At 58.1% G+C, this 57,539-nt stretch carries 54 protein-coding genes (2 of these 54 cut by a window edge); 22 read left to right on the forward strand and 32 right to left on the reverse strand.

All coding sequences use genetic code 11. The features are described 5' to 3' along the window. The 3 genes in view from AC22G1_RS13210 to AC22G1_RS13220 are tightly spaced (each overlapping or abutting the next) and all read left to right on the forward strand, a layout consistent with a single transcriptional unit that may run on beyond the window. Positions 1-782, forward strand: the 3' portion of a protein-coding gene (locus tag AC22G1_RS13210; protein WP_487313788.1) for a cytochrome ubiquinol oxidase subunit I. Its footprint begins 646 nt before the window's first position; the window shows 782 of its 1,428 coding nt (coding positions 647-1,428); the start codon falls outside the window, past its left edge; its stop codon occupies positions 780-782. Then, on the forward strand, positions 782-1,792 hold the full coding sequence (gene cydB, locus AC22G1_RS13215) for a cytochrome d ubiquinol oxidase subunit II (protein ID WP_487313789.1): 1,011 nt from the start codon (positions 782-784) through the stop codon (positions 1,790-1,792). The genes AC22G1_RS13210 and cydB (AC22G1_RS13215) overlap by 1 nt, the downstream gene beginning before the upstream one ends. Continuing rightward, entirely contained in the window at positions 1,779-1,961 is a 183-nt protein-coding gene (locus tag AC22G1_RS13220) for a DUF2474 domain-containing protein (protein ID WP_487313790.1), read from the forward strand. The genes cydB (AC22G1_RS13215) and AC22G1_RS13220 overlap by 14 nt, the downstream gene beginning before the upstream one ends. Positions 1,962-1,987: 26 nt before the next feature. Here AC22G1_RS13220 and AC22G1_RS13225 read toward each other — a convergent pair whose 3' ends face one another. From AC22G1_RS13225 to choX, 12 genes are all read right to left on the reverse strand, one after another. Further along, positions 1,988-3,856: a transglycosylase SLT domain-containing protein gene (locus AC22G1_RS13225; protein ID WP_487313791.1), complete on the reverse strand. Its 1,869-nt coding sequence runs from the start codon at positions 3,854-3,856 to the stop codon at positions 1,988-1,990. A gap of 26 nt (positions 3,857-3,882) precedes the next feature. Next, complete coding sequence (msrA, locus tag AC22G1_RS13230; protein ID WP_487313792.1) at positions 3,883-4,389, reverse strand: peptide-methionine (S)-S-oxide reductase MsrA; 507 nt, start codon at positions 4,387-4,389, stop codon at positions 3,883-3,885. 141 nt (positions 4,390-4,530) lie between these two features. Continuing rightward, positions 4,531-4,776, reverse strand: a complete 246-nt coding sequence (locus AC22G1_RS13235; RefSeq protein ID WP_487313793.1) for a cyd operon YbgE family protein — start codon at positions 4,774-4,776, stop codon at positions 4,531-4,533. Positions 4,777-4,837: 61 nt separating this feature from the next. Beyond that, positions 4,838-4,948, reverse strand: coding sequence for a cytochrome bd-I oxidase subunit CydX (cydX, locus tag AC22G1_RS13240; protein WP_050660608.1), 111 nt, complete (start codon positions 4,946-4,948; stop codon positions 4,838-4,840). A gap of 9 nt (positions 4,949-4,957) precedes the next feature. Beyond that, entirely contained in the window at positions 4,958-6,097 is a 1,140-nt protein-coding gene (gene cydB / locus AC22G1_RS13245; RefSeq protein WP_487316724.1) for a cytochrome d ubiquinol oxidase subunit II, read from the reverse strand. Further along, positions 6,097-7,659, reverse strand: coding sequence for a cytochrome ubiquinol oxidase subunit I (locus tag AC22G1_RS13250; RefSeq protein ID WP_487313794.1), 1,563 nt, complete (start codon positions 7,657-7,659; stop codon positions 6,097-6,099). The genes cydB (AC22G1_RS13245) and AC22G1_RS13250 overlap by 1 nt, the downstream gene beginning before the upstream one ends. Further along, positions 7,649-7,840 carry a cytochrome oxidase putative small subunit CydP gene (gene cydP, locus AC22G1_RS13255; RefSeq protein WP_050660611.1) on the reverse strand — a complete coding sequence of 64 codons (192 nt, stop codon included), beginning with the start codon at positions 7,838-7,840 and terminating at the stop codon, positions 7,649-7,651. The genes AC22G1_RS13250 and cydP overlap by 11 nt, the downstream gene beginning before the upstream one ends. Positions 7,841-8,151: 311 nt before the next feature. Continuing rightward, entirely contained in the window at positions 8,152-9,246 is a 1,095-nt protein-coding gene (locus AC22G1_RS13260; RefSeq protein WP_487313795.1) for an NADH:flavin oxidoreductase/NADH oxidase, read from the reverse strand. Between the two features lie 127 nt (positions 9,247-9,373). Further along, positions 9,374-10,114: a glycine betaine ABC transporter substrate-binding protein gene (locus AC22G1_RS13265; RefSeq protein WP_487313796.1), complete on the reverse strand. Its 741-nt coding sequence runs from the start codon at positions 10,112-10,114 to the stop codon at positions 9,374-9,376. Then, entirely contained in the window at positions 10,111-10,941 is an 831-nt protein-coding gene (locus AC22G1_RS13270; RefSeq protein ID WP_487313797.1) for an ABC transporter permease, read from the reverse strand. The genes AC22G1_RS13265 and AC22G1_RS13270 overlap by 4 nt, the downstream gene beginning before the upstream one ends. Further along, a complete protein-coding gene (locus tag AC22G1_RS13275; RefSeq protein ID WP_487313798.1) occupies positions 10,941-12,128 on the reverse strand; it encodes a quaternary amine ABC transporter ATP-binding protein in 1,188 nt (395 codons plus the stop codon). Before AC22G1_RS13275 ends, AC22G1_RS13270 begins: the two co-directional genes overlap by 1 nt. 11 nt (positions 12,129-12,139) lie before the next feature. After that, positions 12,140-13,060, reverse strand: a complete 921-nt coding sequence (choX, locus tag AC22G1_RS13280) for a choline ABC transporter substrate-binding protein (RefSeq protein ID WP_487313799.1) — start codon at positions 13,058-13,060, stop codon at positions 12,140-12,142. A gap of 181 nt (positions 13,061-13,241) precedes the next feature. Here choX and betI point away from each other — a divergent pair, with 181 nt between their 5' ends. The 9 genes from betI (at position 13,242) to AC22G1_RS13325 (ending at position 23,234) form a co-directional block, all read left to right on the forward strand. Continuing rightward, positions 13,242-13,823 (forward strand): transcriptional regulator BetI, encoded by a 582-nt coding sequence (gene betI / locus AC22G1_RS13285; protein WP_487313800.1) that lies wholly within the window; start codon positions 13,242-13,244, stop codon positions 13,821-13,823. Between the two features lie 12 nt (positions 13,824-13,835). After that, entirely contained in the window at positions 13,836-15,281 is a 1,446-nt protein-coding gene (gene betB / locus AC22G1_RS13290; protein ID WP_487313801.1) for a betaine-aldehyde dehydrogenase, read from the forward strand. A gap of 9 nt (positions 15,282-15,290) precedes the next feature. Continuing rightward, positions 15,291-16,943: a choline dehydrogenase gene (betA, locus tag AC22G1_RS13295; protein ID WP_487313802.1), complete on the forward strand. Its 1,653-nt coding sequence runs from the start codon at positions 15,291-15,293 to the stop codon at positions 16,941-16,943. A gap of 26 nt (positions 16,944-16,969) precedes the next feature. Next, the gene (locus tag AC22G1_RS13300; RefSeq protein WP_487313803.1) at positions 16,970-17,668 is read left to right on the forward strand and encodes a TorF family putative porin; all 699 of its coding nucleotides are present in this window, start codon (positions 16,970-16,972) and stop codon (positions 17,666-17,668) included. Positions 17,669-18,070: 402 nt separating this feature from the next. Continuing rightward, entirely contained in the window at positions 18,071-19,591 is a 1,521-nt protein-coding gene (locus AC22G1_RS13305; protein ID WP_050660621.1) for a 2-isopropylmalate synthase, read from the forward strand. Between the two features lie 100 nt (positions 19,592-19,691). Next, positions 19,692-21,089, forward strand: coding sequence for a 3-isopropylmalate dehydratase large subunit (gene leuC, locus AC22G1_RS13310; protein WP_170164153.1), 1,398 nt, complete (start codon positions 19,692-19,694; stop codon positions 21,087-21,089). After that, complete coding sequence (gene leuD, locus AC22G1_RS13315; protein ID WP_487313804.1) at positions 21,086-21,637, forward strand: 3-isopropylmalate dehydratase small subunit; 552 nt, start codon at positions 21,086-21,088, stop codon at positions 21,635-21,637. Before leuC ends, leuD begins: the two co-directional genes overlap by 4 nt. Beyond that, positions 21,634-22,677 carry a 3-isopropylmalate dehydrogenase gene (gene leuB, locus AC22G1_RS13320; protein ID WP_487313805.1) on the forward strand — a complete coding sequence of 348 codons (1,044 nt, stop codon included), beginning with the start codon at positions 21,634-21,636 and terminating at the stop codon, positions 22,675-22,677. Before leuD ends, leuB begins: the two co-directional genes overlap by 4 nt. Positions 22,678-22,949: 272 nt before the next feature. Further along, positions 22,950-23,234, forward strand: coding sequence for a hypothetical protein (locus AC22G1_RS13325; protein WP_487313806.1), 285 nt, complete (start codon positions 22,950-22,952; stop codon positions 23,232-23,234). Between the two features lie 134 nt (positions 23,235-23,368). Here AC22G1_RS13325 and AC22G1_RS13330 read toward each other — a convergent pair whose 3' ends face one another. The 7 genes from AC22G1_RS13330 to AC22G1_RS13360 form a co-directional block, all read right to left on the reverse strand. After that, a complete protein-coding gene (locus AC22G1_RS13330) occupies positions 23,369-23,848 on the reverse strand; it encodes a GNAT family N-acetyltransferase (RefSeq protein WP_487313807.1) in 480 nt (159 codons plus the stop codon). A gap of 313 nt (positions 23,849-24,161) precedes the next feature. After that, a complete protein-coding gene (locus AC22G1_RS13335) occupies positions 24,162-24,869 on the reverse strand; it encodes a hypothetical protein (RefSeq protein WP_487313808.1) in 708 nt (235 codons plus the stop codon). A gap of 103 nt (positions 24,870-24,972) precedes the next feature. Continuing rightward, on the reverse strand, positions 24,973-25,218 hold the full coding sequence (locus AC22G1_RS13340) for a DUF8617 domain-containing protein (RefSeq protein WP_487313809.1): 246 nt from the start codon (positions 25,216-25,218) through the stop codon (positions 24,973-24,975). Positions 25,219-25,312: 94 nt separating this feature from the next. Further along, positions 25,313-25,615, reverse strand: coding sequence for a hypothetical protein (locus AC22G1_RS13345; RefSeq protein ID WP_487313810.1), 303 nt, complete (start codon positions 25,613-25,615; stop codon positions 25,313-25,315). A 98-nt stretch (positions 25,616-25,713) separates the two neighbouring features. Beyond that, positions 25,714-26,076 (reverse strand): hypothetical protein, encoded by a 363-nt coding sequence (locus tag AC22G1_RS13350; RefSeq protein WP_487313811.1) that lies wholly within the window; start codon positions 26,074-26,076, stop codon positions 25,714-25,716. Positions 26,077-27,261: 1,185 nt separating this feature from the next. After that, positions 27,262-28,578 carry a mechanosensitive ion channel family protein gene (locus AC22G1_RS13355; protein ID WP_487313812.1) on the reverse strand — a complete coding sequence of 439 codons (1,317 nt, stop codon included), beginning with the start codon at positions 28,576-28,578 and terminating at the stop codon, positions 27,262-27,264. 128 nt (positions 28,579-28,706) lie between these two features. Further along, entirely contained in the window at positions 28,707-30,434 is a 1,728-nt protein-coding gene (locus AC22G1_RS13360; RefSeq protein ID WP_487313813.1) for a DUF885 domain-containing protein, read from the reverse strand. 137 nt (positions 30,435-30,571) lie between these two features. Between AC22G1_RS13360 and AC22G1_RS13365 the strand changes: the two genes are divergently transcribed. Next, entirely contained in the window at positions 30,572-31,570 is a 999-nt protein-coding gene (locus AC22G1_RS13365; protein ID WP_487313814.1) for a TIGR00341 family protein, read from the forward strand. On the opposite strand, the gene AC22G1_RS13370 is transcribed toward AC22G1_RS13365, so the two are convergent. Then, on the reverse strand, positions 31,567-31,941 hold the full coding sequence (locus AC22G1_RS13370; protein WP_417358002.1) for a PH domain-containing protein: 375 nt from the start codon (positions 31,939-31,941) through the stop codon (positions 31,567-31,569). The two genes, AC22G1_RS13365 and AC22G1_RS13370, sit on opposite strands and share 4 nt — an antisense overlap. Positions 31,942-32,089: 148 nt before the next feature. On the opposite strand from AC22G1_RS13370, the gene AC22G1_RS13375 reads away from it, so the two are divergent. From AC22G1_RS13375 to ychF, 3 genes are read left to right on the forward strand one after another with little or no spacing between them, the layout of a single operon-like run. Next, the gene (locus AC22G1_RS13375; protein WP_487313815.1) at positions 32,090-32,698 is read left to right on the forward strand and encodes a 50S ribosomal protein L25/general stress protein Ctc; all 609 of its coding nucleotides are present in this window, start codon (positions 32,090-32,092) and stop codon (positions 32,696-32,698) included. A 3-nt stretch (positions 32,699-32,701) separates the two neighbouring features. Beyond that, on the forward strand, positions 32,702-33,286 hold the full coding sequence (gene pth, locus AC22G1_RS13380; protein ID WP_487313816.1) for an aminoacyl-tRNA hydrolase: 585 nt from the start codon (positions 32,702-32,704) through the stop codon (positions 33,284-33,286). A gap of 17 nt (positions 33,287-33,303) precedes the next feature. Next, positions 33,304-34,395 carry a redox-regulated ATPase YchF gene (gene ychF / locus AC22G1_RS13385; RefSeq protein ID WP_487313817.1) on the forward strand — a complete coding sequence of 364 codons (1,092 nt, stop codon included), beginning with the start codon at positions 33,304-33,306 and terminating at the stop codon, positions 34,393-34,395. A 42-nt stretch (positions 34,396-34,437) separates the two neighbouring features. Here the strand turns inward: ychF and AC22G1_RS13390 are convergent, their stop codons facing one another. Continuing rightward, positions 34,438-36,330 carry an extracellular catalytic domain type 1 short-chain-length polyhydroxyalkanoate depolymerase gene (locus AC22G1_RS13390; RefSeq protein ID WP_487313818.1) on the reverse strand — a complete coding sequence of 631 codons (1,893 nt, stop codon included), beginning with the start codon at positions 36,328-36,330 and terminating at the stop codon, positions 34,438-34,440. Between the two features lie 330 nt (positions 36,331-36,660). Here AC22G1_RS13390 and AC22G1_RS13395 point away from each other — a divergent pair, with 330 nt between their 5' ends. The 4 genes from AC22G1_RS13395 to fabI are packed head-to-tail and all read left to right on the forward strand — an operon-like array spanning position 36,661 to position 41,647. Next, a complete protein-coding gene (locus tag AC22G1_RS13395; RefSeq protein ID WP_487313819.1) occupies positions 36,661-38,361 on the forward strand; it encodes a PHA/PHB synthase family protein in 1,701 nt (566 codons plus the stop codon). A 9-nt stretch (positions 38,362-38,370) separates the two neighbouring features. After that, positions 38,371-39,777 (forward strand): bifunctional enoyl-CoA hydratase/phosphate acetyltransferase, encoded by a 1,407-nt coding sequence (locus tag AC22G1_RS13400; RefSeq protein ID WP_487313820.1) that lies wholly within the window; start codon positions 38,371-38,373, stop codon positions 39,775-39,777. Beyond that, positions 39,774-40,892 carry an acetate/propionate family kinase gene (locus AC22G1_RS13405; protein WP_487313821.1) on the forward strand — a complete coding sequence of 373 codons (1,119 nt, stop codon included), beginning with the start codon at positions 39,774-39,776 and terminating at the stop codon, positions 40,890-40,892. Before AC22G1_RS13400 ends, AC22G1_RS13405 begins: the two co-directional genes overlap by 4 nt. After that, positions 40,889-41,647 carry an enoyl-ACP reductase FabI gene (gene fabI, locus AC22G1_RS13410; RefSeq protein WP_487313822.1) on the forward strand — a complete coding sequence of 253 codons (759 nt, stop codon included), beginning with the start codon at positions 40,889-40,891 and terminating at the stop codon, positions 41,645-41,647. The genes AC22G1_RS13405 and fabI overlap by 4 nt, the downstream gene beginning before the upstream one ends. On the opposite strand, the gene AC22G1_RS13415 is transcribed toward fabI, so the two are convergent. After that, positions 41,629-42,294, reverse strand: coding sequence for an HAD family hydrolase (locus AC22G1_RS13415; protein WP_487313823.1), 666 nt, complete (start codon positions 42,292-42,294; stop codon positions 41,629-41,631). The genes fabI and AC22G1_RS13415 overlap by 19 nt on opposite strands. 245 nt (positions 42,295-42,539) lie before the next feature. Between AC22G1_RS13415 and AC22G1_RS13420 the strand changes: the two genes are divergently transcribed. After that, positions 42,540-44,024 (forward strand): GGDEF domain-containing protein, encoded by a 1,485-nt coding sequence (locus AC22G1_RS13420; protein ID WP_487313824.1) that lies wholly within the window; start codon positions 42,540-42,542, stop codon positions 44,022-44,024. A gap of 46 nt (positions 44,025-44,070) precedes the next feature. Here AC22G1_RS13420 and AC22G1_RS13425 read toward each other — a convergent pair whose 3' ends face one another. Both AC22G1_RS13425 and AC22G1_RS13430 read right to left on the reverse strand, forming a co-directional pair. Then, entirely contained in the window at positions 44,071-45,237 is a 1,167-nt protein-coding gene (locus AC22G1_RS13425) for a WD40 repeat domain-containing protein (RefSeq protein ID WP_487313825.1), read from the reverse strand. Positions 45,238-45,306: 69 nt separating this feature from the next. Then, on the reverse strand, positions 45,307-46,044 hold the full coding sequence (locus AC22G1_RS13430) for a rhamnogalacturonan acetylesterase (protein WP_487313826.1): 738 nt from the start codon (positions 46,042-46,044) through the stop codon (positions 45,307-45,309). 137 nt (positions 46,045-46,181) lie between these two features. Between AC22G1_RS13430 and AC22G1_RS13435 the strand changes: the two genes are divergently transcribed. After that, entirely contained in the window at positions 46,182-47,216 is a 1,035-nt protein-coding gene (locus AC22G1_RS13435; protein ID WP_487313827.1) for a pectinesterase family protein, read from the forward strand. A gap of 27 nt (positions 47,217-47,243) precedes the next feature. Here AC22G1_RS13435 and AC22G1_RS13440 read toward each other — a convergent pair whose 3' ends face one another. From AC22G1_RS13440 to uxaC, 8 genes are all read right to left on the reverse strand, one after another. Beyond that, positions 47,244-48,395, reverse strand: a complete 1,152-nt coding sequence (locus tag AC22G1_RS13440; protein WP_487313828.1) for an arabinose transporter — start codon at positions 48,393-48,395, stop codon at positions 47,244-47,246. Between the two features lie 159 nt (positions 48,396-48,554). Continuing rightward, entirely contained in the window at positions 48,555-50,222 is a 1,668-nt protein-coding gene (locus AC22G1_RS13445; protein WP_487313829.1) for a methyl-accepting chemotaxis protein, read from the reverse strand. 238 nt (positions 50,223-50,460) lie between these two features. Then, a complete protein-coding gene (locus AC22G1_RS13450; protein ID WP_487313830.1) occupies positions 50,461-52,119 on the reverse strand; it encodes a methyl-accepting chemotaxis protein in 1,659 nt (552 codons plus the stop codon). A gap of 161 nt (positions 52,120-52,280) precedes the next feature. Further along, complete coding sequence (locus tag AC22G1_RS13455) at positions 52,281-53,594, reverse strand: pectate lyase family protein (RefSeq protein WP_487313831.1); 1,314 nt, start codon at positions 53,592-53,594, stop codon at positions 52,281-52,283. Then, the gene (locus AC22G1_RS13460; RefSeq protein ID WP_487313832.1) at positions 53,585-54,481 is read right to left on the reverse strand and encodes a sugar kinase; all 897 of its coding nucleotides are present in this window, start codon (positions 54,479-54,481) and stop codon (positions 53,585-53,587) included. Before AC22G1_RS13460 ends, AC22G1_RS13455 begins: the two co-directional genes overlap by 10 nt. Further along, entirely contained in the window at positions 54,478-55,110 is a 633-nt protein-coding gene (locus AC22G1_RS13465) for a bifunctional 4-hydroxy-2-oxoglutarate aldolase/2-dehydro-3-deoxy-phosphogluconate aldolase (protein ID WP_487313833.1), read from the reverse strand. Before AC22G1_RS13465 ends, AC22G1_RS13460 begins: the two co-directional genes overlap by 4 nt. After that, on the reverse strand, positions 55,094-56,530 hold the full coding sequence (locus AC22G1_RS13470; RefSeq protein WP_487313834.1) for a mannitol dehydrogenase family protein: 1,437 nt from the start codon (positions 56,528-56,530) through the stop codon (positions 55,094-55,096). Before AC22G1_RS13470 ends, AC22G1_RS13465 begins: the two co-directional genes overlap by 17 nt. 14 nt (positions 56,531-56,544) lie before the next feature. After that, on the reverse strand, positions 56,545-57,539 hold the 3' portion of the coding sequence (gene uxaC / locus AC22G1_RS13475; RefSeq protein ID WP_487313835.1) for a glucuronate isomerase. The gene runs 421 nt beyond the window's last position; 995 of the gene's 1,416 nt are visible here — the last part of the coding sequence; the start codon falls outside the window, past its right edge; its stop codon occupies positions 56,545-56,547.

The following is a 57,539-nucleotide window of genomic DNA, read 5'->3' on the forward strand; positions in this document are numbered from 1 at the left end:
TTAAGAAGATGTTCTCCATGGCCATGGGCATGATCCTCATCGCCGCGCCGCTGCAAGCCTTTATCGGTGACGCCCACGGCCTGAACACCCTGAAATATCAGCCGGCCAAGATTGCGGCAATTGAAGGTCACTGGGAGAACAAACCCGGCGAGCCTTCTCCGCTGCTGCTGTTTGGCGTGCCGGACATGAAGGCCGAGAAGACCCGCTATGCGCTGGAGATCCCCTACCTTGGCAGCCTTATCCTTACCCACAGCCTGGACAAACAAATCCCCGGCTTGAAAAGCTTCCCCCCTGAAGACAGGCCGGACTCCACCATTATTTTCTGGTCATTTAGGATCATGGTGGCGCTGGGTCTGCTGATGGTGGCAACCGGTATCTGGGGCCTGGTACTGCGCCTTAAAGGCAAACTTTACGAGCAAACCCTGTTCCACCGCTTTGTTCTGGCCATGGGGCCATCGGGTTTGCTGTGCATCATTGCCGGCTGGTTTACCACCGAGATAGGCCGCCAGCCTTGGGTGGTGTATGGCCTGCTGCGCACCAAAGACGCCGTGGCGCTGCACAGTACCTTGCATATGTCGGTCACCCTTATCGCCTTTGTGGTGATCTACAGCTTCGTATTCGGCATTGGCGTCAACTACCTCATCCGCCTGATCGGCAAAGGCCCGCAAGCCTTGGCCGACCCTGTCGATCCCCACCCTTCACGCACCCCGGCCCGGCCGTTGTCCGCTATTGATGACAACCCCGTTAGCCCAGGCACCAACAACTTGAGGAGTATCAACTGATGGGTATCGACCTGCCTTTGATTTGGTACATCATCATCGTGTTCAGCATCATGATGTATGTGGTGCTGGACGGCTTCGACTTGGGGATCGGCCTGTTGTTTCCCTTTATGGGCCGCTCCGAAGACCGCGATGTGATGATGAACACTGTAGCCCCGGTCTGGGACGGCAACGAAACCTGGCTGGTACTGGGTGGCGCTGGGCTGCTTGGCGCCTTTCCCCTGGCCTACTCGGTGATCCTTGACGCCATGTCACTGCCACTGACAGTGATGCTGTTCGGGCTTATCTTTCGCGGTGTGGCCTTTGAATTCCGGTTCAAAGCCGACCATGGCCACCGGCCGTTTTGGGATAAGTCCTTTATTGCCGGTTCGCTGATCGCCACCTTTGCTCAAGGCGTGGTGCTGGGCAGCTTTATCAACGGGTTTCACGTGGAAGGGCGCACCTGGGTTGGCGGTGCCATGGACTGGTTCAACCCCTTCAGTCTCTTTTGCGGTTTGGGGTTGGTGGTGGCTTATGCACTGCTGGGCTGTAGCTGGCTTATCGTTAAAACCTCGGGCCGGCTGCAACAAAACATGCGCGAGCTGTGTCGGCCGCTGCTGATCTTGCTGCTGGTGGTGATCGCCATCGTCAGTATCTGGACGCCGCTGGCTCACCACGCCATTGCCGAGCGCTGGTTCAGCCTGCCCAACTTCTTCTTCTTCCTGCCGGTGCCGATATTGGTGCTGGTGCTGGCCTGGGGGCTTTGGCGTACCGCCTGGCGCGACAGTGCCCACCACCTGCCCTTTATCCTGACCTTGGCTTTGATATTCATGGGCTTTAGCGGCCTTGGCATCAGCGTTTGGCCCAACATCATTCCCCCTGATATCAGTTTCACTCAGGCCGCTTCGCCACCGGCAAGCCAGGGCTTTTTGCTGGTGGGTACCTTGTTCATTATTCCCATCATCCTGATGTACAACTTCTGGAGCTACTACGTGTTCAGGGGCAAGGTCAGCCCGGAAGATGGGTACCACTGATATGCAGCGTCTGGATATTCAACCTTTAAGTGAGCAAAAGCCCGAGCGTGTTGCCCTGCGCTATCGCTTGGGGTGGTTGGTGGCTATCTGGCTTGGCAGTGTGGTGGCCCTTGGCATTGTTGCCATGGGTTTCCACTTGCTGATGCACGCCGCTGGCCTTCACAGCTAAAAAAACCGGCCCTTGGGGCCGGTTTTTTAATAGTCGCTTTGCCGTTCCTTGTCGGTCAGCATACTGGGGCTGTCCTGCCCCAGCTGATGCTGGTAGATAACGTTAAAGGCCAGCACGTTTTGCACGTAGTTGCGGGTTTCTTTAAACGGAATGGCTTCGACAAAGGCATCGAAGGGCAACTTGTTACCCACCCAACGCTCCACCCGGTGCGGGCCAGCATTGTAGGCCGCCGCCGCTAGGATGCGGTTATCGTCAAACCGGTCGAGCATCTCTCGAAGGTACTGAGTGCCAAGGCGGATGTTGACCTTAGGATCGTAAAGGTCCCCATGGCTTTTATCGCCGAGGTTACGGGCGGTATGGCGGGCTGTGGCCGGCATCAGCTGCATCAAACCGCGCGCTCCTACCGGTGACTGGGCTTTAGGGTCCAGGGCACTTTCCTGGCGGCTAAGCGCCATCACCAGGCTTTCGGGCAATTTGCGCAGCTTGCCGTAATGCCTGAAGCTGTCTTCAAAGGCCAGCGGGAAGCGCAGCGACACCAAGTCCCAACCATCGCCACGAATGGCCGCCAAAATAGCGAGGTTCTCATAGCCCTGGCGATGGGCCCAACCGGCCAGGGCTTGGCGCTGGCCGTTGGTAAGGGGGGTCATCAGGTGATACCACTCGATACGAGCCAGCACCCGCTCATCCATGGCCATCAGCAGCGGAATGCGTTTAAGCGCCCCTTTTTGCTCCAGGTTATCGGTCATGGGCGGCACCGGCGCCTCGTTGAGATCAAAAGGTTTACCCAACTTCTCGGCAGCCAAAAAGCCATAGTAGGAGCGGCTTTTGGCCGCTTCTTCCAGCAATGCCTTTTTCTTGGCGTCATCGGATTCTGTGCGCGCCAGCCAATATTGCCAGCGGTCGTTGGCCACCTCGCTTTCGCTAAGCAGCGCTATCCAGTCGCGAATACCGTTGATGTCCCCTTGGCTAAGGGCATAGCGAATGCGCCGCTCGGTCATTTCATCGTCGCGGTAATAGCGCACCGCCTCATCCCGCCAGGCGATGGCCTTGGCATCGTCGGTGTCGTACAGCCGATAAGTTAAGAACCGCGCCAGTTCATGGCGCTGGGGAGCGGTAAATTCCATGTGCTCGCGGGCCATCATCCAGGTGCGCCAGCCGCGCACCGGGTCGCGCCTAGCTTGCCTTTCAACCGCCAGCACCACCAGCCGGCGGCTGCGCTCTTCCGCCCCCAGTTGCGGGTTGCTGCTGGCCACCTGCTGCGGGTCACTGAACAGCGACACCATGGTTTTGCCATAGCCCTGATAACGGCCGTGCAATTGCCTGGAGAGATAACCGAGCAAGCTGCCCTGGCCGCTGGCAAAGGCAAGCTCCATGCGCGACAAAATAAGCTCCTGGCTGAGGTGGCCGGCTTTTCGCCAGGCATCAAACAGGGCGTCGCAGTCCTTGGGCTGGGATTTACCGGTCAGATACAAGGCTTCGGCCCCTTTCCAGGCCTCGGCTTTGTCGCCGGTTTCGAGTTTGGCCCTGTAGTAGTTGCATTGCCGCTCGGTGTCGTTCGGCACCTGGCTGCTCACCGCCAGCAGGCCTTGCCAGTTTTTGTCGGCCGCGGCCTGGTCGATATAGCGCATCACCAGAAAGCGCCCCAGAGGCAAGTCAGGGTAACGGTCCAGGTAATCACGTACCTCTTTGGCCTTGAGGGTGCGGATATGATCTTTGAGGTAGTAATAATCGAGGTAACCGGCCAGGGGGTGCTCATCCAAGCCCTGGCGCAGTTTGAGATAGGTTTTGTCGTCGTTTCGTTGCTGGGCTTTTCTCGCTTCCAGATAGTTGTCGTCAGCCCAGCTCAATGATGACGACGCCACAAGACACAACAGCGCTACGATACCCAGGCGCATAGTCCTTCCTTACGTGTAAAACGGTACTACTCGGCTAACTGCAATTTGTTCAATTTGGGTTGGATAACCCATTGGCAATAGGGTTGCGAGGGGTGCCGGTTGAAGTAATCGTGATGCTCCGACTCGGCAGCATAAAACGCCTGCAACGCCTTAAGTTCGGTTACCAAGGTTCCAGCATAGTATTTTTGCGCGCGGGCCATGGCCGCTTCAGCCGCGACTTTTTGCCCTTGGTCGCCAAAGAGGATGATGGAGCGGTATTGAGGGCCAATATCATTGCCCTGGCGGTCAGCCGTGGTGGGGTCGTGAGCCAGGAAGAACACATCTAACAGTTCATCAAGGCCGATACGGTGCGGCTCGAAGTGAATTTCCACCACTTCGGCATGGCCGGTGTCGCCCCGGCAGATATCGGTATAGGTAGGATAAGAAGTGTGGCCCCCGGCATAACCGGATCGCACCGCTTCAACGCCGGGCAGTCGCTGAAAAACCGCCTCCAGACACCAGAAACAGCCTCCGCCCAAAATGATGTGGCTCATCTTCCCTCCTTTGTCGTGAACGCTGCCCCTCCTGGGCAATGGTCAGCTTGCGGCCAAGCCTCTGGCTCCATGGTGGAACGTTCAACACCATTTCGCCAGGGGCAGCGTCAAAAAATTTACGCTCTGGCCACAAGCTTAGATCTAGAAGGATAAATACAAAGCCAACAGCCACACCACCCAGGGCAGTGGCGGAAAAAACAGGTAACGCTCCCACTTGGCGCGGATCTTCCAGCCAACGGCGTGCACCACACAAAGTGCCATACCCACCATCATCAGCGACATGGCGCCGTGGGGCGGCGGGTTGCCGGTGACCACCCGGCCCCAGATGAACACCACGCCAGCCAGGGCCAGCAAGGCGGAGATCCAACGAAATTTACCGGTGCCCATTAACACTCCTTAGTGCACATAAAAAGACAGGCCCGAAGGCCCGTCTCTACCCAGGACAATATCAGTCCTGCTTTTCTTCTTTATCGAACTCGACAAACTCGAGCCACATGGCATTGATGATACCGAAGGCACAGGCCAGCAGTACCCCCAGGACCCACGCGAAATACCACATATATCCTCCTTAGTAGCTGCCAACCGGATTTTTTTCGATATGTTCTGCATTAATCTTGCCCCACATCTTGTAGTAGCACCATGTGGTGTACAGCAGGATGATGGGCACGAAGATGCAGGCGACGGCGAACATGATGCCCATGGTCTTGTGGCTGGACACCACATCCCACATGGTCAGGCTGCTGGCCGGGTCGATGCTGGACGGCATCACGAACGGGAACATGCTGCCACCAGCGGTGAAAATCACCCCGGCACAGGCCAGTGAGCTCAGCACAAAGGCCAGACCCGCGCGGCCTTTAAGACCCAGCAGCACGCTCAGCAAGGTGCAAAGGATGCCGAGGATGGGCGCCAGCCACAGAGCAGGTACCGCCTCGTAGTTGGCAAACCAGGCACCGCTTTTCACTTCAACGGTTTTATCCAGCACATTAAGGGCGGCGTTAGGGTCACCCATCTTGGTGATGACGTAGCCATCGATACCAAAGTTGAGCCACAGGCCCGCCAGGATGAAGCCCACGATGGACACCGCACCAGCGATACCAGCGTACTTGCGGGCACGGTCGGCCACGGCGCCTTCGGTGCGAAGGTGCAGGTAGTTACCACCGTGCAGCATCAGCATGGCCACACTCACCACACCGCACAGGATGGCGAAGGGGTTGAGCAGTTGGAAGAAGTTACCGGTGTAGGTGGAGTACATCAGGCTGTCGAGCTTGAAGGGCACCCCTTGCAGCAGGTTGCCAAAGGCCACACCGAATACCAAGGCTGGGATGGAAGAGCCAGCAAAAATGCCCCAGTCCCAGGCGCTGCGCCAGCGCGGGTCTTTGATTTTAGAGCGGTACTCAAACCCTACCGGGCGGAAGAACAGAGCAAACAGCACCAGCAGCATGGCCCAGTAAAAGCCAGAGAAGGCCACCGAGTACACCACCGGCCAGGCAGCGAAGATGGCGCCGCCAGCGGTGATAAACCACACCTGGTTGCCGTCCCAATGCGGGGCCAGCACGTTCAGAGCAATACGGCGCTCGGTGTCGGTTTTGCCGACAAAGGGCATCAGGGCACCGGCCCCCATGTCGAAGCCGTCGGTGATGGCGAAACCAATCAGCAGCACGCCAATCAGCACCCACCAGATTACTTTCAAGACTTCATAATCCATGATTAAGCCTCCACAGCCTTGGTTTCAAAGTGGTAGCGACCGGTTTCCAGCACGCTAGGACCACGGCGGGCATAGCGGATCATCAGGTACATCTCGGCGATAAGCAGCACGGTGTAGAAGAAGATGAAACCAAACAGACTGCCCATTACGTCCCCTGCGGAGAGGGTGGACACGGACAAGTGGGTCGGCAGCACTTCGGCGATGGTCCAGGGCTGACGGCCATACTCGGCCACGAACCAACCCACTTCACAGGCGATCCAGGGCGCAGGCAGAGCGATGAGCGCGAACTTAAGCAACCAGCGCTTTTGGCCGATGCGGTGGCGGGCACTTTCATAGAAGGCCAGCGCGAACAGCACCAGCATGATAACGCCCATGGCCACCATCACCCTGAAGCTCCAGAACATCGGCGCCACTTTCGGGATGGAGTCATTAACTGCTTTCTTGATATCAGCGTCGGTAGCGTCAACCACATCGGGGGCGTAGCGCTTAACCAACAGGCCATAGCCCAGGTCTTTTTTCACCTCGTTAAAGGCGGCGCGGTTAGCCGGGGTGTCCTGGCCGTTTTTGAGTTTCTCAAGGATGGCATAGGCCAGCATACCGTTACGGATACGGGCTTCGTGCTCGACTTGCAGATCCTTGATACCGATGACCGGCTCATCCACCGAGCGAGTCGCAATCAAGCCCAGCACATAGGGGATCTTGATGGCGTAGTCGGTGTGCTCGGTTTCCTGATTGGGGAAACCAAACAGGGTGAAGGAGGCCGGGGCCGGAGAGGTTTCCCACTCGGCTTCAATGGCGGCCAGCTTAGCTTTTTGCACGTCGCCGACCTCGTAGCCTGACTCGTCACCCAGCAGGATGACTGACAGCACCGAGGCCAAGCCGAATGAGGCCGCAATGGCAAAGGAGCGTTTGGCAAAGGCCACATCGCGCCCTTTAAGCAGGAAGTAGCTGGAGATGGCCAACACGAACATGGCACCGGTGACATAACCGGCAGACACGGTGTGTACGAATTTCACCTGGGCAACCGGGTTGAAGACGAGGTCGGCAAAAGACGTCATCTCCATACGCATGGTTTCAAAGTTGAAATCGGCACCGACCGGGTTTTGCATCCAGCCGTTGGCAATCAAGATCCACAGGGCAGAGAGGTTGGACCCCAGTGCCACCAGCCAGGTCACCGTCAAGTGCTGTACCTTGGACAGGCGCTCCCAGCCGAAGAAGAACAGGCCGATAAAGGTGGACTCGAGGAAGAATGCCATCAGGCCTTCAATGGCCAGAGGCGCCCCGAAAATGTCCCCCACGTAGTGGGAGTAGTAAGCCCAGTTGGTACCGAACTGAAACTCCATGGTCAGGCCGGTAGTGACACCCAGGGCAAAGTTAATACCGAACAACTTGCCCCAGAATTTCACCATATCCTTGTAGATCTGTTTGCCGGTAGTGACATACACCGACTCCATGATCGCCAGGACAAAGGTCATTCCCAGAGTGAGTGGCACAAACAAAAAGTGATACAGCGCCGTGACGGCGAACTGCAAGCGCGATAGATCAACGACATCATCACCGATCATTGTCGGACTCCTTGGATGCTGAAGGCGAGGCGTTTAGAAATTGGTTATCAATGGCCGTGTTGCCCTGGTCGACATTCACCGGTGAGCTGAAGAACAACACCTTGAGGGTGAAGATCAGCGCCAGTTTCAGCACCAGAATGGCAACGATTTCTTTCGCCAAGGAAGGGCGTTTTATGCCCATGGCGGCTCTCCTTAGTGAACCTGGGCTGAAGTATGCGCCCTACCCGCCTAGGCAATTTTGATTTGCCGCAAATAACTATCGGGCTAGCAGAAGAGAAATAAACCGCATCCCTGTCCTGAATCAGGCACATCCATGAACCGCAGACGTGAAACAAAACTATCGGACAAAAACTATACAATACAATGACAAAGCTGCAAACCTATGGCAATTAGCCTGCCGCTGACATTGCTCGCCCAGCCAATACCTCGCCATAAATGACCATAAAAAAGGCCACCTCTAATAGGTGGCCTTTTTTTAAACAGTGGGCAGGTTTATTTAAAAAGCCCTTTTACGTCGTGAGGTTCACAGCGCAGGTATTGCGGCGTTGCCTGGGCTTTTTCTCCAAGGGCCGCAGCGGCATGCCAGGGCCAGCGCGGGTCATACAAAATGCCCCGGGCCAGGGCCACCGCATCGGCTTTACCTTCGCTGAGCACGGCCTCGGCCTGATGGGGGTCGGTAATAAGGCCCACGGCAATGACCGGCATCTTCACCTCGGCCTTGATGGCATCGCTCAGCGGCACCTGGTAGTTGGGGCCAACCGGGATCTGCTGCTGAGGTGACAAGCCGCCGGAGGAAACATGGATAAAGTCGCAGCCCCGTGCATCCAGCGCTTTGGCAAGGGCAATGGATTGCGGCAGATCCCAGCCGCCCTCTACCCAGTCGGTACCAGAGATACGCACCCCTACCGCTTTTTCTTTGGGGAAGACGGCGCGCACCGCGTCAAACACTTCCAGCAAGAGGCGCATGCGGTTTTCGAGGTTGCCGCCATACTCGTCGCTGCGGTGGTTACTCAAGGGGGAGAGGAACTGGTGCAGCAGATAGCCGTGGGCGCCATGGATCTCTATCAAATCGAAACCGAGACGGTCAGCACGCTTGGCGGCGGCAACAAAGGCCGCCTTAACGGCATCGATGCCGGCTTTGTCCATGGCCTCGGGTGCAGGGCCGCCTTCTTGGAAGGGTTTGTCGCTGGCAGAGAAGGTTTGCCAGCCGTTGTCACTGCCAGGGGCAATGGCACTGCCACCGTCCCAGGGCTTGTGGGTAGAGGCTTTGCGGCCGGCGTGGGCCAGCTGAATACCCAGCGGCATGTCGCTGTATTGGCCAATGGCCTTGAGCACCTTGCCAAGAGCCTGCTCGGTGGCATCGTCCCACAGGCCAAGGTCGGCGTAGGTGATGCGGCCTTCCGGCACAACGGCGGTGGCTTCAAGGATAAGCAGGCCAGCACCGGACTGAGACAAGGTGCCCAGGTGAATTTGATGCCAGTCGGTGGCTTGGCCCTGGTCGGCCGAATACTGGCACATGGGGGCGATGATAATGCGGTTGGGCAACTCGACATGGCCGAGCTTGATGGGGGTAAAGAGCTGGCTCACGGCCGCCTCCTATAAAGTTGAATGGCTACTAGGGTAAAAACGTGAGCTCCATCACGCAAGACGGCACCAAATCCAAACAAGGGCACCAAAGGGTAACCAATAAAAAAGCCGCCCCAGGGCGGCTTTTTTATTGACGGGCGGCGCGCATGGCATCCAGTACTTGCCGTGGCGTCCAATGAAAGCCCTTCAAAATGGCGTAAGCCTTGGGGTGCTGCGCTTTAAGTGAACGGCTGACCAGGGTATGCACGCTCTCCCCTTGGGGGTATATCCCCTTAGGGTCGTCGAGAAACCGCAGATTCAGCTCTTCCACTATCAGGTGCGGCCACCAGGCAGTTACCACCACCGGGCGCCCCTCCTTGACGGCACGCTTAAGAAGATACCCCATTGCCGGCCCCGATCCGGGCAACAGTTTGTTGCCAAGGCCGTAGGCTCCCATGGCCCTTTTGGTCAGGGTCATTAACCCGGCGCCGGGGTCGATACCCAAAATGGGGCCTTTAAAGTCTTTTAGGTCGGTGATGCTTTGCAAGGGGCTGTCTTGCGGCACTGCCAGCCCCAACTTGACCCCTTCAAGATTTGGGCCCAAGTCTTCCACCTTGGCCAAATACAGCTTGGCGTACTGGGCCTGGGTTTGCGGCAGCCAGGCAGAGACCGTGGCATCCACGCTGCCACTGGCCACCCCGGCCCACATGGCACCGGCGGTAACGGGCACCAGCTTGACGGTAAAGCCGGCCGCCTCCAGGCGCTTTTGCACCTGCTCGGTGGCCGCCACCGCCGACGACCACTGCACATAGGCCAGCTTGATGGTGTTGTCCTTGGGCGCCGAGCACCCCGCCAGCAGCAAGGCACAGGCCAATAACCATTTACTCATTGCTCCCGGCCCTTACCCAGCGCTTGGGTGATGCGGTCAAGGATCATCGCCAAAATCACCACGGCAATGCCTGACTCAAACCCCGCCGCCATGTCCATGCTGTTGATGGCGCGCCACACTTCGCCCCCCAGGCCGCCAGCACCGATCATCGCCGAAATAACCACCATCGAAAGGCTGAGCATGATGGTCTGGTTGATACCCGCCATGATGGTGGGCACCGCCAGCGGCAATTGCACCTTGAAAAGCTTCTGGGCAGGAGCCGCGCCAAAGGCATCGGCCGCTTCAATCAGTTCTTCTGGCACCTGGCGAATGCCAAGGGTGGTAAAGCGAATAGCCGGCGGCATGGCAAAGATCACCGTGGCAAAAATGGCCGCCACCGGCCCCAGGCCGAAAAAAGGAATGGCCGGGATGAGGTACACAAAGGCCGGCATGGTCTGCATGAAATCCAGTACCGGCATCACAATGCGATAGCAGGTCTTGTTAAGGGCAGCAGCAATACCGACAGGCAGCGCCAGCACAATGCTCGACAAAGTGGCAAACAGCACCAGGGTGAGGGTCTCAATCATCGGGTACCAGAGTTCCAGGTTCCAGATGAGCCCAAGGCCCAAGGCCGAGGTCAGCGCAAAGCGCCAGCCTTTAAGGCGCCAGGCAATAACGGCGGTGGCCAGGATAAAGGCCCACTCGGGGATCCACATCAAGCAATCAATCACCCAGTCGATGGCCTGCTCGGTGCTGTCGCTAATGGCGCGGGTGGCATTGGAAAATTGGCTGGTCAGCAGGTCGATGCCATCGGCTATCCACTGCCCCAGCGGGATACGGTCAATCATCATTGCACTCCTGCCAGTTCGGACAACACGGCGCCTTTAAGCACCACCCCTTGGATTTTCTGCTGCTCATCCACCACCGGCAGCGGGTAATGGATACCGTCAAAGAGCGGGAACAGCTGGGCCAGGGCATCGCCTTTGGCAACGCTGCGCACATCGGTATTGACGTAAGCCTCCAGGTTTTCGGCTTTGTCAGCCATGGCCTTGGCGATGGCGTCCAGCTCAATCCAACCCACCAAGGTGCCTTGGCGGTCGGTTACCAGAGCGTGGTCCCAGCCTTCTTCATTAAGGGTGTGCAGGGCGGTACGCGGCCCCTGCCCGGCTTTGAGTACACAGCGGGCCTGGGTCATGGCGTTTTCGGCGGTCAGCACCCCGGACATATCCACCCCTTCCACAAAGCGCGCCACATAAGGGTTGGCCGGTTGGGTGAGAATTTCCTCCGGGGTGCCGGCCTGGGAAATAAGGCCGTCTTTTAACAAAATAATGCGATCGCCTATCGCCAGGGCTTCATCAAGGTCATGGGTAATGAAGATGATGGTCTTATGCATCGCCTCTTGCAGCGCCCGAAGCTCCTTTTGCATGTCCCGGCGAATAAGGGGGTCAAGGGCTGAAAAAGCCTCGTCCATCAACAGGATATCCGGGTCTGCCGCCAGCGCTCTGGCCAAGCCCACCCGCTGCTGCATACCGCCGGAAAGGGCCGCCGGTTTGGCGTTCTCCCAGCCCTCCAGGCCCACCTTGCTTAAGGCGTCCATGGCCTTTTGGCGGCGCGTTGGTTTGTCCATCCCCTGCACTTCCAGGCCAAACTCGGTGTTGGCCAGCACAGTGCGGTGGGGCATGAGCGCAAATTTTTGGAACACCATGCCGAATTTTTCACGGCGCAGCTCGCGAAGGGCCTTGGCATCGAGGCTACAGATATCAATGCCGTCGATTTCCACCTTGCCTTGGGAAGGCTCAATCAGGCGGTTAAGGCAGCGCAGCAAGGTGGATTTGCCAGAGCCCGACAAGCCCATGATCACCAACAGCTCGCCCCGTTTTACCTCGAAACTGATGTCCGCCAGCCCCAAGGTACTGCCGGTGGCTTTGAGGATGTCGTTTCTGCCCTCTCCTTTATGGTGGCGGGCAATGACGTCCTCAGCATCCTTGCCGAAGACCTTGTACAACTTGTCGACTTTAAGAATGGCGTCACTCATCAAAAGCCCCCTTATTGCCAGCGGCTAAGGGCCGGGGTGCCGTCGGTGTTGGTTACACCGGCCAGCCAGGTTTTCAGCAGCTCGGGGTGGTTTTTGAGGTAGGCCTTGGCGGCGTCTTCGGCGCTCTGGTGGTCGTTCATGATGGCGTCCATCAGGTGGTTTTCCATGTCCACGGTGAAGGTCAGGTTGTTAAGGAAGTGCCCGACATTGGGGCAGGCCGCCACATAGCCTTTGCGGGTTTGAGTGCGCACCGTGGCCGCGCCGTAATCGGGGCCGAAGTAGTCGTCACCACCTTTGAGGTAGGTGATGTCGAGCTTGGTGTTCATGGGGTGCGGCGCCCAGGCCAGGAACACTATCCAATCCTTGTTTTGGGTAGCGTGCTTCACCTCTGACAGCATCCCCGCTTCGGATGACGCTACCAGGCGGAACCGGCGCAGCCCAAAGGCGTTGTCGTGGATCATATTCTCAACAATCTTATTGCCGTCGTTACCGGACTCCAGGCCGTAGATGCGGCCACGAAACTCGCTCTTGTGCTCGGCCAAGTCTTTAAAGGATGTCACCCCGGCCTTGGCCACATAGCTGGGTACCGCCAGGGTGTATTTGGCGCCCTTGAGGTTGGTGGTCACGGTTTCTACCGCGCCAGAGGCTTCATAGGGTTTGACGATACTGGCCATTGACGGCATCCAGTTCCCCAAAAACACATCAAAGTCATTCTGTTTAAGCCCGGCGTAGGCAATGGGTACCGAGACCGTTTTGCTGTCGGTGTCGTAGCCCATTTTGTCCAGCAGTACCCTTGCAACGCCGGTGGTGGCCTGAATGTCGGTCCAGCCGACTTCGGCAAAGCGCACTTTTTGGCAGCTGTCGCTGACAGCGGCCTGGGCGGAGGTGGCGATCAGGGTGCCCAGCATCAGGGTCAGAACGTGCTTTTTCATGGTGTTAGCTCCTTGGGTTGCTGCGCCTGGCCGACCATCTCGTGCTGCAAAACTGGCAGCCGGTATGGCCCGTGACAGCGCATTCAATTTCATTCGCTTGCTAAACATTAAAACGTTTCTTTATTGAATGTTCAATCAATAAAACGTTAGAGTGAAAAAGAACCTGAAGCGGAGAAGCGGTATGCCCAAGGTAGGAATGGCCCCGGTAAGGCGCGCCCAACTGATTGAATCGGTGATCCGATGCATTGACGACGGCGGCTTATCAAAAGCCACTTTTAAGTCTGTCAGCCAGGATGCTGGCGTATCAGCCGGGATAATCGCCCACTACTTTGGCAACAAGCAGGGGCTGGTTGATGCCACCATGCGTCATTTGCTCAAGAACCTTTTTGCCGATTTAAAAATGGCGGTAAGCGCCTTTGATAAATTAAGCGTACAGGAACGACTATGCGCCATGGTGGAGGTTAACTTTGATGGCAGCCAGCTTCGCAAAGCCATAGGCCGTACCTGGCTCAGCTTTTGGGCCGAAAGCGCCTTTCAGCATGATTTGTCGCGCCTGCAAAACGTCTATGTGGGCCGGATGCAAAGCCTGCTGCGCCACGAGTTTGCCAAGGTGCAGCCAAGGCACCTTGCCAGGGACAACGCCAAGCTGCTGCTGTCGGCCATTGACGGCGAGTGGCTGCGCACCAGCCTGGAAGGCGACAGCTCCGACCCAGCCGCCATACGCCAACGCCTTAACCGTTTGATTTCCTTGCTGCTCAACTGACGAGGACGCCTTATGAACTCCCTCCCCCTTTATATTCATGGCCGCCATGTGGATGCCCAAAGTGCTCAATGCTTTGACAACATCAACCCGGCCACCGAACAGCGCCTGTGCCAGGTGCAAAAAGCCGGCGCCGCCGATGTCGAGGCCGCGGTCGCCTCCGCTCAGGCCGGTTTCAAGATTTGGTCAGCCATGAGCGGCATGGAACGTAAACGCATCCTCGATAAAGCGGTGGCGCTGCTGCGCCAGCGTAACGACGAGTTGGCCAAGATTGAGGTGCTGGATACCGGCAAGCCCCTGTCCGAGGCCATTGAGGTGGATGTGGTCACCGGCGCCGACGCCATCGAGTTTTATGCCGGGCTGGCACCGGCCATTGCCGGCGAGCAGGTGCCCCTTGGAGAAGAGGCCTTCTTTTATACCCGCCGCGAACCCTTAGGGGTGTGCGTAGGCATTGGCGCCTGGAACTACCCCATTCAAATTGCCTGCTGGAAGGCGGCCCTGGCCCTTGCCACCGGCAACGCCATGATTTTTAAGCCCGCCGAGCTAACCCCCACCGGCGCCTTAAAACTGGCCGAAATTTTCACCGAAGCCGGGCTCCCCGATGGGGTTTTCAACGTGCTGCAAGGTGACGGCGAAACCGGCGCCCTGCTCACCGCTCACCCCGGCGTAGCAAAAGTGTCGCTAACCGGGGAAGTGGGCACCGGCAAAAAAGTGATGGCCGCCGCTGCTGGCACCTTAAAAGAAGTGACCATGGAGCTTGGCGGCAAAAGCCCGCTGATCATCTTTGACGACGCCGACCTCGACGACGCCGTGAGCGCCGCCCTGCTTGCCAACTTCTATACCCAGGGCGAGATTTGCACCAACGGCACCCGGGTCTTTGTGCACCAAAGCCTGCATAACGCCTTTGTTGAAAAAGTGGTTGAGCGCACCCGCGCCATTCGCGCTGGCGACCCCATGGATATGAACACGCAGCTCGGCGCCTTGATTAGCGACGCTCACCTGCAACAAGTGCTTGGCGCCATCGAACAAGGCAAAAAAGACGGCGCGCGCCTGGAAGTGGGCGGTAACCGTATTGGCAGCACCGGCGCCTTTGTCGAGGCCACCGTCTTTAGTGGCGTTACCGACGACATGGCCCTGGCCCGAGATGAAATTTTTGGCCCAGTGATGAGCATCCTCACCTTTGAAGACGAGCAAGAGGTCATCGAACGGGCCAACAACACCGACTTTGGCCTGGCCGCCGCCGTTTTTACCCGCGACCTCAAGCGCGGCCACCGGGTTATTCACCAACTCCAGGCCGGCATTTGCTGGCTTAACGCCTACAACCTCTCACCGGTAGAAATGCCCGTGGGCGGTTACAAGGCCTCCGGCATCGGCCGTGAAAATGGCCTTGAGAGCATCCGCCACTACACCCAAGTCAAAAGCGTTTACGTCAATCTCGGCGGCGTTGAGAGTCCGTTTTAAGGAGGCAGTATGAAATCCTTTGACTACATCATCATCGGCACCGGCTCGGCAGGCTCGGTGCTGGCCAACCGGCTATCAGCCAACCCCGAGCACCGCGTGCTGGTACTGGAAGCGGGCCGCCGCGACGACACCTGGAAGGTGCAAATGCCAGCGGCGCTGACTTACAACCTGATGGACGACAAGTACAACTGGTACTACCAGACCGAGCCGCAAGAGCACATGAACAACCGCCGCTGCTACTGGCCCAGGGGCAAGGTGTGGGGCGGCGGCTCCTCGTTAAATGCCATGGTCTATGTGCGTGGCCACGCCGAAGATTACAACCGCTGGCAGCAAGAAGGCGCCGAAGGTTGGTCTTATGCCGACGTGCTGCCGTACTTTCGCCGCTCAGAGACCTTTGAACTGGGCAGCGACAGCTACCGGGGCGATAACGGCCCGCTGAAGGTTACCCGCGGCAAAATCAAGAACCCCCTGTATGAGGCCTTTATCCGCGCTGGGCAGCAGGCCGGTTACCCCTATACCGAAGATATGAACGGTTATCAGCAAGAAGGGGTGGGCTGGATGGATATGACCATCTTTCAAGGCCAGCGCTGGTCAACCGCCAAAGGGTACTTGCGCCCGGCTCTGACTCGCCCTAATCTTCGCGCCGAAACCGGCGCCCTGGTCACCCGCATCCTCTTTGAAGGCCAGCGGGCGGTGGGGGTTGAGTACCGGCAAAACGGCCAAACGGTGCAGGTAAAAGCGCAAAAGGAAGTGATCCTCAGCGGCGGCGCCATTAACTCGCCACAGCTCTTGATGCTGTCCGGCATAGGCCCGGCCGATGAGCTAAAAAAACACGGTATTGAGGTGGTGGCAGACCTGCCCGGCGTGGGCCAGAACCTGCAAGACCACCTTGAGATTTATGTACAGCAAGCCTGCACTCAGCCTATCACCCTGTTTAAAGCGACTAAGCTCCATAACATGGCCATGATGGGCGCACAGTGGTTTTTAACCCACACCGGCTGGTGTGCCACTGCCCATTTGGAGGCAGGCGGCTTTGTTCGCCGAAATAACGAAGTGGAACACCCGGATATTCAGTTTCACTTTTTACCCGGGCTGGTGAATGACCACGGCAGGGACCAAGGTGACACCCACGCCTTCCAGGTACACGTGGGGCCCATGCGTCCTGTATCCAAAGGTTTTTTGGCGCTGAAAAGTGCCAATCCGGACGATCACCCCATTATCCAGCCCAATTATTTGGAATCTGAGCAAGATCGCATAGAAATGCGCGATTCGGTAAAAATTACCCGTGACATTTTTGCCCAAAAAGCGTTTGATTTATTTCGTGGCGAGGAGATCCGGCCAGGTTCCAGCTGTACCACGGACAAAGACATCGATGCCTTTGTTCGTGAAAAAGCGGACTCCGCCTATCACCCCTGCGGTACCTGCAAAATGGGCACAGATCCCATGAGTGTGGTAGACAGCCAAGCCAAAGTGCATGGCGTTGCAGGGTTAAGGGTGGTGGACGCCAGTATCATGCCCAGCATCGTGTCAGGCAATTTAAATGGCCCGACCGTGATGATGGCGGAGAAATGTGCCGATCACATTCTAGGGAACGAGCTGCTTGCACCTTCTTCGGTCCCGGTTTTTGACTGGCGCAAAGACACTCCGTCTTATCAGGGCTAAGCAAAAAACCAACAGAAGGGAACGACATGAAAAAAGCATTGATTGCGTCAGTCATCGCCAGCAGTTTTGCGTTTGCCGCTAACGCCACCGACTATTCCGCCACCTTAACCGGTGCCAGCGATTATCTGTTCAACGGTATCAGCCAAACCGGCGAAGATCCGGCCATTCAAGGCAGTTTTGATATTGGCTTCGACAACGGTTTCTACGTGGGCACTTGGGCGTCCAACGTGGATTTTGGCTCCGGTGACGACGCCAAGGCCGAGTGGGACTTCTACGCCGGTTACAGCCAGGATTTTGCCGATGGCTGGAACTACGATCTGATGATCAACCAGTACACCTACGTGGGTGAGTCTGATTACAACTACCCCGAAGTGTCCGCGGCCATCACCGCCCCCACCGACACCACCCTGCGGGTTTGGTACACCTGGAAACAGTTCGGCCAGAGCAACCTGGACCACACCTATATCCAGCTGCACCAGGGCTACGCCATTGACGAGATCTGGGGCCTCGAAGCGTCTTATACCTACAGCAAGGCCCTGTCCGGCCCGGGTTCTGACGTGTTTTGGTACGGCAAAGACCACTACAGCAACTGGCTGGTGGGTGTAACCGCCTCCTACCAAGGCTTTGATTTTGCCCTTAACTGGCAGGACACCGACATCGACGACGCCAAGGAAGCCGATGGCCGTATCTTCTTCTCCGTGTCCCGGACCTTTGATTTCAAATAAGACTTATCGCATCAGGGCTGGTGTTTGCCGCGCCCTTGATGAATAAACCTCCAACGAGGGCTAGAATTGTTCTTGTCCTCCCTTAGCCTGGCTTGCCAGACGCTAAGATGTTTCGCCGCCACTCCCTTGGCGGCGATTTTTTTTGTTGACTTCCCATGAAAACCCATGCAAGTTCTTCTGCATGAATATGTCAGGCAGCGTTACTTCACCCCAGCATCACGGCCACACAATGGACCGTGATTTTCTGTGCCTGAACACCAACCTCCTTCTTGGTCTCCTCCTCCTTCTTAAGCGCGGGAGCGGGCACCTTTTGTAATTTGAAACGCCAACAGGCAACCAGATTTCAAAAAACCCGCTCCCCAAGAGCGGGTTTTTTTATGGCTTATTTTCAGGAGAATTCACATGTCAGACAAAGTCATCATTTTCGACACCACCTTGCGGGACGGCGAACAATCACCCGGCTGCGCCATGACCCTGGCCCAAAAGCGCCGCATGGCCAAATCCCTGGGCGCCCTGGGGGTTGACGTGATTGAAGCGGGCTTTGCCGCAGCCAGCCCCGATGACTTTAACGCTGTGGCCTCCATCGCCCGCGAAGTTAAAGGCCCCACTATCTGCGCCCTGGCCCGCTGCAATGACAACGACATCCGCGAAGCCGCCCGCGCCCTGGAAGAGGCAGAGAAAAAACGCATTCACGTCTTTATCGCCACCAGCCCGCTGCACCGCGAGCACAAGCTGAAGATGACCAAAGAACAGGTGATTGAGCGGGCCATCAACGGCGTGAAACTGGCCAAGAGCTTTGTAGACGACGTGGAGTTTTCCTGTGAAGACGCCACCCGCACCGAGAAGGATTACCTGGCCCAGGTGGTAGAAGCCGCCATTGAAGCCGGCGCCACCACCATCAACATCCCGGACACCGTCGGTTACACCACCCCCACCGAGATGTTCGAAACCATCGACTTTTTGAAAAAGCACGTCGGCAACATCGAGCAAGCCATTATCTCCACCCACTGCCATGACGACCTGGGCCTGGCGGTTGCCAACAGCCTGGCTGCCGTGGAAGCCGGCGCCCGCCAGGTGGAATGCACCTTGAACGGCATCGGCGAGCGGGCCGGTAACTGCGCCCTGGAAGAAATCGTGATGGCCATCAAGACCCGCGCCAACCACTACGGCCTGGACACCGGCGTACGCACCGAGCAAATCCTGCCAAGCTCGCGCCTGCTGTCGGCCATCACCGGCTCTGTGGTGCCCCGCAACAAGGCCATCATCGGCGACAACGCCTTTGCCCACGCCTCCGGTATTCACCAGCACGGCATGCTGAGCCACCCCGAGACTTACGAGATCATGCGCCCGCAATCCATCGGCCGGGTTGATACCAGCCTGGTACTGGGCAAACACTCTGGCCGCCACGCCCTGGTAGACAAGGTTAAAGAGCTGGGTTTTGACGCCGCCAGCGAAGACATCGACCGCATCTTTGCCGACTTTAAAAACCTGGCCGACCGCAAAAAGCACATCACCGACGCCGACATCGAGGCGCTGGTCGTTGGCCAGGCCAACACCGGCCCCTGGCAGCTGGCCCAGATGCAGGTGACCTCCGGCACCGGCGACGCCATCGCCTCGGCCGCCGTGTTTATCATCGGCCCTGACGGCAGCGAGCACCGGGAAGCCGCCACCGGCGACGGCCCGGTCGATGCCGCGTTTCGCGCCATTGAACGCGCCACCGGCATGGAGATCCATCTTGAGGGATTGTCAGTGAATTCCATTTCCGAAGGTATCGATGCCCAGGGTGAAGCCCAGGTGCGTGCCCGCTTTGCCGGCCAGAGTTTCCATGGCCGCGGCACCTCCACCGACATCGTTGCCGCCTCCGTGTCCGCCTTTATGGACGTGATCAACCGCATCAGCCGTCAGATGGCTAAGGCCAGCTAAGGAATGCCCAGCATGAAGCACGCTCAGACAATCACCCGGCAATCCGTAGCGGCTGTATCAGCCGTCGTCCTGGCCAAAGCCAGCTAAGGAGCAAAAGACCATGGCACAGACAATGTTCGACAAGATTTGGCAGCGCCATATCGTCAAACCGGCTGAGAACGGCCACCCGGCGGTGATTTACATCGACCTGCATTTGATCCACGAAGTCACTAGCCCGCAAGCCTTTACCGAGCTGAAAAACCGGGGCCTGACCGTGCGCCGCCCCGACAAGGTGCTGGCCACCCTGGACCACTCCACCCCCACCTCGGCCCCCGATGCCCAAGGCCAGCGCAAGTATGTGTCTGAAGCGGCCTGGCAACAGGTGCGCAAGTTGCAGGAAAACTGCCGCCGTTTTGGCATCCACCTGCACGGCTTTGACAGCCCCCACCGCGGCATTGTGCACGTGATGGGCCCGGAGCTGGGCGCTACCCAGCCTGGCATGACCATTGTCTGCGGCGACTCCCACACCGCCACCCACGGCGCCTTTGGCGCCCTGGCCTTTGGTATTGGTACCACCGAAGTGGGCCATGTACTGGCCACCCAAAGCCTGCTGCAACACAAACCCAAGACCCTGCGCGTGTGGGTAGATAACACCCTGCGCCCAGGCGTTGGCGCCAAAGACCTGATTTTGCACATCATCGGCAAACTGGGCATGGGCGGCGGTACCGGCCACGTTATCGAATACGCCGGCCCCGCCATTGAAGCCCTGACCATGGAAGAGCGGATGACGGTGTGCAACATGTCCATCGAAGCGGGCGCCCGCGCAGGGCTGATTGCCCCCGATGAAACCACCTTCAACTGGCTGCGTGGCCGCCAGATGGCTCCCAAAGACTTTGACGCGGCCTGCGCCGACTGGCGCACCCTGCGCACCGACGAAGGCGCCAGCTTCGACAAAGAACTGCGCGTCGATGCCGCCAAAATCGGCCCCACCATCACCTACGGCACCCACCCGGGCATGGTGATTCCTATCGGCGCCGCCGTACCGGCCGCCCGCGACGAAGTGGAAGCCAAGGCGCTGAGCTACATGAACCTCAAGGCCGGCGAGCAGTTGTCAGACCGTAAAGTAGACATCGTCTTTATCGGCTCCTGCACCAACGGCCGTTTGTCCGACATGCGCGAAGCGGCCAATGAACTCAAGGGTCACAAGGTAGCCAAGAGCGTGCGGATGATGGTGGTGCCGGGCTCTGAAGACATCAAGCGCCAGGCCGAAGCCGAAGGCCTGGACAAAATCATCCTGGCCGCTGGCGCCGAGTGGCGTGAACCGGGCTGCTCCATGTGCATCGCCATGAACGGCGACATGGCAAAGCCGGGCCAGACCGTGGTGTCTACCTCCAACCGTAACTTTGCCGGCCGCCAGGGCCCGGGCTCCCAAAGCTTTTTGGCCAGCCCCGCCGTTGCCGCCCGCGCCGCCGTTAGCGGCTTTGTCTGCGAGCCCCAAGCCATCGAGGAAACCGCATGAAAATCGACTCCAAAATCCTGGTGGTTCGCCAGAACAACATCGACACCGACCAAATCATCCCGGCCCGGTTTTTAACCACCACCACCCGTGAGGGCCTGGGCCAACATGCCTTTGCCGACTGGCGCTACCAGAACGGCCAAAAGACCGACTCCATTTTGAATACTGAGCACGGCTGCACCGTGCTGGTAGGCGGCGAGAACTTCGGCTGTGGCTCGTCTCGTGAACACGCCCCCTGGGCCATGCTCGATTACGGCTTTAAAGCGGTGATCTCCAGCCAAATTGCCGACATCTTCCGTGGTAACGCCCTTAAAAATGGCCTGGTGCCAATCGAGGTTACCCCCGAGCAGCACCAATACCTGCTAGACCACCCCGACACCCGGGTCAGCATCGACGTCACCGACGCCACCGTCACCTTGGATAACGGCCAGGTGTGGTCTTTCGAGCTGGACCCATTCAGCCGCCACTGCATAGTGCAAGGGGTTGATCAGCTGGGCTATTTATTGAATCTTGATAGGCAAATTCGCCAATACGAGGAGAGCCACCCGTGAAGGCCAATATCGTTTTACTGCCCGGCGACGGCATAGGCCCGGAAGTCACCCAGGCGGCCAAGGCCGCCCTCAGCGCCATCGCCAAGCGCTTTGGCCATGAATTTGCCATCAACGAAGCCTTGATGGGCGGCGCCGCCATCGACGCCACCGGCGAGCCGCTGCCGGCCGCAACCCTGGCCGCTTGCCAAGAAGCCGACGCGGTATTCCTCGGCGCCGTTGGCGGCCCCAAGTGGGACAAAAGCGAAAAGCGCCCTGAGCAGGGCCTGCTGGCCATTCGTAAAGCCCTGGGCTTGTATGCCAACCTGCGCCCCGCCGTCACCCACCCTGCCCTTTATGATGCCAGCCCCATCAAGGCCGACCGCCTGGAAGGGGTGGACATCATGGTGGTGCGGGAGCTGACCGGCGGCATTTACTTTGGCGAGAAGGAAGAAGGCACAGATACCGCCTGGGACCGCTGCGCCTACAGCGGCGAAGAAGTAGACCGGGTGCTGCACCAGGCTGCCAGGCTCGCGAAAAAGCGCGGCGGCAAGGTAACCATGGTGGATAAAGCCAACGTGCTGGCCACCTCTCGCCTGTGGCGCCGGCGCACCGAAGCGCTCTTTGCCGAGCACTACCCGGAGCTGGAACTGGAGTTTTTGCTGGTAGACGCCGCCGCCATGCACCTTTTGTCGCGCCCGGCGAGCTTTGATGTGCTGGTCACCGAAAACCTCTTTGGCGACATCCTCACCGACGAAGCGGCCATGCTGGTCGGCTCCCTGGGTATGTTGCCCTCCGCCTCCCTTGGCAACAGCGGCCCAGGCCTGTTCGAGCCCTGCCACGGCTCGGCCCCAGACATTTCCGGGCAAGACAAAGCCAACCCCTTTGCCGCCCTGCTCTCTACTGCCATGCTGCTGGAGCTGGGCCTTGGCTTAACTGAAGAGGCGCAAATTCTCAAAGAAGCAGTGTACGACTGCCTCACCCAAGGCCAATGCACCGGCGATTTGGGCGGCAAACTCGGCACCAAAGCCGCCACCCAGGCAGTACTGGCCCGCATTATTTAATGCCATTAAAAATGGAAAAGCCCGGCATAAGCCGGGCTTTTTTATGGGGCGATTATTTTTAAATAAAAATGCAGCTTGATAGATAAGCAATGTTAAAGCTTATTTTTCAAACAACGTGGATGCATTCAAACTTCATCCCTTGCTCAAAAATTGGCTTTAATAAAGTGTTTCTATATGCCAGCAGTTGAGGGAAAATAGCGGCCCGAAAGATGGGTTACGTGTTTTGAGAGGATCTCGTGAGCATTTTTAGATGCTTATTCGAATATGGCGTTGTGTTTATTGCCGCCATGATTGCCAGCCATATCGTGGCTTACCAACGGCATGTCGTGTGGGTGTTATTAATTTGGGCGTTGCCGCTACTGATTAGCGCCATTGCCGCCAGCCGCTCCTGGAAAATGCCAAGGCTATATCGCCTTGTTAACGCCATCTGGCACCCCTGGGGCAGTACCGACCCAAAAGCCGAACTCGGTGTTTATATGGGCTCGATTGTGTTTTCAGCCTTAGTGCTACTGGAAGTGGTTATTTATTATGCTTGGGCGTTTTTGGCAAACAACTAAGGCACTGCTGAAACGCCAACACTCTTTCAAAAACTGCACTTTATCAGACGCGCATCAATTTCCTCTTTGTCTGTGATTAATGCGCGTCCATTAGAGCGGGAAGGTGCACGCTCCGCAACGTTGCTTTGTTAGTTTCAGGACTCAGCAAGTGCAGCCAAAGCCTCGCCCGTTAACTGATAACCAACCCACTCATCTTTCGGTTTCGCACCAATCGACTTATAAAAATTAATTGCGGGCTCATTCCAATCTAAAACGCTCCACTCAAACCTTCCACAACCCTTTTTGACCGCGATTCTGGCAAGATGCTTTAAGAGAGCCTTACCAGCCCCACTACCTCTTTCTTTCTGAGAAACATATAAATCTTCGAGATAGAGACCATGTCTTCCAAGCCAAGTAGAATAGTTAAAGAAATAAACTGCAAATCCAATTGGAACTCCATCCTTCTCGCAGATCACAGCTTGAGTAACTGAGTCTTCACTAAATATTGACGTTTCAATAGAAGATTCAGTTGCTATAACTTCGTGCTCTGCATTTTCATAACTAGCCAACTCCTTAACAAATCTAAGAATCAAACCTGAGTCACTACGCTCTGCCTCTCGAATAACTAATGACATCGATACTCCATTTTGACACTAACACCTAAATAAAAAAGAAAAAAACACACCCATCTAATCATGGCAAAGTTTCCTCGTGAAAACTAGCCTTGAAAGACCTTCTCTTGATAAAGACTTCGGCCATAACCCGCCTTGTACGGGGAAATACGGGAGGGGAAGACAGGGGAAGACAGGGACACCCATCTGGTTATTAAAAAACAATGGCATCAGAGCGAAGCAAACAACCTCTAAGGCTGATTAATACCGCACTGTCGATGGAATGTGAAAACTGGACTTTGGTTACTCAGAAGATGCGTGTGATTTTTTATTTTTCTTATATTCTCGTGCCAATTAAGAAAGAACAGCCCTCGGGTAAACTACTTGTATTCAGAGAAACCAATTCCAATAATTCTATCTCACTTACCTTGTCTGCACCCTTAGAGCGTCTTATTTCAAAGTAATAGTCTGCATATGGCGAGCCTTTTTTTTGCAATTCCAAATATGGGTACTGCCTGTACTTCCATATGCCATCTATTGATTCAATTACCTTGTCGCCGCCTTTTGATAATGATTCGAGACTGAATGAACCATTCTTATTAAGCTTCAGAGAGGTCGCTGTGCCACAATTTTTCGCTTTATAAGCGTTAATTAAATCTTGCTTAAAAAAAGCAATGTCGTTATCTATAGTTTTAGGGAACAAAAATAACGCTATTGAGTCCTTTGTATACCAGTGGTTTCCTGCATTAAAAAATTGTTTTTGCTGAATTGAAAATCCAGCAGAAGCAGATAAGCTAGACACGATATCGATAGACTCAGGCTTCTGTATAAGTAATGAGTAGAGGAGAGTGTTTTCTGTTATATCGGTTGGAAAATCAAAATCGTTTATCTCCACGTGATATTTATCCAATTTCTCGAAGGTGTTTATTACAGCCTCCTTTTGGTTGTCATTTAGATACTTTGCATAAAAATATACAGTGGATTGACTGGTACAACCAGATAACAATAACAATATAAAAATCAGTAATTTATTTATCTTTTTCATACGTTAATCATCGCTATCAGAGTTTCCTAACTGTCGATGCAATGCGAAACTGGACTTTTGGTTACTCAGAAGATGGATGTCCTTTGTTATTTTTGTTATTTCGTTATTCTTTGTTATTGTCCTTTTCTTTTTCAATTACATACGTAGTGAATTTATTTATTTCATCTTCCAAGTGCAATCTTCTACAGTTTGGGCATTGATATACCGTAATAGATTTCTCATCAAGCGCTTCATATAGCTGATCAGACGAGAGTTCCTCTCCACTATCCAATCTTTCTCCAAATTTATCTATTACTGCCTCTGGAATCAATGTCAGCTCATAGTCTGACCATCCTTGAGAAAGATTCATAATGTAACCACAAACACAAGAGTACTTTGACAAAGCTAGTCCCCTACAGCTTAGCGAGTGATTTGAACCAATTGTTAGATGCATTGCACGGAGCTCAATCGCTTGCGCACTTTATTTCATTATTTAGCACATATGCCTTGCTAAAGAAGGGCATAACTCTATCAATGGTCTTAATTATGTGGCTCAGCTCTGTGCCAAGGACTTCTTCTCTTAAGGCAATAAGCTCATGAACAATTTTGTTGGATTTTTCTGGTGGAATTATCGGTGAGCAGTACAGTTCTGCCAGAAGCCAATTGAGGTACGGGTACTTTGAATTTTCATTAACGGGGACGAACAAAGACTCTTCATATGTCTCTATGCATGCCTTTTCGCTACCGTGATACATGTCGAATGCCATGATGATTCCGTGACTCTCGAAGAACATCTAACGTTTGGCCCGTCCCAGTGAGCGAAGCGAACGATTTGAACCAAGTGTTAGAGGGCAACGAGCACGACCTATTCGATGCCATTTTCTTGGCACCACACCCAGTATGCCAATGCGCCCATTTTCTCAAAATTTGGCAGCTCTCCGACCGTAACCTCTTGGAAGAAAGATAAGCAATGTTGCCAGTCGGATTTCTCAGGGGCGCTTTCAATCCAGCACTCGTAACCAAAAGCTCCGGTCGACAAGCTGCTGTCATTGTTGGCTGCGCGGAGGACTGCGTTAGCTACCTCCCTGCCCCAGGCAAGAGCCTCGCCTTCCGACTTGGCTTTAACGAATATACCCGTTGAAGACTCGTAGTCCTCAACAACTCCCTTCTGCCAAAGCGCATATGACTCTGGTTCATGATATTGGAGGCCCACGAGGTACTTGTGCATATCTGCCTCCCAACGCTGTAATTAATCCGCGCCACGAAGTGGCGTCGGCTTGAATGAATTGTTAGGGCTCAGACCTACGGCAGTAACCCATTACGACGATACCAGTGAACACATAGGGCCTCCACGATCAGCAAAGAAAGGAAGGCCAGCAGGCTGATGGCAATGTGGACGAAGGCAGAGGCGACGAATAGCGGAACCACTAGAAACCAGCAGGCACATTTATAGATGATAGGCAGCCTGCTATATCTCTCTCCCTTCTCGGGACAGCGACGGAACTCTCGCCTGTTACCGAGTGCGAGAACTACAAGAATAGCGACGTAAGTCACTATTGCACCAAACCACCACATGCGTTCTCCTGGGCCCTAACAATAGTTATGAAGCCGGCTCGCTTTCACTCATCAAACCACTGGAAATAGTGATATTAACAACCTGATTTCCTTGGTGATATCTGCGATCCCATCAATCACCCTGCGTGAAAACGAGCCGGCTTCTTTTGCTGATTGGACCGGCTTCATATCTTGAAATCGGACCACCTAAAAAATATATTTTACTCAGTTACTTAGCCAAAACCTGCCGGGATAAAGGAGCCTGACATACGTAATAAAGGTGCCTAATTTCCACGGCGCGCCTGGATATACCGTATGCCCACCCAAAAACCTGAACGAAACTGCGTACCCAACAAGAATCTGCCGAGCTCGCTGGTTTAGGGCTCTTGGAGCCCATTTCAGTGGAGCGCCTTACCGCCGGGAGTGTGAGCTGGCACGAGGCATGGATGCCGAGTGAGCGGAAGATGCGTCGGGACACGCATGTGTAGCGGTCAGCGGCAAACGACCAGAGGGAAGGACGTCGCGTAACGCCTGGGCGGTGCCTTTGGGTACTTTGTGCGAAAACAAAGTACCTCGCCTGCCGGGGCGAGTCCCGGCGATAAAAGCATTCGAAGGAATGCTACGATATCTAGGCAAAAACTTACGCTACCGCCCGTGGGTTACAGCTCCCAAACCGCTGATAGCATCCTTGTCATCAACTAAACCGCCCATAATCGCAGGTCTATTGAAAACCAATCTCGGCAGAGCTGCGACTGAAACCCCAGCCTAACCCACTGACACTATTCAGTAAATAACCCAATACCGATAGACAAAGCAGCCCAGCAGCAACCGCCACCGCGCCACCAAAACAACACCAAAGCTAAGACTTCCCAAAGCCTTCGTTAAGCACCCTGACTTCCCGTTGCGGGAAGGGAATTTCAAAGCCGTGTTCTTGCAAGGCTTCGAGGATCATCAGCAGCAAGTCGCCCCCAACCCGGTTTTTACCGTCGTCGATGCCGTACATCCAAAACTCCACAAACATATTGATGCCCGAGTCGCCGAAGCTGTCGATTTCGCAATCGGGCCTTTCTTCGATGGGCAGTTCTTCGCCGCTCAGCACCTTGGGGTGGGAGGCCACCACCACTTTAATGATCTCCACCAGTTTGCGAATGTCCGAGCGGTAGGCCACCGAGAAATCCACCCGATAGCGCTGCTTCTTATTCTTGTGGGTCCAGTTGGTAAAACTCTCGGTCATGAATTTTTCGTTGGGGACCATGATGTCTTTGCCATCGAAGGTCTCCAAGGTGGTGGAGCGCAAGGTCAGCTCGCGCACTATGCCGGTGCGCCCGTCGGCCAGCTCGATGTAGTCGTTAACGCTGATGGAGCGGTCCAGCAGGATGATGATGCCGGAGATAAAGTTCGAGGCGATGGCTTGCAACCCAAAGCCAAGGCCAACGCCAAGGGCGCCGCCAAATACCGCCAGCGCGGTGAGGTTGATGCCCATCACTTGCAGCAGCATCAAAAAGATAAGGAGGAAAATGGCCACCTGCAGCAGCTTGGCCGCCACTTCGCGGGTGCGAAAATCGAGCTTTTCCTGGCGGCGAATGATCTCCTGGCCGGTACTGGTTGACACCCGGCCAAGCCAAAACAGCAGTGAGCCAAACAGCACCACCCGCACCACCCCGTAGGCGGAGACTTCGATATTGCCGACCTTGACGGCAATGGCATCGAGAATGTCGATAAGCGGCGCCAGGGCATCAATAAGGTGCAGGAAGATAAGGGGCAGGCCAATCCAGCGAAACACAAAGGCGATAAAGTCGCTGCGCACGTGGTCGCGGATAAGGGCGTTAAACACCAGCAACATGGCCAGCAGCAATGCTGCGCGCACCAACCAGGAATGGCCCAGCCACTGCTGGCTGATGGTGACAAAAATGCTGAGTGCCAAAATGGCCAACAGCGGAAAGAACAGGTTACCCAGCTTGGCGGTGAGCCGCCGCAAAGGCCCAGGGGCCACCTCCCCTGCCGGCAGCTCGGCAAAGAGCGGCAATAGCCTTCGAAGGCGCCTTGCCAGGAAGAACGAGAGCGCGAAGATCACCAGTACCAAAGCAAGCTGGGCGTAGGTGCTGGTCATCAAGAGATTCTCGACCACCTTATTACCCACCTCGGCCAGCATCTTGTTGAGCGCTGCAAAATCCACGGTCACCCCCAACGGCGCGTCACATAGGCCAAACCTTTGACAGGTTATAGAAGTTGCCTACCCCGGCTGCCAGTTTGCGCCAGGCATAAAAAAACCCGGCCAGGGCCGGGTTTGTCGGTAACGCGGGGTTACAGGTATTTGGGAACGAAGTCTTCCAGCACCGCTTTTTTGAGCAACTTGGGCGGCAACAAGCCCTGGGCCAGGATGAAATCGTGGAAGGCCTGCTGGTTGAACTTGTCTTTGAGTTTCAGCTCCACTTCGGTGCGCAGCTGGCGAAGCTCCATGTAGCCGTAGTAGTAGCTGGTGGCTTGGCCCGGCATGCGGAAGGTGTAGCGGTCTACCTCGGCGTCGGCAAAGGGCTCAGACAGGCCTACGTCTTGCACCAGCACCCGCTTGGCATCGGCCGGGGAGATCATGCCCAGGTTCAGCATCGGGTCGAGGAAGGCGCGGGCCGCCCGTTGCAGGCGGGCCTGCAAGGAGAACAGCTGGCCGTCCAGCGGCAGGTACTGCTTCATAATGGCCTCACTATACAGGGCCCAACCTTCGGCGTTGGCACTGTTAAAGGCGAAGATGGCGCGAGCCTGAGAAACGCCGTTTTCCACCATGTTGGAAAATTGCAGCTCGTGGCCGGGGCGCGCTTCGTGGATGGTCAAGGTCCAGGAAAACGCCTTGGCGGTGAAGTCGTCCTGCTTTTTACCGCCCGCATTAGGGTTATTGAGGGGCAGCACGAATTCGCCATATTCGCCGGTGTTGCCAATCAGGCGCGGCGGGTTCATGTGCGGCGCTGGAATAGACGCTGATTCGGCCTCGGAGGCCAGGCGGATATTGGCCTTGCGGTTAGGCAGGGTAACGATGTGGTGCTCGCGGACCATATCTTCGATGGCGGCCAGGCGCTTTTCATAGAAAGGCAAAATGGCCTTGCCGGTGATTTGGTCTTTTTTAAGCGTCTTGAGCACGTCGCGATAGTCGCTGCTTTTAAGGCCTTTTTGCTTGGCGATGATGGCCGCTAAGGATTGCATTTCGTCGCGAATTTCCGCAAAGCCAAACAGCGCCCGCTGGATAAGCTCATCGGGGGCCATATCGACACCAACGTCTTTTAGATCGTTGGCATAGAGGGCTTCTGGCAGCACAAAGCTGGTGCGGGCGCGGGGCTCAACCTTGGCTTTTAGCCAGGTGTCGTAGCCGGTCAGCTGCTCGGAGAGGGTCTTGTAGGCGTCTTGCCAGCCCGCGATGTGGTTGGCTTCAAACAGCTGCTTGATACCGGCCAGATAGCGGGGGGTGTTGGCCAAGTCTTGGTCCAGCTCGCGCTTGTAGGGGCCAAGGAGTTTGGGGTTAGCCAGGCTCGCTTCGGTGTAGCTTTCGGCCTGGCTCACCAGGCTAGGCTTGCCAGCCAGGCCCACATAGGCCTTGAGACGCTCAACGGCGCGGGCTTTGCGCTCAGCGCTGTTGCGCTCGTCCAGCAGCACTTGCAGACCCTGGAAGATGGTCTCGCCGAGGTTTTCATAAGGCAGCAGGGCGCCGTGTTTGAGCTTGGCCGAGGCCAGGCTTTGCTCTACCGAGCCAATCATTATTCCTAAATCTTGTTTGACCCTGGGGTCGCTTTCCTTGGCCAGCTCGCTTTTAAGGCGCACCAGCAGCGCCTCGCCGTCTTTTACTGAGGCTTCATAAGCGGCTTGGCTTAGCACCTGGGCCTGGGTGTCGAATTGTTCCAACCCCAGCGAGGAGCCCATTTCCGGGTTGTATTTGGCCATCTCTTCCAGCACGGGCTGGGCGTATCTGTTGCTTTGGGTGACCCAGGCTGGCTCGGCAACGCCAAGGCAGCTGACCAGACTCAGGGCTAACAAGGATTTTTTCACGGTTTTTATCTCTTGATATGTGGCTGGGCTTTCGCAGTAGTGTCGACGTTATCAGGCTGTTTTAAAGAAGAAAACGTTAAGCTGAGCCTAAAGTGTGATGAGATGTAACATCGCTGTATTAGCCCAAGGAGACCCCGGTGGCGCTACGATTGATGACCCTGGTGGTGGCCACCGAGGCCAAAGCCAAGCTTGAGCAAATTCTTGAAGAGCGCGATTTGCGAGACAGCTGGCAAGAAGAAGACGACGGCCACCTGCAAGTAAACATGGTGCTCAATGCCGACCAGGCCGAGCCCTTGATGGACGCCTTTTGTGACGCCTTCTCCGAGCAAAGCCCCTTTAAGCTCATCTTGCTGCCGGTAGAAGCGGCCCTGCCCCACCCCGAAGAAGACGAAGATCAGCAACCAGAGGCCGAGCAACAAGAGCAGCAAAAGGCCGCCAACCGGGTTAGCCGTGACGAGCTTTACGACGAAGCCATCAGCGGCAGCCGCCTGGGCCGCAATTACCTGCTGATGGTGGTGCTGTCGGCCATCGTGGCGGCAGTGGGGCTGCTGCGTGACGACATCGCCATCATCATCGGCGCCATGGTAATAGCCCCGTTGCTGATGCCCAACATCGCCCTGAGCCTAGCCACCACCCTTGGGGATTTGGATTTGGGCAAAAAAGCGCTGCTGTGTAACGGCGCAGGCCTTGCCCTCGGCCTGGTGGTGGCGGCCGCCATTGGCCTGGTGATTGCGGTAGACCCCAGCATTAATGCCATTCACAGCCGCACCGAGGTGTCGCTGTCTGACTTGGTGCTGGCCCTTTGCGCAGGTGCTGCCGGCACCCTTGCCTTTACCGCCGGCCAGGCCGGCGCCGTTATCGGGGTAATGGTGGCCGTAGCGCTGATGCCGCCGTTGGTGGCTTGTGGCCTGCTAGCCGGCGGCGGCCACTGGGCCTTGGCGGGCAAGGCTGCGCTGTTGGTGGCCAGCAACCTGGTGTGCATCAACCTCGCCGGGGTGGGCACCTTTTTATTGCAAGGCCTTGGCCCGCGCCATTGGTGGCAAGAAGACAAGGTACGCAAGGCCAGCATCCGGGCCTTTGCCATCTGGGCGGTATTGCTGGTGGCCCTGGCGGCGCTGATTAAGACCCTGCTTTAAAGCAGGTGGTTAGAGAGCGCCTTGTATAGCTCGCGCACGTCATTACCTTTACCCAGCTCGCGGCTGATGGGCTCGGGCTCTGAGCCCACCCACAGCTTTATCTCGGCATCGAGGTCAAAATGCCCTGCGGTTTCAAGGGCATACTTGGTGATTTTGCTGTAGGGCACCGACAACACAAACTGCTTCTTGCCGGTCAGGCCTTGTTTGTCCAACAAGATGATGCGCTTGTCGGTGAACACGAACAGGTCTCGCACCAGTTGGTAGGCTTTGTCGATGCGCTCGCCGTCGGCCAGCAAGGGGCCAATCAGGGCGTCGATTTTCTCGCTGCTCACAGCTGAGCCCATTCCCAACAATCCTGACAACAATCCCATGGGTTCTCCTTGGCCGGGCGGCGCTTCATATTGTGGTGATTTGCGGGCTTTGTTAAACTACCGCGCCTTTAGCCACAGCTGGCTAAAGTCTGGGTTGGTTTCTTGGTCGCGGGAAGCCAACAACCTTACTTCTTTTTGGAGCAATACCATGTCTTATATTTTTGAAGCAGAACTCCGCACTGACCTGGGGAAAGGTGCGAGCCGCCGCCTGCGTCGTGAGGACAAAGTTCCTGCTATCGTTTACGGTGCCGATAAAGAGCCGGTTTCCATCGCCGTTGAGCACAACAAAATCATCGAAGCTCAGGCTGACGAAGGTTTCTACACCCATATCCTGACCCTGAACATCGCCGGTGAAAAAACCGAAGTTCTGGTTAAGGACATGCAACGTCACCCCTACAAGCCGAAAGTCACCCACATCGACTTCCTGCGCGTTGACGCTTCTCACAAAGTTGTGACCAAGATCCCTCTGCACTTCGTTGGCGAAGACATCGCCACCAAGAAAGGCGGCGTGATCGCTCACCAAACCACTGAAGTTGAAATCAGCTGTCTGCCTAAAGACCTGCCTGAGTTCATCGAAGTGAACGCTGCCGTACTGGAAGTTGGCGACACCCTGCACCTGTCCAACCTGGCCGTGCCGAAAGGCGTTACCCTGGTTGAACTGGCCAAAGGCGAAAGCCACGACCAGGCCGTTGTTTCTCTGAACGCGCCTAAAGGCGCCGCTTCTGAAGACAGCGCCGAAGAGGCTGCAGCTGAGTAAAGCGTGAGCGATATTCAACTGCTGGTGGGCCTGGGTAATCCAGGCCCCGAATACGCCCAAACCCGTCATAATGCTGGCGCCTGGTATATCGAGGAGCTGGCCCGCCTTCACCGGCAATCTCTGTCTCTGGAAAGCAAATTCTCCGCACTTACCGCCCGCGTTTCCATCAAGGGCAAAGAGGTGCGCCTGCTTATCCCCACCACCTACATGAACCTCTCTGGCAAAGCCGTCGGTGCTTTGGCCAACTTTTACCGTATTCCGGTGGAGAGCATTCTGGTGGCCCACGACGAGCTGGATTTGCCCCCCGGTGTAGCCCGCTTTAAGCAGGGCGGCGGCCATGGCGGCCATAATGGTCTCAAAGACATCATGGCCAAGATGGGTAACAATCCGAATTTCCATCGGTTGCGCATTGGTATCGGCCACCCGGGCGACCGCAACAAGGTTACCGGTTTTGTGCTGGGCAAAGCCCCGGCCAACGAGCAAGACCAAATCAACGCAGCCATAGATGAAGCCATCCGGGCCACCGACATTTTGTTCGGAAGCGGCATTACCGCTGCCCAAAACCGGCTTCACGCCTTTAAGGCATAAATTTTAAGGACACTCCCATGGGATTCAAATGTGGCATTGTGGGCCTGCCTAACGTCGGCAAATCCACCCTGTTCAATGCGCTGACCAAGGCCGGTATCGAAGCCGCCAACTTCCCCTTTTGCACCATTGAACCCAACACCGGTGTTGTACCGGTACCGGATATCCGCCTGAACAAGCTGGCCGAGATTGTTAATCCCCAGCGGGTACTGCCCACCACCATGGAGTTTGTGGACATCGCAGGCTTGGTGGAAGGTGCCTCCAAAGGTGAAGGCCTGGGTAACAAGTTCCTGGCCAACATCCGCGAAACCGACGCCATTGCCCACGTGGTGCGTTGCTTCGAGAACGACAACATCATCCACGTTGCCGGCAAAGTTGACCCAGCCGAAGACATCGATGTCATCAACACCGAACTGGTGCTGGCCGACATGGAAGCGGTAGACCGCGCCCTGACCCGGGTGCAGAAAAAAGCCAAAGGCGGCGACAAAGACGCCAAGGCCGAGCAAGATGTGCTGCTGAAAATTCAGCCCCATCTGGAAGCCGGTAAAATGCTGCGCTCCGCTGGCCTCACCAGCGACGAAAAAGCCGCCATCGGCTACCAGAACTACCTGACCGGCAAGCCCACCATGTACATTGCCAACGTCAACGAAGACGGCTTTGAGAACAACCCTTACTTGGATAAGGTACGGGCCATTGCCGCCGACGAAGACGCCATTGTGGTACCGGTGTGCGCCGCCGTTGAGTCTGACATCGCCGAGCTGGACGACGAAGACCGCCAAGCCTTTATGGAAGAGCTGGGCCTCGACGAGCCGGGCCTGAACCGCGTTATTCGCGCCGGTTACGAGCTTCTGAACCTGCACACCTACTTCACTGCCGGTGTCAAAGAAGTGCGCGCCTGGACCATCAAGGTCAACTCCACCGCCCCGCAAGCGGCCGGTAAAATCCACACCGATTTTGAAAAAGGCTTTATCCGCGCCGAAGTGGTGGGTTATGAGGACTTTGTCGCCAACAACGGCGAACAAGGGGCCAAAGAAGCCGGTAAATGGCGCTTGGAAGGCAAGGAATACATCGTCAAAGACGGCGACGTTATCCATTTTCGCTTTAACGTCTAAACATCTGTTATTGAAAAAGCCGCCCGATGGGCGGCTTTTTTATTACTGCTCGCAACTGCCCAGATACCAGCTCTGGCCGTCACTTGAGTGCAGGGTGTTGATGCCCCAGGTGGAACCGGCCATGGGCTGGTCGCTGCCGGTGGCAAAGTAGTCCGGCGCCAGGGGGTTGCCGGTGCTGTAGGCGCGCCCCGCCACCTTTTGGCTGTAGTTGTTGGTGGTAAAGGTTTGGCAATCGCCGTCCCCTTCACCGGGGGGCGGCGCGCTGCTGCCCGAGCAGGCCTGCACCGGCCCCTGGCAACTGGCGTCATCGTCCTGCCAGCGGCACTGCTCGCCGCTGGTCACCTCACGCAGGGTAAAGCTCGCCGTGCCGTACTCAAGGTAACAGTTAGCGTAATTGGTGTAGTCGAGGCGCCCGGCGCTGATGTGGCCGTCAAGGGTAGCGGTTTGGCCAGCGTCGATTTCAAAATCCAGTACCTGGCTGGTACTCAAGCCCCCGGCGTCGATGGCAGTGACGGTAACACTGTTGCTGCCTCCCGGCAGGTTGCAGCGCTGGCCGCTAAATTGGCTGGCGCTGATATCAGCATTTTGGGTGGCACCGGCAAAGGCCAGGGTAACAGCGCTCAAATCCTCATTCACATCCACCACGGTACCGGTCACCAGGGCGCATTGGCCGCTCACCGCCACATTGAGGTTAGACAGCACCGGGGCGCTGGCCGGTGGCGCTGGCCCTACCCTGGCGCTGCCTTGGTAGAGGTTGCCGTCCATGCCTTCGTCGTCGGTGGCCAGCACCGCTACCTGGTAAAGGTCATTGGCAAGGGCCGGGCTTTGCAGGCTAAAGCTGCCATCGGCCGCTACCGTGGCACTAGCGGATTGCTCGCTGCCATTGCTGGCCACAAAGCGGGCGCTGACGGCGGCCACGCTGCCCTCAGCATCCACCGCCTTGCCGGTGACCAGGATGCGATCACCATTGACCGCCAGCGCCACGTTACTCAGCACCGGCCCCAGGTTACGGCTGACCCTTTTGTTGTTCTCCATAAAGTAGCGGCCAAGATAGCGGGCATAGTTGATGCTGGCGCCGTTGATGTAACTGCCGCTGGCACCCTGGCCGCCAGACCAGGCGTGGTCGACATTGTTGAACCACAACATCGACACCCGCCCGTCTTGCCAGAGGCTTTGTTCGGCGCTGTGGCCGCTGCCTTCGCTGATAACGGTGCTGCCCGGCAAGGGGCTGACCCCATAAAGGGCCGCCATGCCCTCGGCGTTTTGGCTGTTGTAACAGAGGTTGACGGTGCTATCGCTGTCGCCTTGGGCGATGGAGGCGATTTGGCTGCCAAGATAGCTTTGGTAGCTGCCGGCGTATTGGCTACAGCGGCTGGCCACATCAGCGCTTTCGCAGGGGCCAAGGGCGCCGCTGGAGCTGGTGCCGATGCTGGGCCCGGCGCTGATGCCCATGCCAGCAAAAACGTCCGGCGCCAGGCAGGCGGTGGTGTTGGCAAAGCTGGCCCCGGAAGAGAGCCCGGCGATATAAACCTGGTTGGCATCGATATGGCGGCTGGTATCCGCCACCAGAGCCTGGGCCAGGTTTATGAGGTTTTTATAGTCGCCGCTGCTGCGGGACTTGGTGCCGCTCCAGTAAGACCAGCAGCTGTAGCCAGCCTTGTTCATGGCGTCCGGCACGGCGATCACCAGGCCAAACTCCTCGGCGGCGTCTTCAAGGTTGGCACTCAGATACGCGTCGATGGACTGGGTGCAGCCGTGCAGTACCAGCAGCAGGCCACGGCCGTCGCCGATGGTCGATTGGCTGTCCGGGGTGTAGATATGCACCTTGTTAAAGCCCCCCAGGCTTTGGTTTTTACTCCAGCTGCCGGCATAGGCCACGGCGCCCAGCCCTAGCCACAAGGCCAGAGCCAGGAGGATATGTTTCTTGGTTATCATTGTTGCTGCCCTCTTTGGGTGAAATGAAATGGGCTGGCACCACATCGGCCCACCACAACACCACAGAGCGACATCCAGTCCCGCACCCAGCCTAGCCAGTGCAAGCGGGTAACGATTTACTACTTTAGTGCTACCAACGTCACCCACCTTCCGGCGGTACACGAAACCCCGGCGCCTTGGCAAGCTGTCATAAAAGCTGCACTTTCAGCCATCTACCCATGGCTATACTGGGCGAGTGCGCAAAAATTGACCTGGATTATAAAAAGGCCGCCGGCCTTGGTTCACCATGGTCGATATCCTGTAAAACTTGCCAAGGAGCCGCAGTTTGCCATGGATGCTTCCCGCAATTTCTTTGACGATCTCGACCGCAGTTATCAGGCCAATCTGGCCCGTTTTACCCTGGGGCTGAGCCCGGCTGGCCTCACCGAAGCCTATACCTCCTGGCTGGCGCATCTGGCCATGAGCCCAGGTAGGCTTAGCGAGCTGGCCCTCTTTCCTCTCAGCCAATGGCCCGATTGCTGGCAAAGCCAGAGCCAGGAGCAGCCAAAGGCCAGCCAAGACGCGCGCTTTGCCAGCGAGCGCTGGCAGCAGTGGCCCTGGCGCTTTTATGCCGAGGGCTTTCGCCAGAGCGAGCAGTTCTGGCAAAAGGCCACCACCGGCATCAACGGTTTGTCGGATGAGTACCAGCGCATCCTCTCGTTCTCGGCCCGCCAGTTATTAGACGCTCTCTCCCCCAGCAACTTTATCGCCACCAACCCCGACCTTATCCACACCACCTTGACCCACCTGGGTACCAACCTGGCCGCCGGGGCCGCCAACGCCCTGGAAGACTGGCGCCGCGACCAGACCGGCGAGGCGCCGGTGGGGGTGGAGGCCTTTGAGGTGGGCGGAAACCTTGCCTGCACTCCGGGCAAGGTGGTGCTGAAAAACCAGCTGATTGAGCTGATTCATTACCAGCCCCGGAGCGACAAGGTGAAAAAGGAGCCGGTGCTGTTTATGCCGGCCTGGATCATGAAGTACTACATCCTGGACCTCTCGCCCCGCAACTCCCTGGTGCGCTGGCTGCTGGAGCAAGGCCACGACGTATACATGATCTCCTGGAAAAACCCCGGCGGCGAAGACCGCGAGCTGGGCATGGAAGATTACGTGCGCCATGGCGCCCTAGCGGCCATCGACGCGGTGCGTAGCATCAGCAAAGACGCGCCCATTCACTTGGCCGGCTATTGCCTGGGGGGCACTTTGGCGCTGCTCACCGCCGCCTACCTGGGCGCCCGCCAAGACACCCCCTTAAAAAGCCTGACCCTCTTTGCCGCCCAAGGCGATTTTACCGAGGCCGGCGAGCTGATGCTGTTTGTCACCCCAAGCGAAGTGGCCTTCCTTAAGAACATGATGTGGGCCCAAGGAGTGCTGGATACCAAGCAGATGGCGGGCGCCTTTCAAATACTGCGCTCCAACGACCTTATCTGGTCGCGGCTGGTGCACGAGTACCTGCAAGGAGAAAGGCCGGGCATGAACGACTTGATGGCCTGGAACAGCGACGCCACCCGCATGCCTTTTAAGATGCACAGCGAATACTTGGAAAAGCTGTTCTTGAACAACCAGTTTGCCGAGGGCCATTACAGCCTCTTTGGTGAGCCGCTGGCGCCGGGGGATATTCAGCTCCCCATCTTTGCGGTTGGCACCGAAAAAGACCACGTGGCGCCCTGGGTATCGGTACACAAGGTACACCTTATCGGCGGCAACGATGTGACCTTCGTGCTGGCAAGCGGCGGTCATAATAGCGGCATTGTCTCCGAGCCCGGCCACCCGCACCGCAGCTACCGCCAGCTTTTTAAAGGCGCCAAAGACCCTTACCTCTCCCCCGAGCATTGGCTTGAAAAGGCCGAGCCGCACCCAGGCTCCTGGTGGCCAGCCTGGCAGGCCTGGCTGGCTGAGCACAGCAGCGCCGAGGTGGCCGCCCCCAAAAACCTCGGTAACCGCCAGTACCCGGCAAAGGGCGATGCCCCCGGCAGCTATGTATTGATGAAGTAGGAGCCCGACATGGACGACAACCTTCTGAGTAACATCACCTTTGATGAGCTCTATATCGGCCAGAGTGCCAGCCTCAAACGCAAACTCACTCAAGACGACATCAACCTGTTTGCGCTGATGTCCGGCGACGTTAACCCGGCCCATATGAACCCCGAATACGCCAAGGCCAGCCTCTTTCACGGGGTAATTGGCCACGGCATGTGGTCTGGCGCCCTGATCTCCACCGTGCTTGGCACCCAGTTGCCCGGCCCCGGCACCATTTATTTAAGCCAGGACATCCACTTTAAAAAGCCGGTGCGCCTGGGCGACGAGATAACCGTCACCCTTAGCGTGAAAAGCAAAGGTGAGGGCAAACCGCTAGTGGATTTTGACTGCCAATGCATTAACGAGCACGGCGAAGTGGTAGTAAGCGGCACCGCCACCGTGCTGGCGCCCACCGAGCATTTGACCCTGCCCCGGCCCATGCTGCCAAGTGTTGCCTTTTACCAGGACCACTACCAAAGCGTGATTGGCGCCTGCCAGGATAAAGGCGCGGTTAAAACCGCCGTGGTGCACCCGGTTAACCTGGCCGCCTTGCAGGCGGTAAAAGAAGCAAGTGACGCCGCCCTTATCGAGCCAGTGCTGGTTGGCCCCAAAGACAAAATCTGGCAAGCCGCCACCGAGGGGGATATCGACATCAGCCCCTGGCCCTTGATAGACACCGAGCACAGCCACGAAGCGGCCGCCAAAGCCGCCGAGCTTGCCGCCAGCGGCCAGGTACAGGCCATCATGAAAGGGGCGCTGCATACCGACGAGCTGTTGGGCGCGGTGGTGCGAGCGGCCAGCGGCCTTCGCACCGAGCGGCGCATCTCCCACTGTTACGTGATGGACGTGCGCGGCCACCACAAACCGCTCATCATTACCGATGCCGCCATCAACATTGCCCCCAGCCTCGAAGAAAAGGCCGACATCTGCCAAAACGCCATCAACCTCTGGCAAGTGCTCTTTGGCCACCAGGGCGCGCAGCCCAAGGTGGCCATCCTCTCGGCGGTGGAGACAGTCACCAGCCGCATGAGCTCCACCCTCGATGCCGCCAGCCTGTGCAAAATGGCAGACCGGGGGCAAATCACCGGCGGCATTCTTGATGGCCCTTTGGCGCTGGATAACGCCATCAGCCGGGAAGCGGCCGCCGACAAGGGCATCCACTCGCCAGTGGCAGGAGACGCCGACATCCTGGTGGTGCCCAACATCGAGGCCGGCAACATGCTGGCCAAACAGCTGACTTTCCTTGGCAAGGCCGACGCCGCCGGTATCGTGCTGGGGGCCAGGGTGCCCATCATCCTCACCAGCCGCGCCGACAGCCTGCGCACCCGTCTGCTCTCCTGCGCCGCTGCGGTGTTTTTGGCGGCTGCCCGCAAAAAGGGGAACATCAAATGAGCGCAGCCTTGTTGGTACTCAATACCGGTTCGTCCAGCGTCAAATTCCGGCTTTTTGCTTTGGATGAGGCGCTGACCTTACTGGCCAGCGGCAAAGTGGAAGATATCGGCACCGGCGCCAGTTTTAAGGCAGGGTTGGCAGGCGCCGGGCCACAAGCCGTTGCCCTGGAAGGGGCAGACAACCACGACAGCGCCATGGAAGCGGTACTCAACTGGCTGGACGCCCAGCCGCAAGACTGGCAACTGCTGGCCGCCGCCCACCGCATTGTGCACGGTGGCGAGCGCTTTACCGCCCCGGTGGAGCTGGACCAAGCAGCCATGGATTATCTACAAAGCCTCTCGCCCCTGGCGCCGCTGCACCAGCCACATAATCTTGCCGGAGTGCGCGCCCTGGCCCGGCGCCGCCCCGGCATTCGCCAGTACGGCTGCTTAGACACCGCCTTTCATGCCCGCCACGGCGCCCTTTTTAACCGCTACGCCCTGCCAGACAGCCTCTTTGAGCGGGGCATTCGCCGCTACGGCTTTCATGGCCTTTCCTACGACTGGATAGCCCACCAGCTGCGCCACCATCACCCCAAACTGGCCCAGGGCAAGGTGGTGGCTGCGCACCTGGGTAACGGCGCCAGCCTTTGCGCCATGAAGCATCTGGCCAGCATCGACACCACCATGGGCATGACCGCCCTCGAAGGCCTGCCCATGGGCACCCGCTGCGGCAATATCGACGCAGGCGCCGTGGTGTATATGGCCAAGGGCCTTGGCATGCCCATCGAAGATATCGAGTACCAGCTTTATGAAGAGTCGGGCCTTAAGGGGCTGTCGGGGCTGAGTAACGACGTGAAAACCCTGCTGGCCAGCAGCGATCCCAAGGCCCGCTTTGCCCTTAACTTTTTTGCCTTGAAAGTGGCGCAGCAAATCGCCGCTATGGCGGTATCTCTCGGGGGCTTGGACGCCGTGGTCTTTACCGGTGGCATCGGCGAAAACGCCGCGCCTCTTCGCAAACAGATTTTGGCGCATCTGGCCTTCTTGCCGCCTTTTGGCCACCTGGTGATCGCCGCCAACGAAGAGGGCTGCATGGCCCTTGAGATCCAGGAGCACTTTGCCAAGGAGCTGCTATGACCAAGCCCCTCGTCGGGTTGATTGTTGGCCTGGCCAACAGCGACTCCATCGCCTTTGGCTGTGCCCAGGCCCTTAAAGCCATGGGCGCAGAACTTGCCATCACCTACCAAAGCGACAAAGCCAAACCCTTTGTTGCGCCCCTTGCCAACGAGCTGGATGCAGCGCTTTTCATGCCACTGGATGTGCGCGAGCCAGCACAGCTTTCGGCGCTGTTTGACGCCATCGGCGCCACCTGGGGGCGCCTTGATTTTGTGCTCCATTCCATCGCTTTTGCCCCCAAGGCCGATCTCCAAGGCAGGTACCTTGACAGCTCCGCCGAGGGCTTTTGCGTGGCCATGGACATCTCCTGCCACTCGCTGGTGCGCCTGGCCAAAGCGGCCGAGCCACTGATGGCAGAGGGCGGCGCCATCCTCACCATGAGCTATTACGGCGCCGAGAAGGTGATAGCCAATTACAACCTGATGGGGCCGGTAAAAGCGGCATTGGAGGCCAGTGTGCGCTACCTCGCCACCGAACTGGGCCCGGCCAATATCCGCGTTAATGCGCTCTCCCCTGGCCCCGTTGCCACCCGCGCCGCCTCGGGCCTGGCGCACTTTGACGCGCTGATGGCCGAGGCGGCCGCCAGGGCGCCGCTGCACCAGCAGGTTTCCATCGCCCAAATCGGCGAAGCCGCCGCCTTTTTGCTGTCAGACAAAGCCCGGCACATTACCGGCCAGGTGATCTTTGTGGATAACGGTTATAGCGCCTTGGGGTAATTGGCCAGCAGCCAGCGACAGGCATCGCTCATGCTTTGGCATTGCACCAAGGCGGCGCTGAAATCGTGAGATGACGAGGTGGACGTCGGCACCGCGATACAGCCTAAATCTGCCGCCAGGGCCGAGGCCATGCCGGGGGCAGTATCTTCGATGGCCAGGCAGGCATGACTTGGCAAACCCAGCTTGGCCATGGCCTGCAGGTAAGTCTCTGGGTGCGGTTTACCGGCGCTGACATGGTCGCGGCAGACCACCGCTTCAAAATACCGGCCAAGGTCATGATGCCGGCAGGTGGCCGCCACCGCAAAGTGGTTGGCCCCGGTCGCAATCGCCATACGAAAGCCATGTTGTTTGAGGGTTTCTAGGGTGTCGGCCACCCCAGGCAACAACGGGAAAGCGGTATCAGCCAGGTAAGCCCTGGTAAGCGTGGCCTTGCGCTCGGCCAGGTGCTGAGGCGCCATATCCAGGTTAAAGCGCGCCACCATGTCCGTGGCGTTATCCAAAGCCCCAATGCCAGCGTAATGGGCTTGGTAGTCATCGGCGTCAAGGGCTAAACCAAGGCCTGCCAGCACCTGCTGCCAGAGCCCGAAGTGCACCGGCTCGGAGTCCACCAAGGTGCCGTCATGGTCAAAAATAATGGCCTTTAACATTGCGCTATTGTCCCTGTCATTGCCCTGCTCCACCCTAAGGGGCGAAAGAGGCCGGGGCAAGTACGCACCAAGTTTTGATCCAGGCCGCGAAAATCGGTGACAAAGGTTAAAAAATGTTAACCAAAAGCAATCACCCTGGTGTTAGCATACGATGGCAGTGAGATCCGAAAATGCCCTGGTAGTCGCGACTCTTCAATAACAAAGACACCGGGTCTGATTAATAAGAATGCTTGTAAGGTTTTCCATTGCCACACGACCAACGGAACGGCATCGCGTCAGATGCGCCCCTCGGCACAACCGTTGCCGCTAATGCCTTGCTGCTTCGCTTCCCCTGGCTAAGCGATCTGCTGCTTATCCTGTTGTGGATGGCCAGTTGGCGCATCGCGTCACTCATGGAATACGCCCCCCACGCCAGCATCTGGTTTCCGCCCTCAGGGGTCACCTTTGCCGCCTTTTTACTGCTAGGCAGACGCGCCTTGCCTGCCGTTATTTTTTGCGGGTTGGCCAGCACCTTCTGGGAAGACATGCTGGACCAAAGCCAGCACACCCTTAGCGAGCTGTTGCAATCAGGGCTCTTGTTTGGGGTGGTGCATAGCCTGTCCTATTGGCTGGGCGCCGCCATCACACTGCTGGTGATCCGCCGCTCCAGCCGCCACGACCTGCCCACCGTTATTCTGGCGTTTTTGCTGCTAGGCCCCTTAAGCGCCCTGCTGGCCACCTTTACCGGCACCCAGGCTCTGGCCGTTACCAGTATTTTAAGTGGCAGCGACATCAGCCAAATCTGGCTGGCCTGGTGGATTGGCGATCTTATCGGCATCATCGCCCTAACCCCCCTTTGCATCGGCCTTATCAGCCGCTTTTATCCGCGCTGTGGCAGCTGGATATTGGAGCTGGGGCTGCGCCAGAGCGGCAGCGACCGCTACGGCTTTGTGATGAAGCTGTTGCTAAGCGCGCTACTGCTGACCCTGACCATGACCGCCACCGCCCAGTTTCACCACGACGAAGTGGCCTTTAGCATCTTCTTTATGTGCATTCCCCTAATGTGGATAGTGCACACCGAAACACCGCTCAGAAGCGCCCTGAGCCTGGCGCTGCTCAGCACCCTTACCGCCATCGGCATCAAGATGCTGGCGCTGAGCGACCACGCCTTGGTGTATCAATTCGCCATCAGCGTGCTGGCGGCCAGCACCTACTTTGGGCTAACCGTGCCGGTATTGGTGAGCCATAACGCCAGGCTCAGGCAAATCGCCCTGGAAGATGGCCTGACCAAGGCCGCGTCCCGCAGCCACTTTTTCGAACAGGCCGAACAGGAAGTGCAGCGCGCCCGCCACTACCGCCAGCCCATATCCCTGGTGGTATTCGATATCGACCATTTCAAAAGCATCAACGACAAATACGGCCACAGCGTTGGCGATATGGCACTGGTGGCGGTGGCCAGCACCGTTAAGCGCCAGCTGCGCCAGGCCGATATCTTGGGCCGCTTTGGCGGCGACGAGTTCATGATGCTGCTGCCAGGGGACACCCTCAGCCAGGCCAGGGAAACCGCCGACCGTATGCGCCTGGCGCTGATGCAATTAACGGTACAAGGCCCCATCCAGGGCTTAGCCGGCAGTTTTGGGGTAGTGGAAGTGATGGAAACCGAGACCATCATGGAAGCCTTTGACCGCGCCGACCGCCACTTGCTGGAGGCCAAACGGGCCGGGCGTAATCAGGTGGCCATCAGCGCTTAAGATAGGCCCGTGACAAAAAAGCCAGGGCTAGGCCCTGGCTTTTTATTTAGCTGTTTTGCCAAAAATAGAGCTTGCCGTCGTCGCTGCCGCCGTAAAGCCGCTGGCCGTCGTGGCTTATCACCATGGGCCAGTTCATCATCGGCGTTTGAAAGCGCCATTGCTGCTGGCCGCTGTGGCCATCAAAGAGATAGAAATGGCCGATAGACTCGGCGCCAGTGCTCTCGTTTGTGGGTTTGCCGTCGGTGGCGGTCACCCATGTGCCTTCGCTATCGATACTCACCCCGGGGTTGGCCGCCAGCGCCAGAGGCGCCTGCCATTGCAGCTCCATGCCGCTTTGCTCATCCCCTTTAAGGAGATACAGCAGGCCCTGGTTTTGCGGCGCGGTGTTATTGAGATTGACCCCGCAAGCCACCACCACCTCACCGGCGGCGGTGACGGTGATATCGAGGCCATAGCCCACCGACAGGTTGGCCACATCCGGGGTGTAGCGGCAAAAGGCGCCGCCCGGCAGATTGCGGCTGAAAACCGCCACGCCGCCGTCATGGAGCAAAGCCGCCCAGTGGCTGCCGCCGGCGGCTATAGCCACCCGCATCACCCCCACCTCGAACTGGCTGCAACTGGGCAGCGCCAAGCGTGAGTCTTTAACGGGATAGACAAACACGGCGCCGTTATTGAGGTTGTAGTTGCGACATGACACCACCACAGTGCTGCCGCTCTGGTCGATAACGGCGCTGTTGCTCTCATAGCTGACACCGTTAAAGCCAAGGGCCACCTCGCTTTTAAGCTGATACTGCCCCCCTTCCAAGGCGTAGAGCTGCAAGGTGGCACTATAAACCGCCACCAGCAGCGCGCCGTCGTGGCTAAGGGATACCTGATTGACCCGCGCCGGCAGGTCGACATCCAGCAGCACCTCGCCGGTGTCGGCCCGGTAAGCCTTCAAAAAACCCTGGTTGCTGCTGTACTGGCCGCCGCCGGCGGCATAGGCGCCGTCGTTACTGATGGCGGCCCAGAAAAAGCCCTGGGTGCAGGCCTCGGCCAGGGGCTGCTGCCACAGGGCCTTGCCGCAATTGTCGACACAGAAAAACGAGAAGATGCCGCTGCTGAATTCGCTGGAGGTGCCGAACACGCAGCGCCCGGCGGCGCCATCGGTGGCAACGGAGTTGATTTGGTAAAGGTTCTCTGGCGAAAAGGTCCAGGTAGGTGACGCTGACATGACACTATCCCTATGAAAAGTAGACTGGAAATCCATCATGCCAGCATCACTCGGCGCTGAATATGGCGGTTATTTTAAATACGCGGCCAAGGCTGGCAATTGCTCACGAATGGCCGCTACTGCCAGCGCATTCATGGCATCGGCGCCCTTGGGATTAAAGTGGGTGTTGTCCTCCACTCCCTTGGGGTAGTGGGGGTTTTGCCCCGGCTTTAGCTGCAAAAACAGGGCCCGTGACGGCTCGGCGCCTAATTTCACCAGCACCGCCTCGCTGCGCCTGTGCATGTCCAACAGCGGCACCTTTTTATCCATGGCCACGCCACGGGTGATGTCGGGGTAGACCCCGTGCACATCATAAAACTGGCCCTTATCGTCAAAGCGGCGGCGCATTACCGGCGTCAGCAGTACCGGGTTGGCGCCCTTGGCGCGCACTTCGGCCACGAAGCGCTCCAGGTTTTGCCGAAAGGCATCCGGCGGCGTGTAGCGGTCCACCTTTTCCTTGGACTCGTCGTTATGGCCAAACTGGATAAAGACCCAATCGCCGGGCTGCAAGGCCGCCACCAGAGATTGCCAGCGTCCCTCGCTGATAAAAGTGCGGGTGGAGCGGCCATTTTTAGCGAGGTTCACCACCTGCATCTGCGGCTTGAAGGCGTGTTGCAGCTCTTCTCCCCAGCCGGTTTCCGGGCGTTTTTCGGGGAGCTTTTCGGCCATGGTGGAATCGCCAGCCAAATAGAGGTGCTGGGGGCGCAAGGTGGTGCTGGCGCAGCCAAAGAGCCAAAGTGCGCTGACAAGGAGAAGGACGTTTTTCATCAAGTTAACCTCTGCCGTTTTTTGCCCACCATACGCCAGCGCCTGCCTCTCTTTTGGCCAAAGAGGGGAAAATTCCATATCTGGAACAGGCAATTAGCCTGGTGGCGTTAGCATCGGGGCAACCTAAGGAGGCGCTGATGCGTGTACTGATAAGTTGGCTGGTCTTGTTTTGTGGCGGCGCCTTGGCGGCGCCTTATCAGGCGGTGGTAGGCCCAGGCGGCGATTACGCCACCATAGCCGCGGCGCTGGCGGCGGTGCCAGCCGATAACCCCAAGCCCTTTACCATCTTTATCAAAGACGGGGTGTACCGGGAAAAGCTCAGTATCGACAAACCCCATGTATGGCTACTGGGGCAAAGCCAGGGCGGCACCATCCTTCGCTATGGCGACAGCGCCGAGGCCAAAGGGCCAGACGGCAAGGCGGTGGGCACCTGGGGCAGCTATGTACTGCGGGTCACGGCGCCGGATTTCACGGCCCAAAACCTCACCATCGACAACAGCTTTGATTTCCCAGCCAACGCCGCCAAAAGCGACACCGACCCCACCAAGGTGCGCCACACCCAGGCCGTGGCCCTGGCAACCGCCGGGCAAAGCGACCGGGCGCTGTTTCGCCATGTCACCTTGCTTGGCTACCAAGACACCCTGCTGGTGGACGCTGGCCGCCAGCTTTTTGAAGACTGCACCATCAAGGGCAACGTCGATTTTATTTTCGGCAAAGGCCAGGCGGTGTTTCGCCGCTGCGATATCGTTTCACGCAACCGCGAGGGCGCGAAAATCACCGGCTATATCACCGCCCCCAGCACCGACATCAGCCAGCCCTACGGCTTTTTGTTTATCCATAACCGCTTCTTAAAAGAACCGGGGGTGGCGAAAGGCTCGGTGCGCCTTGGCCGCCCCTGGCACCCCAGCGGCGACCCAAGGGCCGAAGGCTCGGCGGTGTTTATCGACAACTTTATGGACGACCACTTCGGCAAGGAGGGCTACGCCGCCATCGGCATCACCCGCCCCGACGGCACCCCTGGGCGCTTTGAGGTGCACCCCTGGTCGCGTTTTTTTGAATACGCCAATACCGGCCCCGGCGCCATTAAAAGCGATGAGCGGCCACAGCTGCTGCCCCGGGCCCTGCCCTGGTACAACGCCGATGCAGTGCTTGCCGGCTGGCAACCCCATTAAAAAAGCCCCGCATTGCGGGGCTTTTTGTTAACGGCGCGAAGCCAGTAGCGCCAGGGCGGCAAGGCTTGCACAAAGGCCACCGACAAAAAACACACTGCCAAAGCCCAGGCTACCCACCATCAGGCCGCACAATGGCGCAGAAAGGCCATAGGCGAGATCCTGAAAGGCAGAAAAGCCGCCAAGGGCAGCGCCCCGCTGCGACGGGCTGACCCTTTTCACCACCTCGACCCCCATGGCCGGAAATACCATGGAGCAGCCCATGCCGGTGAGTAAGGCGCCAAATAAGGCAAGACTGGCGCCATCACTGGCCCACAACAGATACTGGCCGGCCGCTTCAATCACCAAAGAGCCCAGCGCCACCAGCCGGCCCCCCATGCGGTCAGGCAAATGGCCACATAGCAGGCGCATCAGCACAAAGCCGCCACCGAAAAAGCTCAGCCCCCAGCCAGCGTGGGGCCAGCCCCTTGCCTCAAAATACTGGCTGATAAAGGCCCCCAGCAGCGCAAAGCCAACCCCTTGCAGACCAACGATGGCGCCCTGGCGCCAGATTTTGCCCAGCACGGTAATAAAAGACTGGCGCTGCCCGCCGAGAGGGTTGACCCCGGTTATTGGCGCGATGGCCAACAGCCCCAAGAGTGGCAGCAGCACGCAAATCCCCATCAATCCTTTAAAGCCCCACTGCCCATAGGCCCAAAACCCTAAAGGGCTGCCAAGGGCAAAAGCGCCGTACATGCCCATGCCGAGCCAGGCCATCACGCGCCCGGAGCGGGCCGGCATCAAACCGATGCCCCAGCTGATCATGCCGACAATGGTAAAGCTCTCCCCTACCCCGAGCAGCAAGCGCCCGACAAGCAAGAGGCCATAGCCCGGCACCCGGCCAAGCCACCCTGAGGCCAGGCACAGCAGGCCTGCCAAGGCATAAATAATCAGGCCCCATTGCATGGCTTTTTTGCCGCCCTGGCGGTCGGCCATTTGCCCGGCAACGCCCCTTGTCAGCAAGGTGGAAAGAAAAGCGATGCCCACCGCCAAACCGCTCAAACTGCCGCCAACATGCAATTGTTGGCTCACATAGCCAGAGAGCACCGGCAAAGGCATGGCCACAGTCAGATAGGAAAGGCAAAGGGCAGCCAGCAGCTTGAACACATCAAACTGGGCATCGTTCAAAGCGGATTTAGTCACGTAATACGGTCTCCTGAGTACAGAAACCGTTGAAGGAAGAGTGGTTTTTAGACACAACAACGCACTCCGCCGATCAACGGTGGAAGTGCGTTGCTTAACGTTAAACGCTTACGACTGCGAGTGCAGCAGCGCCAAAGACTACCAGCCTTGGCGCTATTGTCAAACCGGCAACTGGTACTGGGCCACCTGTTGGTCCATCTGGCTGGCTTCGCTTTTGAGGCTGCGGCTGGCGCTATAGAGCTCGTTGACCATGCGCTCGGTGTCTTCCACCGCGTCGCGGATATCCACCAAGGTCAGGCTCACTTCCTTGGTTACCTGGCTTTGCTCTTCCGCTGCGGTGGCGATCTGCGCGGTGTGGTCGGCGATGAGGTCGGCCTTGCTGTTGATGGCCTTGAACTCATCACGGGTTTCTTCTACTTCGCTCATGGTTTTGGCTGCCGCTTCAACGCTGGTTTGCATCATGGCAACCGCCTCGCCGCTTTCGCGGGTCAGCCGCTCAATCATGCCGGCGATGTCCTTGGTGGTTTGCTGGGAATGCCCGGCGAGCTTGCGCACCTCGTCCGCCACCACCGCAAAGCCGCGGCCAAACTCGCCGGCCCTCGCTGCCTCGATGGCGGCGTTCAGGGCCAGCAGGTTGGTCTGGTCGGAAATGCCGCTGATGGAATCGACCATGGTGCCGATTTGCGTAACCCCTTGCTGCACCGCATCTACCGCCCTGGCACTGGCGGCCAGATCGTCTGCCAGCAGCTGGACCGCGGCAATCACCTCATCGAGGGTACGCATGCCGTGGCCAACCAGGCCGGCGGTGTCTTGGGTGTCACCGGCGCTGGCCTGGGCGTTGGCCGCCACTTCCTGGGTAGAGCCTGCCATCTGCTGCATGGCAGAGGCCAGGGCTTCCAGCCGCTCACGCTGCAGGGCAATGGCCTGGCTGACGTGTTCGAGGTTGCCGTCCATCTGCACTGTGGCGCTGGCCAGTGCCAAAGAGCCGGAGCGCTGAGCTCCCAGCACCTCGGCAAGGGCGCGGCGGGTTTCGTCCAAGCCTTTGGCGACAATGGAAAACTCATCCTTACCAGCCAGCAGAGTTTGCTCGCGAAGGTCTTTGCCGGCCAGGCGTTGCAGCCCGGCCAAAAGCCTGCTGACACGGTCGCGGATGACCTTCGACAGGCTCATCACCCACAGGCTCAACAGGGCAATGGACACCAGCAGCGCAATGACGCTGCGCTTGATAAAGGCCATCATTTCCATGTCGGCGGCGTCGAGGTAAACACCACCGGCCAATTGGTAATCCCCCACCGGCACCACATACAAATCTTTGAGCGACACCTCGCCGCCGGGCTTGGCGTATTGATAGCGCAGCATGGCCGCCTCGCCGCTTTGGCCCAGGCGGGCAAAAGCGTCGTTGATGTGCTCGTCACGGCCCATCAGTTTGACGTCTGTTGAAAAGCCCCCTTCAAGCTCGGGCTTGGGTGGGTAAATCAGGTAATGGCCGTCTTTGGCCAGCAAAAACAGATAGTCTTCGTCGTTGTGGCCCCAACGGGCCTGGCTTAGCAGCACCCGCGCTTTTTCAAGAAAATGCGCCGGATCGCTTTGCTGCATCTGGCTCAGCACCTTTTGGTAGCTGGTGACCTGCCCCATCAGGGCGGTGTCGGTGGCCTCACGGATGGCGCTACGGGTACTGGCGGCGTTAAAGGCAACGGTGGCCATGACGCTCACCACCACCAGTGCCAGCAGCAGCTGCATTTTCTGGGAAAGGTTAAAACGGGCCGACAAGCGACTCCACCAGCCATCCTGGTGAAAGGCCCTTGGGGCGACATCTATCGGGGGCATAACGAAACCTCGGTCCTGCGGGTTTTAACCCTGCGGTTGCTCTGGCCGCAGTGTACTGCGCCATAGAAGGCATAGGAATAGATTGAAAATCAGTCATGCCTAGACAGAGTGTTTCCTATTGCGATGGAATAATCCTTTTCGATCAACGTATTACCCAATCTCGTTGTGTCTTAAGGCAAAAGAGCAGATTGCGATAATCGATTGGCACTGACAAAAAGGGCCCCTGCCGGGGCCCTTTTCAAGGCAACTGATAACTGGTCACCAGTTCTTCGAGGGTGTGGGCTTCGCCCTTGAGGCTGGCACTGGCCAGATGCAGCTCTGCCACCACCTGCTCGGTTTCTTCCACCGCGTCGCGGATCCCCACCAGGTTGCGGGTGACTTCTTCGGTCACCTGGCTTTGCTCTTCGGCCGCCGCAGCGATTTGGGTGCTGTGGTCGCTGATAAGCCCGGCCTTGTGGTTGATAGCCTCGAACTCCTGGCGGGCCGTTTCTACCTCATCAAGGGTACTGCCAGCCACCTTGACGGCGCCGTGGATCATCGACACCGCTTTACGGGTATGGCCGGAGAGATCGTCAATCACACCGGCGATATCGCGGGTGGTCTTTTGCGAATGGCCGGCCAGCTGGCGCACCTCGTCGGCCACCACCGCAAAACCCCGGCCCTGCTCGCCAGCCCGAGCCGCTTCAATGGCGGCGTTTAAGGCCAGCAGGTTGGTTTGCTCGGAGATACCGTCAATGGCCGCCGCCAACGAGCCAATTTGCTGAACCCCTTGCTGCACTTCATCCACGGCAACGGCGCTTTGGGAAAGGTCGTCTGCCAGGCTTCGCACCGCTTTGATAATGGCGTCCAGTGTTGCCATGCCCTCGCTGACCATGGTGGCGGTATGCTGGGTATCACTGGCGCTGGCCTGGGCGTTGTGGGCCACTTCCTGGGTGGAGCCTGCCATTTGTTCAAGCGCCGAGGCCAGGGTTTCAAGGCGCTGGCGCTGGGAAGAGATGGCTTCACCGACCTGGGCCATGCCGTTGTCCATCTGCAACGAGGCGCTGGCCAGGGTCAGCGCGCTGCCTCTTTGGGTGGCCAGTACCTCGGCCAAGGCGCTGCGGGTCTGTTCAAGGCCTTTGGCCACTTCGGCAAATTCGTCTTTGCCATCGAGGCTGGCGTCCTGGCTAAGGTCGCGGTTGCTGATGCGCCTTAAGTTACCCATGACCCGTCGCACCCGGCCTTTGATGGCCTTGCTGACCCCGAAGATCCAAAGGCCCAGCAGCGCCACCGAGACCAAGAGCGCCAGCGCCGAGCGTTTTAAAAAGGCCGCCATTTCCCGGTCGGCCGCGTCCATGTAAACCCCGCCAGCCACCACGAAATCGCCCACCGGCATGGCGTACACGTCTTTTAGCACCTTGCCGCCACCGGGCTTGCGGTAGGTGTAGCGCAGCACCGCTGCATCGCCGGTGCTCGCCACCTGAGCCAGCCCTTCATTGATATTGAGGGTACTGTTCTCAAGGGGCACCGGGTCGGCAAAGCCCCCTTCACGGCTGGCATCCGGCGGGTAGATGAGCAGCCGACCGTCGCGACCGGCCAAAAACAAGTAATTGCTGTTGCCCTCTCCCCAACGCGCGCCTTCGAGGATATCCCGGGCGCGGGTCACAAACTGTTTGGGGTCTTGCCGGTAAAGGCGGGTTAGCACCTGCTGGTAGCTTTGCACCTGGCCGACCAAAGCCTGGTCTATGACTTCACGGATAGACTGGCGGGTGCTGCTGGCGTTAAAGGCAGCGGTGGCCAACACGCTGGCCACCACAAGGGCCATCAGCAGCAGCATTTTCTGAGAGAGGTTGTAGCGGGCAGAGACCCTGTCCCAGCCACTTTCAGGGGGGTGGTTATCGGTAGAAACCGAGTGCATAAAATGTTCCTTCACAAGCAAGCCAATAGAACACCGCCAAAGGGGCAGCTAAAAATGTGGGATTTGAGGAGCAGCTGTTTAAAACGGCAAAACGTTACAGGCTGACAGCAAAAATGCCTACATCAACCTATAACGACAGTCGTGAAAAAAAATGAAGGGAATTAAGGAGCCGTAAATTGACCTAAATCATTGAGATAGCTTTCTATATTGGAGTAATCGCCAGAAAGCCCATGGCCATTGGGGTCGCTGACCCCGTGGCGCTGCTCCCAATCGTCGGCCATGCCGTTGTGGTTGGCATCGACAACCGGTTGTTGTTTGAATTCGCGCCCGTAGGCGGCCCAGCTGCTGATGGCCTGTAGCTCGCTGTCAATCAGCCGGCCCTGGCCGCTTTTCACCTCGGTAAGCACCGCACTGTCAACGCTGTCGCGAAAAAGGCCATGGGCGTTACGGTTGGCCCCCACCTCCCCTTTTTGCACCAGCAGCTGATAGCTTTCGGCGGCGCTTTGGCTGGCCAGCATCAGTGGCATAGCGGGGTAGCTAAAGGCCTTGGTTTTTAAGTGCTTGGCAGCCAGCTTGGCCATGTCATCATCGGTGAGCCTTGGCCAGGCGGTAAGGCTAGCGGACGCCTTGCCAGCCATCAGGTTGCCACTGAGGAAAAGGTCCCCTGCCTTATCGGCGCCCCACAGCTCGAAGATGGCGCGGTTTTGGCTGGCCGGCCCCGGCAGGTAGCTGTTGCCAATGATATTGACCTTGCCCTGCTCGTTGCCGTAGCTGCCGTGTTCGCCCCAGTTGAAGATGACGTTATTGCGAAAATCCACCAGCTCTTCGCCCTGGGGGTAGTTTGGCCCCAGGCGCCAGCCGTTAAAACGGGGCAGCCGGCTTTGATGGTTGGCCAGCAGATTGTGGTGAAAGCTCGCCCCCCGGCCACCCCAGATGCCGCCATAACCATGCTCGCCCTTGATGTGGCCGGCGTGGTCCAGGCTCTGGGCAATCAGGCTGTATTGCAGGGTAAAGCGATTGTTGTTGTAAAAGCTGGCGGTCTCGTCGATGGACCAACTCATAGAGCAGTGGTCGATGATGATGTCGCTGTGCTGGCGGCCGTTGATGGCGTCCCAGTCGTCAGCAACGCGCCCTAAGCGAAAACGCAGATAACGGATGATCACCTGGTCCGCTTCCACCCGGGTTTCGGCGCCTTTAAGGACTATGCCCCCCGGCGAGCTTTGCCCGGCCAGGGTCAGCTGGCCTTGGCTGATGACAAGCGGCTTTTTAAGGTCAATAACCCCGGAGACGCTAAACACCACGATGCGCGGCCCGGACTGTTCGATGGCCCAGCGCAGGGTGCCGGGGCTGGCATCGTCTTTTAACGAATCCACAATCAGCACCTGGCCGCCACGGCCGCCTACAGTGTAGCGGCCCAAGCCGTCGGCACCGGGAAAGGCCAGCACCTGGGCCAGCAACAATGCGCTCAGGCCCATTGGCTTTGCTCGATAATGGCGCCGCGATAGCCGATGACCCGCCTTGCCAAAGCCGCCCCCAGCTTGGCCGCCTCCAGGGGGCTTTGGCCGTCCAGGCGCGCCGCCAGGTAGCCGCCGTTAAAGGAATCGCCAGCGGCGGTGGTGTCCACCACTTGCTCGGCCGGGGTCACGGCAAGGTACTTGCCGTTCACAAAAAGCCGCTCCGGCCCCTGCTTTATCACCAGTTCCTTGACCCCAAGGCCGGTTAAAAAATCCGCCGCCTGCTCCGGGCTTTGCTGGCCCCACAGCAGCTGATGTTCTTCGAGCCCCGGCAAGGCGATATCAGCGCAGCCATAGGCCTGCGCCAGCCAATGGGCCGCCTCCTCCTTGCCCCAGAGCTTGGCTCTGTAGTTGGGGTCAAACACCAAGGTGGCGCCCTGGGCGCGCAGCGCCTTTAAGCGCTCAAGCAGCAGCGCCCGGTGCTCGGCGCTTAAAATGGCCAGGCTAATGCCGGAGAACAGCAGCAGATCGGTACCACTAAAGGCGGCGCCGTTATCCTCTTCGATGCAGCGCACCAGCTGCCGGGCGGCGGCCTGGCTGCGCCAGTACAAAAAATTGCGCTCGCCGTTCTCGTCCACCTCAATCAAATAAAGCCCTGGCATGGCTCCTGCCAACTGGTAGCAGTGGCGGTTGTCGAGGCCTTCGGCGCGAAAACGCGCCAGCATCGCCTCGCTCATGGCATCGTCGCCAACGGCGGTGAGCAGCCCCACCTGGGCCGGAGTTTTCAGGCTGCGCTTTAAGTAAACGGCGGTGTTGTAGACATCGCCGGCAAAGCCTTGGCGATAGAGGCCGCCGTCGGCGGCGGCCATCTCCACCATGCATTCCCCCAGCATCAGCAGTTTTTTCATAGGCCCGGCACCTGGCTTTTGGCGGCGGCGGCGCGCTGGCTGATGCCCTGCCAGTTGCCCTCGGCCACCAGTTTATTGGGGGCTATCCAGCTGCCGCCCACGGCAAAGACGTTACCCAACGCCAGGTAGCTGGCGAGGTTGTTCTCCGCTACGCCGCCGGTGGGGCAAAAAGTGACGCCCTGGAAAATGCTGCTGATGGCCTTTAACAGCGCCACCCCGCCGCTGAGCTCAGCCGGGAACAGTTTCAGTTGCTGGCAACCGGCCTCGACCATGCGGCCGATGTCAGAAAGGCTCGATACCCCAGGAGCAAAAGGCAGCCCGGTGTCCACCAGCGCCGCCAGCAGTGTGTCGGTGGTGGTGGGGGTAACGATAAACTGGGCGCCGGCTTCCCGTACCGCCCGGGCCTGCTGGCCGCTTAGCACAGTGCCGGCCCCTACCCGCACCTCTGGCACTTCACTGCGGATAGCCTTGATGCAGTCCAGCGCCTGGGCGTTTCGCAGCACCACTTCCACCTGGCCTATGCCGCCTTGGTGGATGGCGCGGGCAGCGGCCACGGCCGCCGCAGTAGACTCGGCCTGGATAATGGGAATCAGGCGGCTTTGGTCCAACAGATCAGTCAATAAGGTCATGAAGGCATTCTCGTACGCTGTTAAGGGTGATGCCGTCCAGGCGCTGGTAGGCCGCCTTGAGGGCGACGGCAAAGGCGGGGTTGGCGCCCAAGTCGCCAAAGACCTCGTCAAGCGCCAAGAAGGCATCCGGTCCCCGGCAGGCCAGTAGCCTGGCGGCCAGCGGGTCGGTTAGGGCATCGCCGCTTTGGGCTTTGGCCTCGATAAAGCGCAGCCAGGCAGCAACGGCCACGCAGAGCCGGTCGATAGAAGTGCCAGCCTTGAGGTTGTCCCGCACCGTGCCCAGCAGCCGAAACGGCAGCTTTTGCGAGCCGTCCCAGGCGATTTGCGCCAGCAGATGGCGAATGTAGGGGTTGCGATAGCGGGCGAGGATGGCCTCGGCATAAGCGGCCAAGTCCATGTCGTCCGGGGCGGTCAGGGACGGCACGATTTCTTTGGCGACCAAGGCGTCGATAAAGTCCGACAGCACCGGCTGGCTGATGGCTTCCAGTACGGTTTCCAGCCCCAGCAGGCTACCCAAATAAGCCAAGGTGGAATGGGTGCCGTTTAACAGCCGCAATTTCGCCTGTTCATAAAGGGCCACGTCTTGGGTGAAAGTGACCCCAACGGTATCCAGAGCCGGTTTAGGGCCGCAGAAGTGGTCTTCAATCACCCACTGGCTAAAGGCTTCGCGCTTGATGGGCCAGGCGTCTGTCACCCCCAGGGTTTGGGCGACGGTAGCTTCAAGATCGGCTTCCGAGGCCGGGGTGATGGAGTCCACCATGGAGCAGGGAAAGGCCACCTTGGCCGCTATCCAATCCCCAAGTGCCGGGTCGAGGCGCCCGGCCAGGGCCAGCACCGCCCCTTTGAGCTTGTGGCCGTTATCCACCAGGTTGTCGCAGCTCAGCACAGTGAGGTTTTCAAGGCCCGCCTGGCGGCGGCGCTGCAAAGCGGCCACCAAGAGGCCAATGGCCGACACCGGCGCGCCGATGTTGGCCAGATCGGCGGCGATATCCGGGTGCTGCCAATCGAGTTGGCCGTCTTTAAGGCAATAGCCCTTCTCGGTGACGGTCAGGCTGATGAGATAGGTCTCGGGGCTCGCCATGCGCGCCAAGATGGCGGCCATGTCGGTTGGCGCCACCAGCAGTTCGGTAAAGGCGCCGATAACGCGCATGCCGCTGGTTAAATCCTGCACCGCCAGGGTGTAGAGGTTGTCCTGGGGGCCAAGTTTTTCTTTAAGGGCCGGCGAGCGCAGCGACACCCCGCAAATGCCCCAGCGCGGGTCTGTGGCCAGCAGGCTGTCGATATACACCGCCTGGTGGGCCCGGTGAAAAGCGCCAGGGCCTATGTGCACTATGCCGGTTTTCACCTCGCCCCGCTGGTAGCGGGGCTTTTGCACGGCGCCTGGGATGGCGGCCAGGGCGCTACTGGTCAGTCTTTGCATAGAGTCCTCACCGCTCAGAGCTTGTAGGCCTTTTTGGCCAGGTCATAGGTCAGGGCCCGGGCCAGTTCGAAACCTTCGTCTTCCCCCAGGCGGTGCTCGCTGATAAGCCCGGCCAGGAAGCGGCAATCGATGCGGCGGGCCACGTCGTGGCGGGCCGGAATAGACAAAAAGGCGCGGGTGTCGTCGTTAAAGCCAACGGTGTTGTAGAAGCCGGCGGTTTCGGTGACCTGGTGGCGAAAACGCAGCATGCCTTCGGGGCTGTCGTGGAACCACCAGGCCGGGCCCAGTTTCAGGCAGGGGTAGTGGCCCGCCAACGGCGCCAGCTCACGGGCGTAGCTGGTTTCGTCCAGGGTAAAGAGGATGATGCTCAGGCGCGGGTCGTTACCGTATTTGTCCAACAGCGGTTTAAGGGCTTTGACATATTCGGTGGGGGACGGAATGTCGGCCCCTTTGTCGCGGCCAAAACCGTCAAAAATGCGTGGGTTGTGGTTACGAAAAGCGCCGGGGTGAATTTGCATCACCATGCCGTCTTCGATGCTCATCCCCGCCAGCTCGGTGAGCATCTGGGCCCGAAAGAGCTCTTGCTGGGCCGCCCCTGCCTTACCGCTGATGCAAAGCTCAAAGAGGGTGCGGCATTCGGCGTGGGAGAGATTGGCAGTGGCCGCCGTGGGGTGGCCGTGGTCGGTGGCGGTGGCGCCGTGGTCCCGGAAAAAGGCGCGGCGCTGCCGAAGGGCGGCCAGATACCCGTCCCAGCTGTGGGTGTCTTCGCCGGTCAGCTCGCCCAGTTTTTTAATGTTATCGGCAAAGTCTTCCCGGGAAGCGTCTACCACGTCGTCGGGCCTGAAGGTGGTGATCACCCGTTTTTCCATGGCGCCGCCTTTCATGGCGCCGTGGTATTTGAGGTCGTCCAGGGCCCCTTCGGTGGTGGCGATGCACTCGATGTTAAAGCGGTCCATCAGCGCCTGGGGTTTGAAGGCGTCGGTGGCCAGCTTTTCGGTGATGGCGTGGT

This window comes from Gallaecimonas zhanjiangensis (assembly GCF_057624825.1).

Bases quoted from the DNA above. Each gene is read 5' to 3' on its own strand.
- cydB (WP_487313789.1), top strand. From the start codon at position 782: ATGGGTATCGACCTGCCTTTGATTTGGTACATCATCATCGTGTTCAGC.
- AC22G1_RS13220 (WP_487313790.1), top strand. From the start codon at position 1,779: ATGGGTACCACTGATATGCAGCGTCTGGATATTCAACCTTTAAGTGAG.
- AC22G1_RS13225 (WP_487313791.1), bottom strand. From the start codon at position 3,856: ATGCGCCTGGGTATCGTAGCGCTGTTGTGTCTTGTGGCGTCGTCATCA.
- msrA (WP_487313792.1), bottom strand. From the start codon at position 4,389: ATGAGCCACATCATTTTGGGCGGAGGCTGTTTCTGGTGTCTGGAGGCG.
- AC22G1_RS13235 (WP_487313793.1), bottom strand. From the start codon at position 4,776: ATGGGCACCGGTAAATTTCGTTGGATCTCCGCCTTGCTGGCCCTGGCT.
- cydX (WP_050660608.1), bottom strand. From the start codon at position 4,948: ATGTGGTATTTCGCGTGGGTCCTGGGGGTACTGCTGGCCTGTGCCTTC.
- AC22G1_RS13250 (WP_487313794.1), bottom strand. From the start codon at position 7,659: ATGATCGGTGATGATGTCGTTGATCTATCGCGCTTGCAGTTCGCCGTC.
- cydP (WP_050660611.1), bottom strand. From the start codon at position 7,840: ATGGGCATAAAACGCCCTTCCTTGGCGAAAGAAATCGTTGCCATTCTG.
- AC22G1_RS13265 (WP_487313796.1), bottom strand. From the start codon at position 10,114: ATGAGTAAATGGTTATTGGCCTGTGCCTTGCTGCTGGCGGGGTGCTCG.
- AC22G1_RS13270 (WP_487313797.1), bottom strand. From the start codon at position 10,941: ATGATTGACCGTATCCCGCTGGGGCAGTGGATAGCCGATGGCATCGAC.
- AC22G1_RS13275 (WP_487313798.1), bottom strand. From the start codon at position 12,128: ATGAGTGACGCCATTCTTAAAGTCGACAAGTTGTACAAGGTCTTCGGC.
- choX (WP_487313799.1), bottom strand. From the start codon at position 13,060: ATGAAAAAGCACGTTCTGACCCTGATGCTGGGCACCCTGATCGCCACC.
- betI (WP_487313800.1), top strand. From the start codon at position 13,242: ATGCCCAAGGTAGGAATGGCCCCGGTAAGGCGCGCCCAACTGATTGAA.
- betB (WP_487313801.1), top strand. From the start codon at position 13,836: ATGAACTCCCTCCCCCTTTATATTCATGGCCGCCATGTGGATGCCCAA.
- betA (WP_487313802.1), top strand. From the start codon at position 15,291: ATGAAATCCTTTGACTACATCATCATCGGCACCGGCTCGGCAGGCTCG.
- AC22G1_RS13300 (WP_487313803.1), top strand. From the start codon at position 16,970: ATGAAAAAAGCATTGATTGCGTCAGTCATCGCCAGCAGTTTTGCGTTT.
- AC22G1_RS13305 (WP_050660621.1), top strand. From the start codon at position 18,071: ATGTCAGACAAAGTCATCATTTTCGACACCACCTTGCGGGACGGCGAA.
- leuC (WP_170164153.1), top strand. From the start codon at position 19,692: ATGGCACAGACAATGTTCGACAAGATTTGGCAGCGCCATATCGTCAAA.
- leuD (WP_487313804.1), top strand. From the start codon at position 21,086: ATGAAAATCGACTCCAAAATCCTGGTGGTTCGCCAGAACAACATCGAC.
- AC22G1_RS13330 (WP_487313807.1), bottom strand. From the start codon at position 23,848: ATGTCATTAGTTATTCGAGAGGCAGAGCGTAGTGACTCAGGTTTGATT.
- AC22G1_RS13335 (WP_487313808.1), bottom strand. From the start codon at position 24,869: ATGAAAAAGATAAATAAATTACTGATTTTTATATTGTTATTGTTATCT.
- AC22G1_RS13340 (WP_487313809.1), bottom strand. From the start codon at position 25,218: ATGAATCTTTCTCAAGGATGGTCAGACTATGAGCTGACATTGATTCCA.
- AC22G1_RS13345 (WP_487313810.1), bottom strand. From the start codon at position 25,615: ATGGCATTCGACATGTATCACGGTAGCGAAAAGGCATGCATAGAGACA.
- AC22G1_RS13350 (WP_487313811.1), bottom strand. From the start codon at position 26,076: ATGCACAAGTACCTCGTGGGCCTCCAATATCATGAACCAGAGTCATAT.
- AC22G1_RS13370 (WP_417358002.1), bottom strand. From the start codon at position 31,941: ATGGGATTGTTGTCAGGATTGTTGGGAATGGGCTCAGCTGTGAGCAGC.
- AC22G1_RS13375 (WP_487313815.1), top strand. From the start codon at position 32,090: ATGTCTTATATTTTTGAAGCAGAACTCCGCACTGACCTGGGGAAAGGT.
- ychF (WP_487313817.1), top strand. From the start codon at position 33,304: ATGGGATTCAAATGTGGCATTGTGGGCCTGCCTAACGTCGGCAAATCC.
- AC22G1_RS13390 (WP_487313818.1), bottom strand. From the start codon at position 36,330: ATGATAACCAAGAAACATATCCTCCTGGCTCTGGCCTTGTGGCTAGGG.
- AC22G1_RS13395 (WP_487313819.1), top strand. From the start codon at position 36,661: ATGGATGCTTCCCGCAATTTCTTTGACGATCTCGACCGCAGTTATCAG.
- AC22G1_RS13400 (WP_487313820.1), top strand. From the start codon at position 38,371: ATGGACGACAACCTTCTGAGTAACATCACCTTTGATGAGCTCTATATC.
- AC22G1_RS13405 (WP_487313821.1), top strand. From the start codon at position 39,774: ATGAGCGCAGCCTTGTTGGTACTCAATACCGGTTCGTCCAGCGTCAAA.
- fabI (WP_487313822.1), top strand. From the start codon at position 40,889: ATGACCAAGCCCCTCGTCGGGTTGATTGTTGGCCTGGCCAACAGCGAC.
- AC22G1_RS13415 (WP_487313823.1), bottom strand. From the start codon at position 42,294: ATGTTAAAGGCCATTATTTTTGACCATGACGGCACCTTGGTGGACTCC.
- AC22G1_RS13425 (WP_487313825.1), bottom strand. From the start codon at position 45,237: ATGTCAGCGTCACCTACCTGGACCTTTTCGCCAGAGAACCTTTACCAA.
- AC22G1_RS13430 (WP_487313826.1), bottom strand. From the start codon at position 46,044: ATGAAAAACGTCCTTCTCCTTGTCAGCGCACTTTGGCTCTTTGGCTGC.
- AC22G1_RS13435 (WP_487313827.1), top strand. From the start codon at position 46,182: ATGCGTGTACTGATAAGTTGGCTGGTCTTGTTTTGTGGCGGCGCCTTG.
- AC22G1_RS13445 (WP_487313829.1), bottom strand. From the start codon at position 50,222: ATGCCCCCGATAGATGTCGCCCCAAGGGCCTTTCACCAGGATGGCTGG.
- AC22G1_RS13450 (WP_487313830.1), bottom strand. From the start codon at position 52,119: ATGCACTCGGTTTCTACCGATAACCACCCCCCTGAAAGTGGCTGGGAC.
- AC22G1_RS13455 (WP_487313831.1), bottom strand. From the start codon at position 53,594: ATGGGCCTGAGCGCATTGTTGCTGGCCCAGGTGCTGGCCTTTCCCGGT.
- AC22G1_RS13460 (WP_487313832.1), bottom strand. From the start codon at position 54,481: ATGAAAAAACTGCTGATGCTGGGGGAATGCATGGTGGAGATGGCCGCC.
- AC22G1_RS13465 (WP_487313833.1), bottom strand. From the start codon at position 55,110: ATGACCTTATTGACTGATCTGTTGGACCAAAGCCGCCTGATTCCCATT.
- AC22G1_RS13470 (WP_487313834.1), bottom strand. From the start codon at position 56,530: ATGCAAAGACTGACCAGTAGCGCCCTGGCCGCCATCCCAGGCGCCGTG.